General features: G+C 73.3%; 44 protein-coding genes. 31 read left to right on the top strand and 13 right to left on the bottom strand.

Annotated elements, in window-relative coordinates; genetic code table 11:
• Positions 1–41: 41 nt before the first annotated feature.
• On the bottom strand, positions 42–308 hold the full coding sequence (locus tag ACFC02_RS21145; RefSeq protein ID WP_360963696.1) for a GlsB/YeaQ/YmgE family stress response membrane protein: 267 nt from the start codon (positions 306–308) through the stop codon (positions 42–44).
• Positions 309–595: 287 nt separating this feature from the next.
• Here ACFC02_RS21145 and ACFC02_RS21140 point away from each other — a divergent pair, with 287 nt between their 5' ends.
• From ACFC02_RS21140 to mgtA, 3 genes are all read left to right on the top strand, one after another.
• Entirely contained in the window at positions 596–1780 is a 1185-nt protein-coding gene (locus ACFC02_RS21140) for a TerD family protein (protein WP_376359294.1), read from the top strand.
• A gap of 117 nt (positions 1781–1897) precedes the next feature.
• A complete protein-coding gene (locus ACFC02_RS21135) occupies positions 1898–2260 on the top strand; it encodes an ArsR/SmtB family transcription factor (RefSeq protein WP_376359291.1) in 363 nt (120 codons plus the stop codon).
• Positions 2253–4901, top strand: coding sequence for a magnesium-translocating P-type ATPase (gene mgtA, locus ACFC02_RS21130; protein WP_376359288.1), 2649 nt, complete (start codon positions 2253–2255; stop codon positions 4899–4901). Before ACFC02_RS21135 ends, mgtA begins: the two co-directional genes overlap by 8 nt.
• A 9-nt stretch (positions 4902–4910) precedes the next feature.
• Here the strand turns inward: mgtA and ACFC02_RS21125 are convergent, their stop codons facing one another.
• From ACFC02_RS21125 to ACFC02_RS21110, 4 genes are all read right to left on the bottom strand, one after another.
• Positions 4911–6125: a helix-turn-helix domain-containing protein gene (locus ACFC02_RS21125; RefSeq protein WP_376359285.1), complete on the bottom strand. Its 1215-nt coding sequence runs from the start codon at positions 6123–6125 to the stop codon at positions 4911–4913.
• 231 nt (positions 6126–6356) lie between these two features.
• Positions 6357–7307: a hypothetical protein gene (locus ACFC02_RS21120; RefSeq protein WP_376359282.1), complete on the bottom strand. Its 951-nt coding sequence runs from the start codon at positions 7305–7307 to the stop codon at positions 6357–6359.
• Between the two features lie 37 nt (positions 7308–7344).
• Entirely contained in the window at positions 7345–8967 is a 1623-nt protein-coding gene (locus ACFC02_RS21115) for a DUF6801 domain-containing protein (RefSeq protein WP_376359279.1), read from the bottom strand.
• Between the two features lie 211 nt (positions 8968–9178).
• Positions 9179–9805 carry a hypothetical protein gene (locus ACFC02_RS21110; protein WP_376359276.1) on the bottom strand — a complete coding sequence of 209 codons (627 nt, stop codon included), beginning with the start codon at positions 9803–9805 and terminating at the stop codon, positions 9179–9181.
• Between the two features lie 743 nt (positions 9806–10548).
• Between ACFC02_RS21110 and ACFC02_RS21105 the strand changes: the two genes are divergently transcribed.
• From ACFC02_RS21105 to ACFC02_RS21040, 14 genes are all read left to right on the top strand, one after another.
• Positions 10549–11547, top strand: a complete 999-nt coding sequence (locus ACFC02_RS21105) for an ABC transporter ATP-binding protein (RefSeq protein ID WP_376359273.1) — start codon at positions 10549–10551, stop codon at positions 11545–11547.
• Positions 11544–12308, top strand: coding sequence for an MlaE family ABC transporter permease (locus tag ACFC02_RS21100; RefSeq protein WP_376359270.1), 765 nt, complete (start codon positions 11544–11546; stop codon positions 12306–12308). The genes ACFC02_RS21105 and ACFC02_RS21100 overlap by 4 nt, the downstream gene beginning before the upstream one ends.
• Positions 12309–12312: 4 nt before the next feature.
• On the top strand, positions 12313–13119 hold the full coding sequence (locus tag ACFC02_RS21095) for an ABC transporter permease (RefSeq protein WP_037856002.1): 807 nt from the start codon (positions 12313–12315) through the stop codon (positions 13117–13119).
• Between the two features lies 1 nt (position 13120).
• The gene (locus ACFC02_RS21090; RefSeq protein ID WP_376359265.1) at positions 13121–14374 is read left to right on the top strand and encodes an MCE family protein; all 1254 of its coding nucleotides are present in this window, start codon (positions 13121–13123) and stop codon (positions 14372–14374) included.
• Positions 14371–15429, top strand: coding sequence for an MCE family protein (locus tag ACFC02_RS21085; RefSeq protein WP_376359262.1), 1059 nt, complete (start codon positions 14371–14373; stop codon positions 15427–15429). Before ACFC02_RS21090 ends, ACFC02_RS21085 begins: the two co-directional genes overlap by 4 nt.
• On the top strand, positions 15426–16523 hold the full coding sequence (locus ACFC02_RS21080; protein WP_376359260.1) for an MCE family protein: 1098 nt from the start codon (positions 15426–15428) through the stop codon (positions 16521–16523). Before ACFC02_RS21085 ends, ACFC02_RS21080 begins: the two co-directional genes overlap by 4 nt.
• A complete protein-coding gene (locus ACFC02_RS21075) occupies positions 16523–17554 on the top strand; it encodes an MCE family protein (protein WP_376359257.1) in 1032 nt (343 codons plus the stop codon). The genes ACFC02_RS21080 and ACFC02_RS21075 overlap by 1 nt, the downstream gene beginning before the upstream one ends.
• On the top strand, positions 17551–18855 hold the full coding sequence (locus tag ACFC02_RS21070; protein ID WP_376359254.1) for an MCE family protein: 1305 nt from the start codon (positions 17551–17553) through the stop codon (positions 18853–18855). The genes ACFC02_RS21075 and ACFC02_RS21070 overlap by 4 nt, the downstream gene beginning before the upstream one ends.
• Positions 18852–20153, top strand: a complete 1302-nt coding sequence (locus tag ACFC02_RS21065; RefSeq protein WP_376359251.1) for an MCE family protein — start codon at positions 18852–18854, stop codon at positions 20151–20153. The genes ACFC02_RS21070 and ACFC02_RS21065 overlap by 4 nt, the downstream gene beginning before the upstream one ends.
• Positions 20150–20695 (top strand): hypothetical protein, encoded by a 546-nt coding sequence (locus ACFC02_RS21060; RefSeq protein WP_376359248.1) that lies wholly within the window; start codon positions 20150–20152, stop codon positions 20693–20695. Before ACFC02_RS21065 ends, ACFC02_RS21060 begins: the two co-directional genes overlap by 4 nt.
• A gap of 155 nt (positions 20696–20850) precedes the next feature.
• Complete coding sequence (locus ACFC02_RS21055) at positions 20851–21498, top strand: hypothetical protein (protein WP_376359302.1); 648 nt, start codon at positions 20851–20853, stop codon at positions 21496–21498.
• 26 nt (positions 21499–21524) lie between these two features.
• Positions 21525–22070 (top strand): nuclear transport factor 2 family protein, encoded by a 546-nt coding sequence (locus tag ACFC02_RS21050; RefSeq protein ID WP_376359245.1) that lies wholly within the window; start codon positions 21525–21527, stop codon positions 22068–22070.
• Positions 22071–22121: 51 nt separating this feature from the next.
• Entirely contained in the window at positions 22122–23039 is a 918-nt protein-coding gene (locus ACFC02_RS21045) for a hypothetical protein (protein WP_376359242.1), read from the top strand.
• Between the two features lie 53 nt (positions 23040–23092).
• Complete coding sequence (locus ACFC02_RS21040; protein ID WP_376359239.1) at positions 23093–24403, top strand: lytic murein transglycosylase; 1311 nt, start codon at positions 23093–23095, stop codon at positions 24401–24403.
• 310 nt (positions 24404–24713) lie between these two features.
• Here ACFC02_RS21040 and ACFC02_RS21035 read toward each other — a convergent pair whose 3' ends face one another.
• The 3 genes from ACFC02_RS21035 to ACFC02_RS21025 are packed head-to-tail and all read right to left on the bottom strand — an operon-like array spanning position 24714 to position 27483.
• On the bottom strand, positions 24714–25283 hold the full coding sequence (locus tag ACFC02_RS21035; protein ID WP_376359236.1) for a hypothetical protein: 570 nt from the start codon (positions 25281–25283) through the stop codon (positions 24714–24716).
• A complete protein-coding gene (locus tag ACFC02_RS21030; RefSeq protein ID WP_376359233.1) occupies positions 25280–26797 on the bottom strand; it encodes an ATP-binding protein in 1518 nt (505 codons plus the stop codon). The genes ACFC02_RS21035 and ACFC02_RS21030 overlap by 4 nt, the downstream gene beginning before the upstream one ends.
• Complete coding sequence (locus tag ACFC02_RS21025) at positions 26794–27483, bottom strand: response regulator transcription factor (RefSeq protein ID WP_376359230.1); 690 nt, start codon at positions 27481–27483, stop codon at positions 26794–26796. Before ACFC02_RS21025 ends, ACFC02_RS21030 begins: the two co-directional genes overlap by 4 nt.
• A gap of 173 nt (positions 27484–27656) precedes the next feature.
• On the opposite strand from ACFC02_RS21025, the gene ACFC02_RS21020 reads away from it, so the two are divergent.
• A complete protein-coding gene (locus ACFC02_RS21020; protein WP_376359227.1) occupies positions 27657–28619 on the top strand; it encodes a DUF3152 domain-containing protein in 963 nt (320 codons plus the stop codon).
• Between the two features lie 301 nt (positions 28620–28920).
• On the opposite strand, the gene ACFC02_RS21015 is transcribed toward ACFC02_RS21020, so the two are convergent.
• Positions 28921–30273, bottom strand: coding sequence for an MFS transporter (locus ACFC02_RS21015; protein ID WP_376359224.1), 1353 nt, complete (start codon positions 30271–30273; stop codon positions 28921–28923).
• A 309-nt stretch (positions 30274–30582) separates the two neighbouring features.
• Between ACFC02_RS21015 and helR the strand changes: the two genes are divergently transcribed.
• From helR to ACFC02_RS20975, 8 genes are all read left to right on the top strand, one after another.
• Positions 30583–32730, top strand: coding sequence for an RNA polymerase recycling motor ATPase HelR (gene helR / locus ACFC02_RS21010; protein WP_376359222.1), 2148 nt, complete (start codon positions 30583–30585; stop codon positions 32728–32730).
• Between the two features lie 109 nt (positions 32731–32839).
• Entirely contained in the window at positions 32840–33229 is a 390-nt protein-coding gene (locus tag ACFC02_RS21005; RefSeq protein ID WP_360963780.1) for a cell division protein SepF, read from the top strand.
• Between the two features lie 98 nt (positions 33230–33327).
• Entirely contained in the window at positions 33328–34623 is a 1296-nt protein-coding gene (locus tag ACFC02_RS21000) for an AAA family ATPase (RefSeq protein WP_376359219.1), read from the top strand.
• A 109-nt stretch (positions 34624–34732) separates the two neighbouring features.
• A complete protein-coding gene (locus ACFC02_RS20995; RefSeq protein WP_376359299.1) occupies positions 34733–35077 on the top strand; it encodes a nucleotide pyrophosphohydrolase in 345 nt (114 codons plus the stop codon).
• Between the two features lie 170 nt (positions 35078–35247).
• Positions 35248–35721, top strand: a complete 474-nt coding sequence (locus ACFC02_RS20990; protein ID WP_360963785.1) for a DUF6099 family protein — start codon at positions 35248–35250, stop codon at positions 35719–35721.
• 108 nt (positions 35722–35829) lie between these two features.
• The gene (locus tag ACFC02_RS20985) at positions 35830–36753 is read left to right on the top strand and encodes an LLM class F420-dependent oxidoreductase (protein WP_376359215.1); all 924 of its coding nucleotides are present in this window, start codon (positions 35830–35832) and stop codon (positions 36751–36753) included.
• A 261-nt stretch (positions 36754–37014) separates the two neighbouring features.
• On the top strand, positions 37015–38589 hold the full coding sequence (locus ACFC02_RS20980) for a 3' terminal RNA ribose 2'-O-methyltransferase Hen1 (protein WP_376359212.1): 1575 nt from the start codon (positions 37015–37017) through the stop codon (positions 38587–38589).
• Positions 38586–41141: a polynucleotide kinase-phosphatase gene (locus ACFC02_RS20975; protein ID WP_376359209.1), complete on the top strand. Its 2556-nt coding sequence runs from the start codon at positions 38586–38588 to the stop codon at positions 41139–41141. Before ACFC02_RS20980 ends, ACFC02_RS20975 begins: the two co-directional genes overlap by 4 nt.
• 45 nt (positions 41142–41186) lie before the next feature.
• Here ACFC02_RS20975 and ACFC02_RS20970 read toward each other — a convergent pair whose 3' ends face one another.
• The gene (locus tag ACFC02_RS20970; RefSeq protein ID WP_376359206.1) at positions 41187–41390 is read right to left on the bottom strand and encodes a hypothetical protein; all 204 of its coding nucleotides are present in this window, start codon (positions 41388–41390) and stop codon (positions 41187–41189) included.
• Between ACFC02_RS20970 and ACFC02_RS20965 the strand changes: the two genes are divergently transcribed.
• Positions 41379–42617, top strand: a complete 1239-nt coding sequence (locus tag ACFC02_RS20965) for an arginine deiminase (RefSeq protein ID WP_376359203.1) — start codon at positions 41379–41381, stop codon at positions 42615–42617. The two genes, ACFC02_RS20970 and ACFC02_RS20965, sit on opposite strands and share 12 nt — an antisense overlap.
• 61 nt (positions 42618–42678) lie before the next feature.
• Positions 42679–43692 carry an ornithine carbamoyltransferase gene (gene argF / locus ACFC02_RS20960; RefSeq protein ID WP_376359200.1) on the top strand — a complete coding sequence of 338 codons (1014 nt, stop codon included), beginning with the start codon at positions 42679–42681 and terminating at the stop codon, positions 43690–43692.
• Here argF and ACFC02_RS20955 read toward each other — a convergent pair.
• A complete protein-coding gene (locus ACFC02_RS20955; RefSeq protein ID WP_376359197.1) occupies positions 43689–44180 on the bottom strand; it encodes an ATP-binding protein in 492 nt (163 codons plus the stop codon). The genes argF and ACFC02_RS20955 overlap by 4 nt on opposite strands.
• Positions 44181–44525: 345 nt before the next feature.
• On the opposite strand from ACFC02_RS20955, the gene ACFC02_RS20950 reads away from it, so the two are divergent.
• Both ACFC02_RS20950 and ACFC02_RS20945 read left to right on the top strand, forming a co-directional pair.
• Positions 44526–45353 (top strand): enoyl-CoA hydratase family protein, encoded by an 828-nt coding sequence (locus ACFC02_RS20950; RefSeq protein ID WP_376359194.1) that lies wholly within the window; start codon positions 44526–44528, stop codon positions 45351–45353.
• 7 nt (positions 45354–45360) lie between these two features.
• Positions 45361–47640 (top strand): bifunctional salicylyl-CoA 5-hydroxylase/oxidoreductase, encoded by a 2280-nt coding sequence (locus tag ACFC02_RS20945; protein WP_376359190.1) that lies wholly within the window; start codon positions 45361–45363, stop codon positions 47638–47640.
• A 7-nt stretch (positions 47641–47647) separates the two neighbouring features.
• Here ACFC02_RS20945 and ACFC02_RS20940 read toward each other — a convergent pair whose 3' ends face one another.
• Positions 47648–48481, bottom strand: coding sequence for a PaaX family transcriptional regulator C-terminal domain-containing protein (locus ACFC02_RS20940; protein WP_376359187.1), 834 nt, complete (start codon positions 48479–48481; stop codon positions 47648–47650).
• A 45-nt stretch (positions 48482–48526) separates the two neighbouring features.
• Entirely contained in the window at positions 48527–50188 is a 1662-nt protein-coding gene (locus tag ACFC02_RS20935; RefSeq protein WP_376359184.1) for an AMP-binding protein, read from the bottom strand.
• 124 nt (positions 50189–50312) lie between these two features.
• Between ACFC02_RS20935 and ACFC02_RS20930 the strand changes: the two genes are divergently transcribed.
• Positions 50313–50946 (top strand): acyl-CoA dehydrogenase family protein (locus ACFC02_RS20930; protein ID WP_376359181.1); only part of this gene is annotated, 634 nt, incomplete at its 3' end.

Below are 50946 nucleotides of genomic sequence, written 5' to 3'. Positions count from 1 at the left end.
GCGCGCCGCCCCACCGTCGTCGTGGCCTGTGAAGTGGCCGGTCAGTCCCGCGAGTTGCCGAACAGCAGCCGGTAGAGGACCAGCAGCACCAGCGAACCGCCGATCGCCGCGCCCCACGTGTAGGGGTCGAAGAAGTGCTTCTCCACGGTGCGGTCGAAGAAGCGGGCGGAGAGCCAGCCGCCCACGAAGGCGCCGGCGATGCCGATGAGGGTCGTACCGACCAGGCCGCCCGGGTCGCGGCCGGGCAGCAGGATCTTGGCGATCGCTCCGGCGAGCAGGCCGAGGATGATCCAGCTGATGACGCCCACTATGTCGTCCTCCAGACGAGTCGGGTTGCGCTGCGCGTTCGTGTTGTCGGATTGCGTGGTTGCGCAATCCTAGGGGTGCACCGGAGCGGAGGCCACCTGGCCTCGGCCTGGCCTCCCTCTGGCCTCGCCGTCCCCGCATCCGGCCGGCTGCGTCCGTCCCTGCCTCCCTCTGGCCCCGCCCGTCCCTCTTATTCGTGAAATTGCGCAAGCCGGGAACTCCGCCGGGGTGCCGTCGCGTTGATCATGATGACGACGGCGGGAAGCGGAAGCGGCTGCGGAGGACGTGGATGAGTGTGCCCCTGACCAAGGGCGGGAACGTGTCACTGAGCGGGCAGGCCCCGGGCCTGGGCGCGGTGACCGTCGGGCTGGGCTGGCAGGTGATGACCGGCTACGAGCCGGACGCGAGCGCCCTGCTCTGTGACGCGTCGGGGAAGGTGCCGTCCGACGAGTACTTCGTCTTCTTCAACAACCCGGCCAGTCCGGACGGTTCGGTCCGCCACCGCGGCGGCGGCAGCCCCGTCGACGGCGACGACCAGCGGATCGAGGTCGACCTGACCCGGGTCCCCGACCGCATCACGAAGATCGTCTTTCCGGTCTCCCTCTACGAGGGCGCCGCCCGCGGCCAGAGCTTCGGACAGGTGCCCCGGGCGCACATCCGCGTCCTGGACCGGGAGTCAGGGGCCGAACTGGCCCGTTACGACCTCGCGGCCGGCGGCCTGTCCGGCGAGACCGCGCTCGTCTTCGGCGAGCTGTACCGGCACGGCGCGGGGTGGAAGTTCCGCGCGGTGGGCCAGGGCTACGCCTCCGGGCTCGCCGGCATCGCCACCGACTACGGGGTGGACGTCCTGCGCGAACCGGCGCCCGGTTCCGCGCCGTCCCCGGTCAAGTCGCCGCCTCCGCCGTTTCCGGCCGCCCCTCCCACGCCGACGCTCGCGGTGACGCCGCCCACCGCGGTGACGGCCCCGCCCTTCCCGCCCGCTCCGGCAGTTGCACCCGTACCCGAGCCACCCCGGCCACCGCAATCATCTCCAGGGAGTTCCTCCATGACGTGCTTCTTCGACGCCCAGCACGGCCCCGGTACGACCACCGTGACCTGGTCGCCGCAGTGGGGTGCGGCCAGGCCGGTGCAGGCGTGCGGCGGCTGCGCACAGCGCGTGCAGACCACGGCACCGCCCTTCTACACCCCGCCGCAGCCCCAGCAGGGTTACCCGCAGGCGGTGCCCCAGGCCGGATACCCGCAGCCGGGGTACCCACAGCAGGGATATCCCCAGCAGGGATATCCGCAGCAAGGGCACGCTCCCGAGTACGGGTACCCGCAGCAGGGCGCCCCGGAGCAGGGCGGCGGACGCCGCTTCGGGGCCGGGGCGCTCATCGGTGCCGGTGCGGCCGGCCTCGTGGGCGGCGCCCTGCTGAACGAGGCGTTCGACGACGACGAACCGGACGTGGTGGTGAACAACTACTACGAGGACTGACAGCCGGTCGCCGGTCGCGGGAGCGAGCGCGCGGCGCCGCAGACCCGGGCACCTACACTGGTGGGCGCACACGTGCCCGGCCGGGCAGAGGGCCGACGGGAGAGGCGGGAGAGGGCTGTGACGGGGAGAGCCGGTGGCTTCGACGACCCGCCCGCCGAGGTGCTGGCCTCCGCGGCCGCCGCGTTCGGACTGCTCGCCTCCTCGGCCCGGCTGCACCTGATGTGGGCGCTGTCCCAGGGCGAGAGCGACGTGACGCACCTCGCCGACCGCGTGGGCGGCGCGCTGCCCGCCGTCAGCCAGCACCTGGCCAAGCTCAAGCTCGCCGGACTCGTGCGCTCCCGCCGCGAGGGCCGGCGGCAGGTGTACTACGTCGACGACCCCGACGTCGTCACCGTGGTCCGGGTGATGGTGGGGCAGCTGACCGCGCGTTCCCAGCACGCCCCGGCGGCGGTGCGCACGCTGCGCGGGAACGGTGCCTGAGAGCACCGCGCGGTCGGGGCGGCAGCCCGCCGGGACTCCTGAACCGCCTGCCCTGGCGGCGGCCCCCGAGGGACCGGAGCCGGGTATCCCCGCGCCGACGGTCCTCGAAGTGCTGCGCCGGCTGGACGGCGGCCCGCGCGGTCTGACCGAGACCGAGGCCGGGGAACGGCTGGTGCGGGTGGGCGAGAACACCGTTCCGGCCCGGCGCGATCCCTCCTGGCCGCGGCTGTTCGTCCGCAGCCTGCGGGATCCGTTCACGGCGGTGCTCGGATGCCTCGGGCTGGTGTCCGCGGCCGTGTTCGCCTGGGGCACCGCCTCGGTGATCCTCCTGCTCGTCGTGGTGAGCTGCGTCCTGCGGGCGTGCGGGGAGCACCGGGCCGACCGGTCCGCCGCCGCGCTGCGGGAGCTGGTCGCCACGACCGCCACGGTGCTCCGGCGGGACGACGAGGACGCACCGCCGCTGCCCCGCGAGGTGCCCGTCGCCGACCTGGTGCCCGGTGACGTCGTCCGGCTCGGCCCGGGCGACCTCGTACCGGCGGACGTACGCCTGCTGCGGGCTAGTGGCCTGACCGTGCACCAGGCCGCGCTGACCGGCGAGTCCGTGCCCGTCGCGAAGAGCGCCGACGACCTGCCGCGCGCCGTCGGCCCAGGGGTCTTCGACCAGCCGCAGCTCTGCTTCCTGGGCAGCAGCGTCGCCTCCGGGAGCGCCGCCGCCGTGGTCACCGCGACCGGCGCGCGCGTCCGGTTCGCCGCCGCGCACGACCCGGCGGCGAACCGGCCCCGGACGAGCGCCTTCGACCGGTCGGTCCACGGCATCTCCTGGCTCCTCATCCGGTTCATGCTGCTCACCCCGCCGCTGGTGCTGACGGCCAACGCGGCGCTGCGCGGGCGTGGCCTGGAGACGCTGCCGTTCGCGGTGGCGGTGGCGGTCGGACTGAGCCCGGAGATGCTGCCGGTCCTGGTCACCCTGTGCCTGGCCAGGGGCGCCTCGCTGCTGGCCCGCGCCCACGGTGTGATCGTCAAGCGGCTGCCCGCCCTGCACGACCTGGGCGCCGTCGACGTGCTGTGCCTGGACAAGACCGGCACCCTCACCCAGGACCGGCCGGTCCTCGACCGCGCCCTCGGCCCCGACGGCCGGGACGACCCCGACGTCCTGCACTGGGCCGCCGTCAACGCCTGGTGGACCCTCCAACTGGCCGACCTGCCCGAACCCGACGCCCTCGACGAGGCCATCCTGGACGCGGCGGACGAGGACGCGCTCACGGCGTACGACGGCACGGCGGCGATCGCCTTCACCCCGGCCCACCGCCTCGCCACCGCCGTGGTCAGGACACCCGGCCGGCTCGGCACGCACACCCTGGTCGTCAAGGGCGACGTCCAGGCGGTCCTCGAACGCTGCGCGCTCGACGACGACGAGCGCGAACGGCTCGGCCGCCTCACCCTCCGCCTCGCCGACAGCGGGGTCCGCGTCCTCGCGGTCGCCACCGCCGAGCGCTCCGCCCGCCGGGGCGCCTACACGCCCGCCGACGCGCGCGGCCTCACCTTCCGCGGGCTGATCACCCTGCGGGACGCGCTCGCGCCCACCGCCGCCGACGCGCTCGCGGTCCTCACCGCCCGCGGCGTCACCGTCAAGGTCCTCACCGGCGACCACCCGGGCACGGCCCGGCGCGCCTGCCTCGACCTCGGCGTGCCCGTCGGGGACGGCACCGTCCTCACCGCCGACCGCGTCGACGCCCTCACCGACGACGAACTCGCCGAAGTGGCCGGCCGTACGACCGTCTTCGCCCGCTGCACCCCGGAGCACAAGGCACGGATCACCGCGGCGCTGCGACGGTCCGGGCGCACGGTGGGTTTCCTCGGCGACGGGGTCAACGACCTGCCCGCACTGCGCGCCGCCGACGTGGGCATCGCCCCGCGCGAGGCCGCCGACGTGGCCCGCGAGAGCGCGGACGTGGTGCTCGCGGAGAAGGACCTCACCGCGATCGCCCACGCCGTCACCGCGGGCCGGCACGCCGGGGACAACATCGCCACCTACCTGCGGGTCACGCTCTCGTCCAACCTCGGCAACGTCCTCGCGATGCTCTGTGCCGGACTGCTGCTGCCCTTCCTGCCGATGCTCCCCGCGCAGGTCCTGGCGCAGAACCTGTGCTTCGACGCGGCCCAGCTGACCTTCGCCCACGACCGGCCGCATCCGGCGGCACTGCGGCGGCCGGCCGTGCTGGACCCGCGCGACCTGCTGCGCTTCATCAGCGGCTTCGGCATGCTCAACGCCGTCGCCGACCTGGCCACCTTCGGCGTTCTCGCGCTCGCCCTGCACGGCCCGGGGACCGGGGACGACGGGGCGGTGTTCCACTCCGGCTGGTTCACCGAGAACCTGCTCACCCAGGCCCTGGTCATGGTGCTGCTGCGCGTCGGCCGGCGCAGTGCCGAGGGGAGCGGTCCCGGCCCGGTCGTGTGGGCCGCGCTCGCCCTGGCCGGGATCGGCCTGGCGCTGCCGCCCTCGCCGCTCGGACCGGTGCTCGGACTGACCGCCCTCCCGGCCGTCTACTACCTGCTGCTCACCGTCGTCCTGGTGCTGTACGCGGCGGGCCTGCTGGCGGCCAGGGCACGCTACGAGCGTCGTGCCGGGGCGGCGGCGTAGGCCACCCGCTCACCCTCGCCCCGCATCGCCGTCCCGCAGGTGCAGCGAGCGCAGGGCGGCCTCCAGGGCGAAGCGGTGGTCGGGGTCGGCGAGGCGGTCGCCGAGGCGGGCGTCCAGGTTCCGCAGCCGGTAGCGGACGGTCTGGGCGTGCACGCCCAGCATCTCGCCGACCTGTTCGGCGGGCGCGCGCGTGGAGACGTGCACGCGCAGGGTCTCCACGAGCCGGTCGCGGCGGCTGGCGGGCAGGCCGTCGAGCGGGGCGAGTTCCCTGGCCGCGAGGTGGGAGACGAGCGAGGGGTCGGACAGCAGCCACAGCGTCACCAGGTGGTCCTCGCAGCGGACCAGGGGCGCGTCGGCCACGACGCCCTCGTCGATCAGCTGGAGCACGCGGCGCGCCCACCGGATGGAGTCGGCGGCCTGGGTGAGCGGCACGGTCAGGCCCGCCACGGCGTGCGCGCCGGCCAGGGCGGTGTCGAGCATGGCCCGCCGCTGCGGGGTCAGCTCGCCCGGCAGGAGCAGGTGCGGCTGGGGGATGTCCAGGTCCGCGAGGACGTCCGCGGCCAGGCCCGCCTCCAGGTGGTCGGGGGCGGGGGAGCGCAACGCGACGAGGGTGACGTGGGCGGGCAGCGGCCAGGCGGCGGCCTCGCACAGATGGGACACGGTCGACTGGGGCAGCGGCGGGGCGGCCAGGATCAGGTGGAGCAGCTGCCTGCGCAGGGCGGACACCTCGCAGGAGCCCCGCGACTGCACCTCGACGTAGCCCTCGCGGGAGATCGCCTCCAGTTCCTCGACGTAGGCGAACAGGGCGTCGGCGAAGGCGAGGATGACGGTGGGGGAGAGGTTGTACTGGCGGCCCACGGCCTTGGCGCGGCGCAGCGCGATCCGCGCGCCGAGCCGGTAGGCACCCTGGAGGGTGTCGAGTTCGCGGCCCTCGTAGGCCTCGACGCGGCCGAACTTGCGGAGCAGCTCGTCGCGGAGTGCCGAGTTCTTGCCGGGTTCGGCCACGCGGTCCACGAAGGCGGACAGTGCCTGTTCGACGCCCTGGCGGATGGCGTCCGCGTTCGGCCCGTTGAGCAGGCGGCCGTAGACCGGGTAGGCGCGGGTGACCTCGATGCGTATCTCCTTCATGAGACCGGGTAACTCCGGTCTCATGAAGGCCGCGAACTCCTTGGGCAGGGGGTCGAGCGGTTCTCCGACCTCCGGCGTCCGTACGGTTGAAGGCATGAGTTGGTCGTCCCTTGCTCTTCCGACGCGCCCGGTGGGGGGACCGGCCGCGTGCCGCCCGCCGCCGCGTCGACGGGCGGTGGGTGACAGGCGGCCGGTCGTCAGGTGCAGACCTGTGTGAAAGGTGAAGCTAAATCAACTTCCTTGATCCGTACACAGGTTGTGCACACTTTGGTGCCATGGGGCGGGGGCGGCCGACCGGGACGGCTGATAATCGCCGCCTTGCGGCCATTACTTGACGGCGGAGTTCCAGTTCCGCGCGAGAACCTTGCCCGCGTCCGGCGCCGCGGTGCCGGGGGCGTTCAGGCCGGCCAGGTAGGTCTGGGTGTCGTTGAGGGTGATGTTGTTCTTCCCGGCGGCGGAGGGCAGCCCCGTCTTGAGGTTGACCGCCGCGTCGATCAGGCCGAACAGGCCCAGGCCGCAGCCGCTGGCGCCGGGCACGGCGAAGGTGCTGTCGTTCTGGGTGGCGCCGGTGAGGTTGATCCGGCTCATGTCGCCGTCGTCGGCGAGGGTGCCGTCGCCCTTGAAGAACGTCATGCCGAACTCGGGGTAGTTCAGGTTCTGCGGGCGCAGCACGATCGGGTTCGACTTGGTGCCGATGTAGCAGTTGCCGCCCAGGAACGGGTTCTGGAGGTGGATGCGGACCGGGAGGGAGACGATCGGCTCGCCGGTGACGATGCCCGCGGTCTGGTCGAAGCCGGTGGGGGTGCCCACGGACTCCACGGTGGCCGTGATCTTGTTGAGGCTGCTGTTGGTGATCTGCTCGCAGATGGCCGTGACGGCGGGCACGTTGCTCGGACACATCAGGCCGAGCAGACCGCCCGGGACGGTCGCGGAGTCCGCGATGATCGCCCCCGCGGACGGGGACACCACCGTGCTGGTGCCGTCGGAGTTCTGTACGACGCCCATCTGGAGGTCGGTGCGGCCCGTGGTCACGGTGGTGTTGCCCAGCTTGACGGAGCCGCCGGCCGAGGTGGAGACCACGCACTGCGGCGTCTGGACCTGACCGTCGGCGGCCAGCATGGCGGGGGCGTTCACGGGACAGCGGGTGAAGGGCGCCCACTCGCCGTTGAGCTGGCTGGTCGCGGCGGTCGCCGTGCCCGTGGAGGCGAAGGCGCCGAGGGCGGTGCCGAGCACGGTGAGGGTGGTGGCGAGTCTGGCACGGCGGGAGAACCGGTTCATGGGGTGCCTTCCGTGAGAGTCCGAGGGGGCAGGGGGATCAGCGTTCGGGTACGGGGATCTGCGCCGGTTGCAGGTCCTTGGTGCACTGGCCCTCGACCGGCGCGGCCAGGCCGCACGTCTGGCCCTGGATCTGCTTGATGTAGTTGCCGGGGCCGGAGACCGCCGCCGTGAGCAGACCGTCGAGGTCCTCGCCGCCCGCGCCGCAGCCGGTGAAGGCGGGGATCGTCGTCTCGCCGGTCAGCGGGCCGCCCGAGAGCAGGATGTAGCCGGTGGCCTGTTCTCCCAAGGCGTACTCGCCCTTGCCGTGCAGCACCAGATGGTCCTCCGGGTGCTTCGCGGGCTCGGGGTCGGCAGAGCTGAGCGACGTGCGGGTCCGACAGGAGCTCCCGACGTCCAGGGGGGTGCCGTTGACGGTCAGCGAGGTGACCCGGAGGACCAGAGGGACGCGGATGTAGGTGTCCATCGTGGTGTAGAAGGTCGACGTGTCCATGTGGCCTAGGGAGTCGATGGTCAGCGGTGCCGTCTGCTCCAGCACCATGGTGGCCGTCGCCGGGACGAAACCGAAGGTCAGGAAGGTGGCCTTGAACGGGGCGGTCTGCGCCCGCTCCTGATAGGAGAGTTGGCCCTCGGAGTGCTGGGTGATGACGGCCGGGCCGTTGCCGTCCGGCGGGAACTGGAAGTCCGGCTGGCCCTGCTCGACCAGCGCGCACGACACCGGGATCAGCGACGCGCCCTTCTGCTTGCGTACGTTCGCATAACCGGTGATGTACGTGTTCAACGACATCTCGTCCGAGGGATGCTGGGCGTCGTAGCGGCACGGCGGCACGCCGCTGCGGTCGGTGGTGGAGCCGGGTGCGGTCCCTGCGATCTTCGGGGCCCATCCGCTCTGCGGGCTCCCGGGGTGCGGCTGCGGTCGCCCGGACGCCGAGGACGACGCCGACGGGGTGCCCGGGCCCGTGCCGGTCGGTGAGGCGGACGGTGAACCGCCCGGCCCGGACGTCACCGACCCGACCGGCACGGTGGCCAGCAGTCCGTTGCCGGGAGCGTCCTTGTCCAGGGTGCACCGCGCCGTGGTCGGGGCGGGGCCGGTGGCGGCGGCGGTGGGGGTGCCCGTCGCGGCGCCGGAGCCGTCCGGCGCACTCACGGCCAGGTCGATCTCCAGGTCTCCGGCGGAGAGCGTCAGGTCGCCGGTGCTCCGTGCGGTCACCGAGGGGACGTCACCGGTCGCGGTCAGGGTGAGCGGGCCGGAATCAGGGACGGTGACGGGTTGCACCGTGCCGCGCCAGGTCGCCTCGGCCGCGGCCTTGTTCTGGGCGACCGCCACGGTCAGGCGGGTCGCGGCGCTCACCTCGCCGCCCTTCGGCACGCCCAGGTCGGCCGCTGCCGCGGCCGGCAGTTCCACCGCGGTGGTGACCTGCCTGGGCCGGATCGCCTCACGGGGCTCCACCCGGTCCGGGAGGCTCGCCGAGACGCGTACCGTCGCCTGCTGCCGGCCGGAGGGGAAGGCGCACACGTAGGGGAGCGCGGTGTCGACCTGCTGCGCGTCGGCGGTGGCGACGGCGGCCGGGACCATGGCGGCGAGCACGACCAGCGCGGCGGTCGCCGCGCTCCTGGCGCGGGACCGGCGGGTCCCACGGTGGGTTGCGTGGGGGCCTGTCATCTACTGCTCCGGGGTGTTTCGTTCGGGCACGGGGGCGGTCCGTGGCGGTGGTGAGGCCGTGCCGAGGCCGCGGCACACCGACTCCACCGGCGTTCTGCCGGTGAGCGTGCGGACGCCGGCGCCGCGGACCGCCTTGAGCTGCACACCTCCGACCGGCCGCAACCGCCCGGCCGGGGCTGTCCCGGGCGGGCGGTTGCGAGCGGAGGGTGTCTTACGGGTTCGAGCCGACGATCGTCGGGATGGTGCTGGTCCCCTTGACCTTCACGGCGTAGTTGCCCTTGAAGGTGGGCTTGGTGGAGGTGGTGACGACCGTGCCGCAGCCGCTGGCTGCGGTGACGGCCAGGTCACCGGCGACGCTGTTGACCGCCAGGATGCCGGTGGAGTTGGTGTACGTGCCGGAGGCCTTGCCCTCCACGGTGAAGTGGCAGGCACCCGCGGCCACGTTCGCCTTGACGCTTCCGACGTAGCCCGTGGTGACACCCGCGGTGTAGTCCTGCGCGACGACATGCCAGGTGCCGACCGGGGTGGCCGTGACGGCACCCAGGATGCTGGTGCACGGGGAGCTGGTGGTGCCGAAGTTGATGGCGGTGATGTCGGCGACCGACGCGGGGTTGCCGGTGGCGCTCGCCATGGTGCCGGACGCCCCCGAAGTCGTACACGTCATGGGGATGTTGGCGGTCAGCACGATGTTCCCGCTGTTGGTCGCCGTGAAGGCGGCCGGCGTCGGGTTCACGGTCCAGATCGTGGAGGCGTTCGCGGAGGCGGGGGCGACGGCGATGCCGAACGCTGCCGCGCCCGCTCCCGCCACGACGGCGATCCTTCTGATGGACTTCTTCATGGCTCTGGGACTCTCCTTGGGGATTGACCGGCAGAGGCGGACCGCCACAGAACGGATGGAGCGGGAGTCGTGCGGCCCGGGGGATCGGAAAACCTCGATCGCGAGCACCGACGTTACTTGCGGGAAACTTGGCCGAACAATGCCGCCGACCATGATTCTTTGAAAAGGCCTGCCGTCTGTCCAGTCGGTGAGCACTCGTCGCGCCGGCTTAGTCATCCGCTGCTAAGGCCGGATCGGCCAGGACTTCTCCCGCCGGTACGGGCGAGAAGTCCGGAATGTGCTGCCCGGATCGTCTCCCGGGGTGTCCGACACGCAGCGCGATGACAAATTCGAGGCACCCTTTTGTATTCACTCTGACAGGCAGAGGATGGCCGAAGAGAATGTCGTCGAAAACTGCGGACCTGCTCTTGCCCGCCGAGGTTACTCAGCCGTAACGTGCCGGGTACGGCGCTGATCTCCAGGTCGGTGGCCCCCACCGGCCGGAGACGCGACGGGCGATTTCCGGCCCTTGCCCTCCTTCGGGGCCGGTCGTCCGCAGGCAGGGCCCGCGGATCCACTCCCCCCGGAGGCGCGCGGCCCTGCCCTGTCTCGCGGAGACAAGTGCCGGGCCGCTTTTTGTCTGCGCGGTGACAAAGACGGAAAGCGCGCCAGGAACCCGGCGCCCCGCCTATTGTCAGTGGGCCGTGCACCGACTTAACGTGCGCTCCTCGGTGCACACCTGACCCATCCTTGTCGGAGGTGATATGGGAATCGAAGTGGTGGTCGAGGGCCTGACCAAGTCCTTCGGCAAGCAGAACATCTGGCAGGATGTCACCCTCACCCTTCCGGCCGGAGAAGTCAGTGTGATGCTGGGCCCGTCCGGGACCGGTAAGACCGTGTTCCTCAAGTCGCTCATCGGGCTCCTCAAGGCGGAGCGCGGCCGCGTCCTCATCAATGGGGTGGACATGGTGAACGGCCCGGAACGCGACATCTACGAGACCCGGAAACTCTTCGGGCTCATGTTCCAGGACGGTGCCCTCTTCGGCTCCATGTCCCTTTTCGACAACATCGCCTTTCCGCTGCGCGAGCACACCCGCAAGAAGGAGTCCGAGATCCGCCGCATCGTCATGGAGCGGATCGAGGTCGTCGGCCTGCTGGGCGCCGAGGGGAAGCTGCCCGGCGAGATCAGCGGCGGCATGCGCAAACGGGCCGGCCTGGCCCGCGCCCTCGTGCTCGACCCGCAGATCATCCTGTGCGACGAACCGGACTCCGGACTCGACCCGGTCCGCACCGCCTACATCTCCCAGCTGCTGATCGACCTGAACGCGCAGATCGACGCGACGATGCTGATCGTCACCCACAACCTCGACATCGCGGCCACGGTCCCCGACAACATCGGCATGCTCTTCCGCCGCGAACTGGTCACCTTCGGGCCGCGCGAGGTGCTGCTCACCAGCGACGAACCCGTCGTGGCCCAGTTCCTCGCCGCCCGGCGCGAGGGACCCATCGGCATGTCGGAGGAGAAGGACGCCGCCACCCTCGCCGCAGAGGCCGTGCCCGTGCCGTCCGGACCCCGCGAGATCGTCCCGCAACTGGAGCCGTCCCCGGGCCTGCCGCCGCGCCGCGCCGTCGACCGGCGCCGCGAGCGGGTCATGGGCATGCTCGACCGGCTGCCGCCCGCCGCGCGCTCGGCCATCGAGCGCACCCACGCCGCCCCCGGCGCGCCCACGCTGACGCTGCCCACGCACGGGAGCGGCCAGTGATCACCGGCGCCCTGCGGCAGACCGGCCGGCTCTTCGCACTGGGCGCGGAGGTCGGCCGGGCCGTCTTCAGACGGCCCTTCCAGTTCCGGGAGTTCGTCGAGCAGTTCTGGTTCCTGGCCAGCGTCACCATCCTGCCCGCCGCGCTCGTCTCCATCCCCTTCGGCGCCGTGATCGCCCTCCAGGTCGGCTCGCTCACCCAGCAGCTCGGCGCCCAGTCGTTCACCGGCGGGGCCAGTGTGCTCGCCGTCGTCCAGCAGGCCAGCCCGCTCATCGTCGCCCTGCTGATCTCCGGCGCCGGCGGCTCCGCGATCTGCGCCGACCTCGGCTCTCGCACCATCCGCGAGGAACTGGACGCCATGGAGGTCATGGGGGTCTCCCCGGTGCAGCGCCTGGTCGTCCCGCGGGTCCTGGCCGCCATGGGCGTGGCCGTCCTGCTCAACGGGCTGGTCTCCGTGGTCGGCATCCTCGGCGGCTACTTCTTCAACGTGTACCTCCAGGACGGCACCCCCGGCGCCTACCTGTCCAGCTTCTCCTCCCTCGCCCAGCTGCCCGACCTGTACGTCAGCGAACTCAAGGCGCTCGTCTTCGGGTTCATCGCGGGCATCGTCGCCGCCTACCGCGGACTCAACCCGCGCGGCGGCCCCAAGGGCGTGGGCGACGCGGTCAACCAGTCCGTCGTCATCACCTTCCTCCTGCTCTTCTTCGTCAACATGGTGATGACGGGCGTCTACCTCCAGATCGTCCCGCCGAAGGGAGGCTGAGGCCGTGGCCTCCCCGCTCGTCTGGCTCGACCGCTCCGGCGACCAGCTCCTGTTCTACCTGCGCTCCCTGCTGTGGGTCCCGCGCACCCTGCGCCGCTACCTCAAGGAGGTGCAGCGGCTGCTCGCCGAGGTCGTCTTCGGCACCGGCGGCCTCGGCGTCATCGGCGGCACCATCGGCGTGATGATCGCGATGACCCTGTTCACCGGGACCGTCGTGGGACTCCAGGGGTACGCGGCCCTCGACCAGATCGGCACCGCCGCGTTCACCGGGTTCGTCTCCGCCTACTTCAACACCCGCGAGATCGCCCCGCTGGTCGCCGGACTCGCCCTGTCCGCGACCGTCGGTGCCGGCTTCACCGCCCAGCTCGGCGCCATGCGCATCAACGAGGAGGTGGACGCCCTGGAAGGCATGGGCATCCGCTCCCTGCCGTACCTGGTCACCACCCGCATCATCGCCGGGGTCGTCGCGATCATCCCGCTCTACGCGATCGGGCTGCTCTCCTCCTACCTGGCCTCCCGCTACGTCACCGTCCTGTTCAAGGGCCAGTCCCGGGGTACCTACGACCACTACTTCGGCCTGTTCCTGTCGCCCACGGACGTCCTGCTCTCCGTACTGAAGGTGCTCATCTTCAGCGTGATGGTGATCGTCGCCCACTGCTACTACGGCTACCGCGCCACCGGCGGCCCCGCCGGGGTCGGTGTCGCCGTGGGCCGCTCCGTGCGCAACGCCATCGTGCTGATCGGCCTCACCGACTTCTTCCTCTCGCTCGCCCTGTGGGGCGCCACCACGACCGTGAAGGTGGCGGGGTGAGATGAGCGGACACACAGGCGAACTGGTGCGCCGCAGACTGGCCGGCGTGGTGTTCCTCGTGGTGCCCGCGCTGCTGATCTGGCTCGCCGTCGCCGTCTACGACAAGCAGTTCACCGACTCCGACCCGGTGGTCGTGGAGACCGGCAGCGTCGGCAACGAGATGCACCTGGGCGCCGAGGTGAAGCTGCGCGGCGTCGTCGTCGGCGAGGTCCGCTCCATCGACGCCACCGACCACGGCGCCCGCCTCACCCTCGCCCTACGGCCCGGAGCACTGGCCCACATCCCCTCCGACGTGCGCGCGCAGATGCTGCCGACCACCTTGTTCGGCGCCCGGTTCGTCGCCCTCGTCCCGCCCCCGCACCCCTCCGGCACACTGCTGCAGGCCGGGGACACCATCCCGCAGGACCGGTCCGCGAACGCCGTCGAACTCCAGCAGGTGCTCGACAACGTGCTGCCCATGCTCACCGCCGTACAGCCGCAGAAACTCTCCGCCACCCTCTCCGCCGTCTCCCGGGCACTGGAGGGACGCGGCGCGAAGCTCGGCGACACTCTCACCCAACTCGACGCCCACCTGAGGAAGTTCAACCCCGAGCTGCCCACCCTCAACCAGGACCTCAAAGAACTCGTGAAGGTCAGCCAGGTCTACGCCGACGCCGCGCCCGACATCGTCACCGCGCTCACCGACTTCACCACCACCACCGGCACCCTGGCCGAGAAGGACAGCCAACTGGCCGCCACCTTCGGCGCCACCACCCGCACCGCCGAGGACCTGACCTCCTTCCTGCGGCAGAACAAGGACGACATCATCCGGCTCAGCGCCACCTCGAAACCCACCCTGCGGCTGCTGTCCGAGTACTCCTCCGCCTTCCCGTGCACGCTGCGCACCCTCGCCGACTTCGTGCCCCGGATGGACAAGGTCCTCGGCAAGGGCACCGACCAGCCGGGACTGCACGTCGACGTCACCACCGTGCGCTCGCGCGGCGCCTACGTCCCCGGCCGGGACACCCCCTCCTACGACGCCTCCGGCGGCCCGCACTGCTATCCGGTGCCCTACCTCGGCGTCCCCGTCCAGCCCGCCGCGCAGGTCCCGGCCACCGCGAGCCAGGACCTCGGGCCCGCCAACTCCCCGCAGGAGAACGACCTCGTCAACGAACTCCTCGCACCGGCCGCCGGCAAGCAGCCCGGCGACCTGCCCGAGTGGAGCAGCCTGCTGGCCGGACCCGTCCTGCGCGGCACGGAGGTGACCCTGCGATGACCTCCCCGCGCGGCGCGCACACCCGCCGCCGACCGCTGACCGGCCCCCTGCTGAAGTCCCTCGTGTTCGTGGTCGTCACCGCGCTGGCCACGACCGTGCTCGCACTGAGCGTCGCCAACCGGGGCGTCGGCGACGGCACCCGCTCCTACAAGGCCCTGTTCACCGACGTCACCGGACTCGTCGACGGCGACAGCGTGCGCGTCTCCGGAGTGAAGGTCGGCGAGGTCACCGACGTACGCGTCGTGAACCGGCGCACCGCCCAGGTCACCTTCAGCGTCCGCGACGACCGCACCCTGCCCCGCTCGACGACCGCCGCCGTGAAGTACCTCAACATGGTCGGCCAGCGCTACATCGCCCTCGACCGGGGCAGCGGGGACGTCGGCGGCACCCTCGCCTCCGGCGGCACCATCCCGCTCGACCACACCGCGCCCGCCCTCGACCTGACGCTGCTCTTCAACGGCTTCAAGCCGCTGTTCGAGGGGCTCTCGCCGAAGGACGTCAACGAACTCGCCGGATCGATCGTGCAGGTGCTCCAGGGCGAGGGCGGCACCGTCGACAGCCTGATCCGGCACATCGGCTCGCTCAGCACCACCGTCGCCGCCAAGGACCAGGTCATCGGCGCGGTGGTGAAGAACCTCAACACCGTCCTGACCACCCTCAACGAACGAGAGGCCGGCTTCGACGACCTCGTGGACACGCTCCGCCGCCTCGTCAGCGGGTTCAACGCCGACCGCAAACCGCTGGGCCGGGCGGTCGCCGCCATGGGCGACCTGACCACCGTCACCGCAGGCCTCCTCCAGGACGGCCGCGCCCCCCTCGAGCAGGACATCCGCGAACTGGGCCGGCTCTCCGGAAACCTCGGCGACGCCACCGGCCAGATCGAGAACTTCCTGGCCAAGAGCCCCGCCAAGATGACCGCCCTGGCCCGGCTGTCCTCCTACGGCTCCTGGTTCAACCTCTACCTCTGCGAGGCGCGCGTGAGCGGAGTCAGCACCTCCGACGGCTCCGAGCCGCCCACCGGCATCGCGGTCACGGAACAGAGGTGCGGCGCATGACCCTCCTGCAACGACCCCGCCCCGCCGAGCCGCCCGTCGAACCCCGCCGCGCCCGCCGCCCCCGCATCAAGCCCGTCAAGGAACGCAACCCGATCGCCGTCGCCCTCGTCGGTCTGCTCCTGCTGGCCCTGCTCACCGTCTTCGCCTACAACGCGGACCGGCTCCCCCTGATCGGCGGCGGCACCACCTACAGCGCCGACTTCAGCGAGGCCGCCGGGCTCGAGAAGGGCGACGAGGTGCGCATCGCCGGCGTCAAGGTCGGCAAGGTCACCGGGGTCCTTCTGGACCGCGGCAGGGTCAAGGTCACCTTCGAGACCAAGGGCGCCTGGATCGGCGACCGCACCACCGCCGCCATCGCCATCAAGACCCTCCTCGGCGACAAGTACCTGGCGCTCGACCCGCTCGGCAGCGCCCGCCAGGACCCCGGCAACCGCATCCCGCTGACCCGCACCACCTCGCCGTACGACGTCACCCAGGCGTTCCAGGACCTCAGCTCCACCGTCGACCAGATCGACACACAGCAGCTCGCCAAGAGCTTCGAGACCATCTCGCAGACCTTCAAGGACTCGCCGCCCGCCGTGCGCAACGCCGCCACCGGCCTGTCCGCCCTGTCCAGGTCCGTCTCCAAGCGTGACGCCGAACTCTCCGAACTCCTCCAGGGCAGCGCCCGCTTCACCCAGACCCTGAAGAACAAGAAGTCCAGCTTCGAGACGCTCATCGAGGACGGCGGCTCCCTCCTAGGCGAACTCAAGGACCGCCGCGACGCCATCCGCGCCCTCCTCACCGGCAGCAGGGCGCTCGCCACCCAGCTCAGCGGCCTGGTCCAGGACAACGACAAGCAGCTCGGCCCCACCCTCAAGGCACTGGGCCGCGTCACCGACGTCCTGGCGAAGAACAACACCCAGCTCGACAAGACCCTGGCCCTGGTCGGCCCGTACTACCGCCTGGTCGGCAACAGCCTCGGCAACGGGCGCTGGTTCGACAGCTACCTGTGCGGAGTCGTCCCCCGTGACTACCTGCCCGCGCAGTCCCAGCCCAAGACCGGATGCCTACCGCCCAAGCAGTCCGCGCGGACCCCGGGGAGCGGAGAGTGATGAGCAGACGCAGGAAACTCCTCGCCGCGGCCGTCGCCCTGGTGGTCGTCGCCGCCGGCCTCGCCGTCGCCCGCGTCCTGGACTCCGGCGGCACCCGGCTGGCCGCCTACTTCGACCGCGCGGTCGGCATCTACGCCGGCTCCGACCTGCGCATCCTCGGCGTACGGGCCGGAGAGGTGACGTCCGTACGGCCCGAGGGCACCCAGGTGCGCGTGGAACTCCGGCTCGACGACGGCATCGAGGTCCCGCGGGACGCGCACGCCGTCATCGTCGCACCGAGCGTCGTCGCCGACCGCTTCGTGCAGCTCACCCCCGCCTACCGGTCGGGACCCGCGCTGCCGGACGGTGCCGAACTGCCCGCCTCCGGCAACCGCACCCCGGTCGAGATCGACCAGCTCTACGCCTCCCTCACCGACCTCGGCAAGGCACTCGGCCCCGACGGCGCCAACTCCACCGGCGCCCTGTCCGACCTGCTGAAGACCGGCGCCGCCAACCTCGACGGGAACGGCAAGGCCATCGGCGACAGCATCGAGCAGTTCGGCAAGGCCGCCAAGACGCTCAACGGCTCCAGCAGCGACCTGTTCGCCACCCTCAGCAGGCTCCAGACCTTCACCACCATGCTGAAGGACAAGGACGCCGACGTCCGCACCGCCCAGGAACGGCTCGACACGGTCGTCGGCTTCTTCGCCGACAACAAGGACGACCTCGCGGGCGCGCTCGCCGAACTCGGCAAGGCCCTCGGGCAGGTCAAGCAGTTCATCCAGGACAACCGGGGCGAACTGAAGAAGAACGTCGACAAGCTGGTGCCCATCACCCAGACCCTGGTGCGCCAGCGGGCCTCCCTCGCCGAGGCACTGGACGTCGCACCGCTGGCCGCGGACAACCTCGTGAACGCCTACGACACCGACCACCGCACCATCGACGGCCGTGCCGACCTCAACGAGATCAGCATGGGCGGACCGCTGCTGCCGCTGCCTGCCAGCGGCCCCAGCGCGTCCACGGACCGCACCCCGGCGAAGGGGGAGAGGTGAAGCGCTCCTTGCTCACCGGCGGCGCGGCCGTGGGCGCCGGACTGGGCGGACTCCTCGCCCTGGCCCTCGGGTTCACGCTCGCCTTCGGCGCGTTCTCCGTCGACGCCCCGCACTTCGACGGCATCGAGGACCTGCCGCTGCCCGGCGGCGCCGACCTCGGCTCCCACCCCTACACCGTCACCGCCGAACTCGACGACGTCCTCAGCCTCGTCCCGCAGGCCTCGGTCAAGGTGGACGACGTCGCCGTCGGCCGGGTCACCGCCATCCGCCTCGACGGCTGGAAGGCCCGCGTCACCATGAAGATCAACGGCGACGTGCGGCTGCCCTCCGACGCCGGCGCCCGCCTGGAACAGTCCAGCCTGCTCGGCGAGAAGTACGTCCAGCTCGTCGCCCCCGCCAAGGACACCAGCACCGGGCACCTCACCGACGGCAGCGAGATCCCGATCACCCGCACCGGCCGCAACACCGAGGTCGAGGAGGTGTTCGGCGCGCTGTCCCTGCTCCTCAACGGCGGCGGCGTCAACCAGCTCAAGACCATCACGAGGGAACTGAACACGGCCATCGGCGGACGCGAACCCGAGGTCCGCTCCATGCTGCGACGCGTCGACACCCTCGTCACCGACCTCGACCAGCACCGCGGCGACATCACCGACGCCCTCGACAGCGTCAACCGGCTCGCCGCCACCCTCGCCCACCGCAAGACCGACGTACAGACCGTCCTCACCGGCCTCTCACCCGGCCTGAAGACCCTGGACGAGCAGCGCGGCGCCCTGCTGACCATGCTCCGCTCCCTCGACACGCTGTCCGGCGTAGCCGTCTCCACCGTCAACGCCAGCAAGGACGACATGGTCGCCGACCTCAAGGCCCTCGCCCCCACCCTGAAAGCCCTCGCGGACGCGGGCACCGACCTGCCCGACTCGCTCCAGGCCCTGCTGACCTACCCGTTCACCGACGAGGTGCTGCGCGGCGTCAAGGGCGACTACCTCAACGTGTACCTGAACATGACCGCCCTGCCCGGGACCCGGATCATCCCGCCCCTGGTACCGCAGTCCACCTCCTCGCCCTCCGCCCCGGCGCCGGCCGCCGCACGCGGAGGGAGCGGCGGCACACCGGCCGACGGGAGGACGGGGAGGGCCGGAAGGACCGGGGAGACGGGGCGGTCCGGGAAGAACGGGAAGGGCGGGGGGACGGGGGAGAGCACCGCCGGGACCGGGCCGGCCACCCCGCAGACCTCGCCCCCGGCACCGCTGCCGCTGCCGTCCGTCCCCACCCCCGCCCAGGACGGAGGCCAGCCGAGGTGATCACTCTCGCCGTACGCCTGAAGAACCTCGCCTTCCTGGTCATCGCCGTCCTCGTCCTCGGCTTCGTCGGCATCCGCTACGCCGACCTCGGCCGCTACCTCGGCGTCGCCGACTACTACACCGTCGACGTACAACTGCCGCGCACGGGAGGCCTGTTCACCCACTCGGACGTCACCTACCGCGGAGTCTCGGTGGGCCGGGTCGGCCCGATCGACCTCACCGGGGACGGCGTCGTCGCGGAACTGCGCATCAAGAAGTCCGCTCCGCACATCCCCGCCGACAGCCGGGCCGTCGTGGCCGGACTGTCCGCCGTCGGCGAGCAGTACATCGACCTGCGGCCCCGCAGCGACAGCGGCCCCTACCTCGCCGACGGCGCCCGCATCGAACAACCGGACACCCAGGTGCCCGCCCCCGTCACCGACGTCCTCACCAGCGTGAACGACCTCACCAAGTCGGTACCGCTGGACGACCTGCGTACCGTCGTCGACGAGTTCGGCAAGACCTTCGAGGGCCACGGCGACGACCTCCAGGTCCTCCTCGACAACGGCAGCGAGTTCGTCCGGGCCGCAGACCGCAACCTGCCCTCCACCACCCGGCTGCTCACCGACGGCGAGACCGTCCTGCGCACCCAGGCCGAAGAGGGCCGCGCCGTGAGGGACTTCGCCACCGGCGCCAAGGAACTCGCGAGCACCCTCAAGGGCTCCGACGCCGACCTGCGCCGCCTGCTCACCGTCGCCCCCGACGCGGCCACCCAGATCAGCGGCGTCCTGCGCGACCTCGACCCCAGCCTGGGCGTGGTCCTCGCCAACCTGCTCACCACCTCCGAGGTCGCCGTCACCAGGCAGCACGGCATCGAAGAGCTGCTCGTGAAGTACCCGGCGGCCGTCGCCGCCGGCGCCACCGCCGTCGACGGAGGGAAACTGAACTTCGGCATGGCCGTCACCTTCTTCAAACCCCTGCCCTGCACCGCCGGTTACGGTGCCACCCGCTACCGCAACGGCCTCGACCTCGGCACCGCCCCCGCGCTCAACACCGGCGCCTCCTGCACCGCTCCCGCCGCCAGCGGCATCGACGTGAGGGGCTCGGCCCACGCCCCCGGGGGCGGCCCGGTGCCCGCCCCCGCCAAGCCGGCCTCCCTGCCCTCCGGCAGCGGCGCGACGTCGGCGGGCAGCGGCCCGGGCGAGGGGGGCACCGGTTCCGCGCCGCTGCCGGGCGCGCTCGCCCTGCCGGGCGTCGGCGACGGCGCCCCGGCCGGAGTGGCGGGCCTGCTCGCCCCGGTCACCGGGGGTGAGCGGTGAGGCGGGCGCGCGTCCTGGCCGGTGCCGGGCTGGCACTGGCGCTGGCCTTCTGCGGCACGGGCGCGTGGACGTACGCGCAGGCCCGCGGTGACGACTCGCTCGCCTACGGCCGCGAGCGCGACGCGGCGCTCGCCGACGGACGCCGGGCGATCGCCGTCCTGACCACCCTCGACGCCTCGTCCCGGCAGCAGGCGCAGGCGGGCATCAAGGCCTGGCGCGACGCCTCGACCGGCCCGCTCCAGGACGAACTGGGCCGCACCGCACCCAAGACGGGCGCCTCGGCGCGCGGCACCGTCACCGAGGCCGCGGTCACGGCGCTGGACACGCGGGCGGGCACGGCCAAGCTCATCGCGACCGTGCGCGTGGACGTCACGCCCGCCGCTTCGAAGACACCGGATACACCGAAGACACCGAAGACACCGACCACGGACCGCAAACGCCTGGAAGCGGTGCTGGTGCGCACCGGGGACGACGAGTGGAAGGTCAAGGCGCTGGACGCGGTACTGCCGGCCCGGACGGCGGGGGAGGACGACGCCCGATGACACGGCTGCTGCGCAAGGAGCGCCCGGAACGGGCACGCGAGCCCGAACCCGAGCCCGCCGGTCCGAAGGACGGGGCCGATCCGGCCGATGCGGCGCAGAGGACGGACGGGACGGCCGAAGGGGGCGACGCGCCGGCGGAGAGAGACGCCTCAGCGGTGAGTGACGTGCCGGCAAAGAGTGACGCGTCCGCCGAGCGCGATGCGTTCCCTGAACGCGACGCGTCCGACGCCGAGGAGCCCGACGCCGAGGAGCCCGACTCCGACGAGCCCGAATCCGGCGAGGCGCCCGCGCGCGGCCCCCGGAGCAGGTCGCTGCGCAGGGCCGCCCTCGCGGCGGGTGCGGCCGTACTCGTCCTCGCGGGCGGCGGCTTCTTCTACGGCGCCCACCAGCTGCGCTCCGCACCCTCCGCCGAGAACACCGCACTGAGCGACGTCGCGGCCACCACCCGGGTCGCCGGCGACGTCGGCAACGACCTCGCCCGCGTCTTCTCCTACACACCGGACGGCCTGGACGCCACCGAACGTTCCGCGCGCTCCGTCCTCACCGGGAAGGCGGCCCGCCAGTACACCGAACTCGTCGGCCGGATCCGCGCGGACGTCGCCAAGCAGCGCGTGACCCTGAGCACCCAGGCCGTACGCGTCGGGGTGATCGAACTCCACGGGGACAAGGCGCGGTTGCTGGTCTTCCTCGACCAGGTCTCCCGCCGGGACAAGGGCAAGGCGGCGGCCGCGGCGGCCCAGCTCACGGTCACCGCCCAACGGGAGGACGACCAGTGGCGGATCGTCGACATCCAGACCCGCTGACGGCGCACGGGAGACAGGAGCACCCCATGAAACGCACGGTCCGCACGCTGTCGGCCGGACCCCGCGCCCTGCCCGCCCTGGCCCTCGCGCTCACCCTCGTCGCGGGCGGGTTCGCGGCGTGGGCGGGCTGGGACTGGTACGACGCGGCGCACGACGACTCGGCGGCGTACGCGGTCCAGCGCGACAAGGCGCTCGCCGCCGGTGAACAGGCCGTCGAGAACCTCAACACCCTCGACCACCGCAGCGTCGACCGGGGCCTCGACCTGTGGGAGTCCTCGACCACCGGCGACCTGCACAGCCAACTGGTGAGCGGGCGCAAGGAGTTCACCGAACAGGTGCGGACGGCGAAGACCGTCACCACGGCCCGGGTGCTCTCCGGTGCCGTCACCGAACTCGACGACCGGGCCGGACGGGCCCGGGTGCTCGTCGCGCTGCGGGTGACGGTGAAGGCGCCCGGCGGCGAGAGCACCGACAAGGACAGCCGCATGCTCGGCGAACTCACCCGCACCGGCGGCGGATGGAAGCTGAGCGCCCTGGGCCAGGCACCCGTGGGCGGCACCTCAGCAGGCTGACCCGGTCCGGCACCGCAGCGACGGCCGGCCCGCACGAGAGGACGACACCCGATGCCGACGACCCGGCACCACATCAACCGCCAGCGCCGCCGTCAGGCGCGCGAACCGAGGCCCGAGCCGCCGGCGGTGCCGGCCGCCCCGGCGGAGACGGCGGCCGCCCCGGCAAAGGACCCGGGAGCGGACGGCCGCGGGGCCGGACGGCCCCGTACCGGCGTCGCCGTACTGCCCGCCCGCGCCCCCTCCACCACTTCCCGCCGGACCCCGGAGGCGACACCGGTCCCGGACCCGGATGCGGCCACGGACGACCCGGACCCGGTAAGGCACCTGGACGCGGCCACGGACCCGGAGCCGGCCACGGACTCGCGCACCACGAGCCGCCGATCCCGCAGACGTCCGTCCCGCCGGTCCCTGGCGCTGTGCCTGCTGTGCCTGCTGACCCTGGCCCTCGGCGGCTTCGCCGGGTGGGCGCACGCGCGCGCCCAGAGCCTGCGGGACGACCCGGCCGTACGCAACACCGCCCTCACCGACGCCGCCCGCACGAGCGAGATCAAGGGCGAGACGGAGAAGGCGGTCGCCGCGCTCTTCTCCTACGACCACGCCGCCCCCGGCGCGTACGAGAAGGCGGTGAAGACGCTGCTCACGGGCAAGGCGGTAGCCCAGCACCGAGCCCTGCTGGACGGCGTGCGCACCCGCGCCGACCAGCAGAAGGCGGTCATCACCACCACCGTCACGGACAGCGCGGTCGAGCGCATCGACGGCGACCGCGCCCGGGTACTGGTCTACGCCGACCAGAGCAGCGTCAGCACCGCCGGGACCAGGGCCGCCCCGGGCGCGAAGAACAAGCAGGGAGCACAGGGCAAGCAGGGAGCACAGGACCAAGGGACCTACGCCGGCGCCATGTTCGCCGTCGACGTCGTCCTGCGGGACGGGCACTGGCTCGTCTCCGGCATCGACACCTTCGGCCGCTGAGAACGAGCCCCCGCCCACCGCGCCGAAGGCCCCACCGACAGGGAGTGACAGCCATGCCCGCACGCCGCGTACGACGTCTGCGCGCCCGCACCCGACAGGGCCTGCGCGCCACCGCCATCGCCGTGGCCACCGTGGCGGCCCTCACCGCCTCGCAGGCACCCGGCGCGCCCGCAGCGACCGGGGCGGCCGGGAACGGCCCCGGCCGTCCGGCGGCCGACGAGGAGCGCGCGCCGGCCGCGGGCGTCCCGTACGCGGCGCCCGACGCGCCCGGCGACGGGTCGTACCACACCGAACTCCCGCCCCTGATCACCGCCGACGCCCCCCTGACGCCGCATCAGGTGAGCGAGGTGCGGGCCGAGTCCGGGATCCCGGGCACCGTGCTGCGCGCCTACCGGGCGGCCGAGCGGTCCGTCGCCCGTACCGACCCCGGCTGCCGGCTGCCCTGGCAACTGCTCGCCGCGATCGGCAAGGTGGAGTCGGGCCAGGCGCGCGGCGGCGCGGTCGACCGGCAGGGCACGACGCTGGGCCGTATCACCGGCCCGGCGCTCGACGGCAGGGGCTTCGCGCTGGTCCGGGACACCGACGGCGGAGTCTACGACGGCGACCCGGTCTACGACCGCGCGGTGGGACCGATGCAGTTCCTGCCGTCGACGTGGACCGGGTGGGGCGCCGACGGCAACGGGGACGGCCGCGCCGACCCGAACAACGTCTTCGACGCGGCCCTCGCGGCCGGGCACTACCTGTGCGCGGGGGACCGGGACCTGAGCCGGGCCGCGGACCTGGACCGGGCCGTCCTCAGCTACAACGACTCGCGCGCCTACCTGGACCTGGTCCGCTACTGGCTGGAATTCTACCGCCGGGGCGTGCACAGCGTGCCCGACGGCAAGGGCGTCATCCCGAGGTCCCCCGGGGCGGGCGGCGACACCCCGGCGACGAAACCCGTGGACAAGGGGGAGGGAGGGGACGCAGGGAACACCGGCGGCGGGATCCTCGTCGGCCCGGACCACGGCGGCCCCTCGGGACCGGGCACCCCCACCCCCTCGCGCCCCCACCCGGCGCCGTCGACCGGGCCGTCCACCCCGGCGCCCACGCCCACCGGGGAGCCGTCGCAGCCCGGCTCGCCTACGCCCCGTCCCTCGGGTTCCCCCACCGCGGACCCGTCACCGACGACGCAGCCCAGCGGCTCGGCGACCCCGGACCCGGGCGGCTCGACGTCCCCCTCGGCCTGCCCGTCACCATCGGTGAGCGCCTCAGCGGACGGTCCGGGGCAGCCGGCCGCCGGTACGGGCACCGGGGCCGGCGCTCCGACGGGCGACCCGACGGCCGACCCGTCGTGCGGTCCGGAACAGGCCGCACGCCGGTGACGGCGGCAACGGCGCGCCCGTAGGAGGTCTCAGGCGCCCGCCGGTCTGCCGGTCTGCTGGTCCGCCGAGACGGCCGCGGACGAAGGCGGCGACGTCGTCGTGCGCCGCGGCGGCGGGCCGGAGGGCGTCGTCGAGGACGATCTCGTGGCTGCTCCGGGCCGCCGGCCGCTGCTGATGCCGGCCCAGCACCTGGACACCGCCTTCGCGGACCGGCTGATCACGTCTCTTCGACGGCGTGGCACGAGGCGCAGGGGCGCCGGACGCGCAGGCCCACTCGGGTTCCGGACGCGGCCGCTGCGCGGACGACGCGTCAGTCGCCGGGGCAGACGGCGTCCGAGCGGGCCGTGGCCCAGCCGGACCCCGTGGCGCGGACGCTGATGTGCGCCACCGGCGTCGACGTCCTCGAACTGTCGGGAGCGGCAGGAGTGGCGGCGTACGTGGGGATCGCGAGGTTCTCACGGTTCGCGGACCGGCGCAGCGCCCTCGCCGCGGTACAGGTGAGCTGCTCCATCGCCAGGGTGCCGGGCCGACCCACCCCGGCGGGGAAGCGGACGGAGACGACGTACTGCTCGACGGTGACGCCGACCGGGCCCGGCAGGGCGGGCAGGGACGTGGTCAGCTTCGGGGCCTCGCCCGGGTTCGGTCCGGCCAGCAGGAGCCGTACGGCCGCCCCGACCGGGTCGGCGGCCCCGGCGGGCATCCGGCGGGGCGCGGGGCTCAGCACCCCGTCCGCCACGAAGTAGACCGTGACGTCCGCGGGGACCCCGACCGCCGGGGCACCGGCGTCGATGACGCCCGACGTGGGCACCCCGCAGCCCGCCGCCATGAGCAGGGCGCCGGTGACGGCCGCCGCGGCGGCGCCGCGCGGGACGCGTCTCATGTGCTCTCCCTCCTTTCCTCCCCGGGGGAGGTGTCCGCCGCCGGCCGGGGCCGCAGCGGCAGCTCGACGGTGAAGACCGCGCCGCCGCCGGGATCGTTGCCCGCCCTGACGCGTCCGCCGTGCAGGCGTACGTTCTCGGCGGTGATGGCCAGCCCGAGTCCGCTGCTCTCACTGCGAACCCGCGCCCGGCTCGCCTTGTAGAACCGTTCGAAGATGTGCGGCAGGTCCGCCTCGGGGATGCCGGGCCCCCGGTCGGTGACCGTGATCACCGCCCATCCGTCCGCGTCGGTCAGGCGCAGGGTCACCGGCGGTTCGCCGTGCCGCAGTGCGTTGCCGACCAGGTTGGCCACCACCACGTCCACCCGGCGCGGATCGACGCGGGCCCGCAGCGCGCCGCCGGCCGGCAGGTCCGTGCTCACCCGGTCCAGCCAGCCGCGGGCGGCGAGGGTGCGCCGGACGGACTCGGCCAAGTCGATCTCGTCGACGCCGAGTTCGGCCGCGCCCGCGTCGAAGCGGGAGATCTCCATCAGGTCGTCGACCAGCCGGGCCAGCCGTGCCGTCTCCTCGCTGACCAGCCGTACCGCCTCGCCCGTGATCTGGTCCAGGCCGGACGACTGCTCGTCGAGCACGTCGGTGACCGCCGTCATCGCGGCCAGCGGGGTGCGCAGTTCGTGCGAGACGTCCGCGGCGAACCGCCGGGCCCGCGCCTCCATGCGGCGCAGCTCCGCCACCGACTGCTCCAGCGCGGCCGCGGTGTCGTTGAACGTCCTGGACAGCTCGGCCAGTTCGTCGGAGCCGCTGACGGTCAGCCGGGTGTCGAGGTGTCCGGCGGCCATCCGCCGGGTGGCCCGTCCGAGGGCCCGTACGGGGCGCAGCACCCCGCGGGCGACCAGCAGCGCGATGAGGACGGCGAGGCCGAGCGCGGGCAGGGTGGCCCGTTCGATGGCGGTGATCAGCGCCCGCACGTAGAGCTGTTCGGTCTCCTGTGGGACCACCAGGTAGAGCACCAGGCCCGTCGCGGCGGCGGAGACGTCGGCCGAGGAGGCGTAGGTGACGGGCAGCCCGACGACGAGGAAGGACCGGCCGTCGTGGTGCACGCGCTGGAAGACCGCGGCCGTCCGGGTGCGTACGGAACGCCGCAGTTCGGGGGTGAGGACGTCGAAGCTGTCCTGCGGGCCGTAGACCGCGCGCTCGTCGCCGTAGGTGGCGAGGAAACGCCACTGCTGCGAGCGGTGCGTGTAGGCGAGGTCGCCGACCATGGCGTTCAGGTCGGACCGGCTGGGCGCGTCCGGGAACCCGGGCGCCCGCGCGTCGACACTGTCGCGGAACTGCCGGACCACCGCGTCCTGGCTCTGCTGGAGCACCCCGGTGCGCGCCTCGCGGAAGGTGAGGACGCCGGTGCTCAGGCAGCTGACGACGGCGACGACGGTGAACCCCGCGACGAGGCGGAGCCGCAGCCCGCCGTGCCGGGAGGGGTGGCGCACGGCCCGCGGAGAGGGGCGGAGGGGGCTCATCGCGCGCGGAAGCAGTAGCCGAAACCGCGCACGGTGTGGACGTAGCGCGGGGTGCCGCCCAGCTCGCCGAGTTTGCCGCGCAGGCGTTTCACGCAGGCGTCCACCAGGCGTATGTCCCCGTGGTAGCTGTGCTCCCAGACTGCTTCGAGGAGCTGCTGGCGGCTGAGGACCTGGCCGGGCGAGGCGGACAGCGCGAGCAGCAGCCGCAGTTCGGAGGGGGCGAGGTCGACCTGCTGCCCCCGGTGGGTGACGCGCAGGCCGGCCCGGTCGATGCCGAGATCGCCGTGCGTCTCGGCGCGGGGCCGGGCGGTGCCCGCAGCCGGTGCGTCGAGGCGGCGCAGCAGGGCGCGGATACGGGCGTCGAGGACCCGGGCCTGCACGGGTTTGACCACGTAGTCGTCGGCCCCCGCCTCCAGTCCGACGATCATGTCGACGCTGTCGCCCTTGGCGGTCATCATGATGATCCCGACCTGCTCGCGCCCCCTGATCCGGCGGCACACGTCGAGGCCGGGCAGGCCGGGCAGCATGAGGTCCAGGACCACCACGTCGGGGCGGAAGGCGCCGAGCTGCTCGAGTCCCTCCTCGCCGGTGGCGGCGGCGCAGACGTCGTGCCCCTGGTGGCGCAGGGCGAGCGCGACTCCCTGGCGCACGGCGGCGTCGTCTTCGATGAGCAGGATCCGGGGCATGTCGATCAGTATGTGCGGGCCGAGACCGGGGGCGGCTGCCGGGGCCCGGCCTCTCGGGGAACTGTTACGGAAGGATCATATGTGCTTGGTGCTCAAGCCCCGGAAGATCACTGTTGCAGTCCTGTGACCTTTCGGTCCAGAGGGCATCACATACGGTCACCAGCCTGGGCGCCATGCCAGGAACCACACTCCGCTCGGACGCCGGCCCCGGCGCGGACGGCATTCCGAGCCGCCGCACCGCCACCACCCGTCGCGCCTCCCGCCGCCGCGCCCGCCGCCGTCGCCGTGTCTACGTCCTCAGCGCCCTGGCCGCCGCCGGCGCGGTGGGCGCCGCGGTCCTGTTCGTGGGCACGGGAGGGGGCCCGGACGGCGGCGGGTCCGCCGCCGCGGGTGCGACGCGCGGGCCGGGTCCGACGCAGGCGGGGGACTCCCTGCGGCACGCGGAGGGCGGGTCCACGCCGACGACGCAGGTGTCCGGGAAGACGACGGGGAAGGACACGAAGAAGGACTCGGGGAAGGGCGGGGACAAGGACGGGGACAAGGACGGCAAGCCGGCGGCGGGGACGGGCACCGGCAAGGCCGGGAACGGGATCTTCCACACCGGGCGGGCCTCCGGACAGGTGGCGGGCACCGGGACGGTGCGGCGCTACGAGGTCCAGGTCGAGGAGGGGACGGGTGTCACGCCCGACGAGGCGGCCCACGAGATCCAGGGCATCCTCGCCGACCGGCGCAGCTGGACCGCCGACGGCCACGACGCCTTCCAGCTCGTCTCCCAGGGGCCCGTGGACTTCGTGGTGAAGATCGCCACGCCCGCCACCGTGGACCGCATCTGCGGTGCGGCCGGACTGCACACCCACGGTGAGGTCAACTGCGACGTCGGCAGCCAGGTGGTCGTCAACCTCAAGCGCTGGAACCAGGGTTCACCCCAGTTCCCCGGACCCATCCACGAGTACCGCGCCCTGATCATCAACCACGAGGTCGGCCACCGCATCGGTCACGGCCACGAGACGTGCCCCGGGCCGGGGCGGCCCGCCCCCGCGATGATGCAGCAGATCGACGGGCTCCACGGGTGCGTCGCCAACGCCTGGCCCTACGACTCCAAGGGGAACTACCTCAAGGGTCCCGCGGTGCCCTGACCCTCACCTCACCTCACGACGCTGACGCGCAGCCCGGTGATCTCCCGCTCGTCGTGCGCGGTGCGTGACCGGTCCACGGGCGTGGGCGGTCCACGGGCGTGGCCGGTCCAACGGCGGGGCCGGTCCAAGGGTCCGGACGGACGCGCGGGCCTGTGGCTCGCGGTCGCCCGTGACGCCGCCCGAGCGGGAGAGGCCCGTGGACGCTGTACCGACGGAGGTCACCGGCCTCCGGCGCCGATCGCGTGAGCGGCTGCGGCTTCCACGCCGCCGCCGTCCACGCGCCCGGTTCCCGGCCCTGCGGTCACGGCTCCGAACGGGCCCCGGCCCCACCGGCGCCGTCGGGCCGAACGGCCCCCGCGTCCTTCGGAGCGTCCCGGTCCTGAGCCGGCCCGGCCACCGGGTGCTGACCGGCCGGCCCGGTGGCCGGCTTCGGCCTGCGGGTCAGCCGGCGGACGTCCGGTACGCACAGCACCGCAAGGGTCAGCGCCAGCACCAGTGCCGAGCACCCCCACAGCGCCGCCGGCCGGCCCACCGCGTCCTGCACCGGGCCGGCCACCGCCGTGGCCACCGGCACCAGCGCCAGCGAGCCGAGCCAGTCGTACGACGACACCCGCGAGAACTTCTCCTCCGGTATCTCCTGGTGCAGCGCGGACATCCACGCCACGGCGAACACCTCCACGCTCACCCCGGTCGCGAACATCACCGCCAACAGCGCGGGCGTCGGCACCGGCACGGCCAGCGCCGCCGAGGGCAAGGCGAGCGGCAGCACGCCGAGGACGCCCACCAGCAGCAGCCGGCGCGGCGCCCACCGCGTCATCAGCAACCCGCCGAGAACCGTGCCCACGCCGAAGGCGGCCAGCGCCAGTCCCCACGGCTGCGGCCCGCCCAGCCGTTCCCGCGCCACCAGCGGTCCGTAGACCGTCTCGGCGGCCGCGACCACCGCGTTCACGACGGCGAACTGCACCACGATCGACCACAGCCAGGGCCGGCTCGCCACCTCGCGCCAGCCCTCCCGCAGGTCCGCCAGGAGGTTGGTGCCGCCCCGCCGCCCGGGGACGTCACGCACGTCCAGGAAGGCGCGCAGCGCCCCCGCGACCGCGAAGGCCACCGCGTCGACCGCCAGCACCCACCCCGGCCCGGCCGCCGCCACCAGCGCGCCGCCGAGCCCGGTGCCCAGGATGCCGGCGCCGTTCACCCCCGTACGGAAGACGGCGAAGGCGCGCCCGGAGTCGCTGCCGGAGACCGTGGCCAGCACCATGCCCTCGGCGGCCGGGGAGAAGAACGCCTGCCCTGTCCCGCCCAGCGCGGCCAGCAGGGCCATCTGCCACACCCGCGCGGTGCCGGTCAGCACCAAGACGGCGAACAGGCCCTGCGAGACGCAGTTGAGCGCGTTCGCCGCGACCATCACCCGGTGCCGGGGCAGCCGGTCCGCCAGTGCCCCGCCGATCAGCACGAACACCACCAGCGGCACCGTCCGTGCCGCCGCGACCAGTCCCACGTCGGTCGCCGAGCCGCCGACCGCGAGCACCGCGAACGCCCCCGCGACCAGTGCCCCGGAACTGCCCAGCCCGGACACGACGGCGGCAGCGGTCAGCAGCGTGTAGTTGCGCCCGGCCCAGGACGGACGGCGGACGCGGTTTCGCGGGGGAGTCATCCGCGGATTATCCCTTGCTCCCGCGTCGCCCCCGCGCGGTCGGGCCTGCGAACCCGATGACCCCGGGGAGCCCGGGGACCCCGGGGCAGGCGGGCAAAGAACACGCGGGCAAAAAAAGGGGGAAAGGAGACGACCCGCTCCTTTCCACTCTCAACGTATAGCGCACCGGGGGGCTTGCGGCAAGGCCCCCGTTGTCCCGCACAATGACCGGCCGAAGCCAGGGAAGCACGAGCCCCTGCGCCACCCCGCCCCACCCCAGCGCCCCGTACACCACGCCACCTCACCCCACAGATGCGGAGCATCACGGACGTGAATCCCCTGTCCACCAGTGTTTTCGACCTCCCCGAGCGGCTGGCCGCCAAGGCCGGACCGGAGTTGATCGCCGACGACGAGCGGCACTTCGCGGCCGTCGCGGAGTGTCTGGAGCAGTCGGTCGCCGAGCTGTCCGTCCGGCTCGCCGCCGAGCGCAGGGCACCCGGCGGGGTCGGCCGGCAGGCCATGGACCGGGACGCGGAGGTCCACCGGCTGTCCACCCGCCTGCGCACCCTGCGCCGCTTCGGGCTCGACCTGTGCCTGGGCCGCATGGTCGGCGCGGACGGCACCGAGCCCCTGTACGTCGGACGGCTCGGCCTCACCGACAGCACCGGGCGCAGGCTGCTGCTCGACTGGCGCTCGCCCGCGGCCGAGCCGTTCTTCGGAGCCACCCACGCCGACCCGATGGGCCTGGCGAGCCGCCGCAGGTACCGCTGGAGGGGCGGCCGGATCAGCGACTACTGGGACGAGGTGTTCACCGCGGACGCCTCCGCAGGGCACGCCGCACTCGACGACCAGTCCGCCTTCATCGCCAGCCTCGGCGGCAACCGGTCGCCGCGGATGCGGGACGTCCTCGGCACGATCCAGGCCGACCAGGACGCCGTCATCCGCGCGGGCTCCCGCGGCGCCCTCGTCGTCGACGGCGGGCCGGGCACGGGCAAGACCGTCGTGGCCCTGCACCGCTCGGCCTACCTCCTCTACAGCGACCCCCGCCTCGGACACCGCCGCGGCGGTGTCCTGTTCGTCGGCCCGCACGAGCCCTACCTCGGCTACGTCTCCGACGTGCTGCCCAGTCTCGGCGAGGAGGGCGTACAGACCTGCACGCTGCGGGACCTCGTCGCCGAGGGCGCCGCGGCCGGGGCCGAGGCCGACCCGGAGGTGGCCCGCCTGAAGTCGTCCGCGGACCTGGTGAAGGCGATCGAGAAGGCCGTCAGGTTCTACGAGGAGCCGCCCACGGAAGGGATGACCCTCACCACCCACTGGTCCGACATCCGGCTGGATGCCGACGACTGGGCCGCGGCGTTCGACGCGGCGGAACCCGGCACCCCCCACAACCAGGCACGCGCCCAGGTCTGGGAGGAACTGCTCACCGTCCTGGCGGACAAGCACGACGGCGACGCCCCGCCCGACCTGCTCCGCCGGTCGCTGGCGCGAAACCGGGACCTGCTCACGGCCTTCCGCCGCGCCTGGCCCCTGCTGGAGGCGGCCGACCTCGTCTCGGACCTGTGGTCGGTACCCGCCTACCTGCGCCTGTGCGCGCCGTGGCTCGCACCCGCGGACGTACGGCGGTTGCAGCGCGCGGACGCCAAGGCCTGGACCGTGTCCGACCTGCCGTTCCTGGACGCGGCCCGGCAGCGGCTCGGCGACCCCGAGGCCGCCCGGCACGAGCGCCGCCGCGAGGCGGCCCTCGCCGCCGAACGCGAGCGGATGGCCGCCGTCATCGACAACGTCCTCGCGGCCGACGACGACGGCGAGGGCGCGGTGACGATGCTGCACGGACGGGACCTGCGGGACGCCCTCGTCGACGAGAACGCGGCGCCACGCATCGAAGCGGACCGGCTCGCCGGACCGTTCGCGCACGTCGTCGTGGACGAGGCGCAGGAACTGACCGACGCGCAGTGGCAGATGCTGCTGCTGCGCTGCCCGTCCCGCAGCTTCACCGTCGTCGGGGACCGCGCGCAGGCCCGGCACGGCTTCACCGAGTCGTGGCGGGAGCGGCTCGAACGGGTCGGGTTCGACCGGATCACCCTGGCCTCCCTCACCGTCAACTACCGGACTCCGCAGGAGATCATGACGGAGGCCGAGCCGGTCATCCGGGCGGTGCTCCCCGACGTCAACGTGCCCGTCTCCATCCGCAGCAACGGTGTCCCCGTCGTCCACGGCCGCGTCGCCGACCTCGACTCGGTCCTCGCCGCCTGGGCGGCGACGCATGCCGAGGGAACCGCCTGCGTGATCGGCGCCCCCGCGTTCCGCGAGAGCCCGCGCATCCGGTCACTGACCCCGGAGCTGTCCAAGGGACTGGAGTTCGACCTGGTCGTCCTGGTCGACCCGCAGGAGTACGGAACGGGCATCGAGGGAGCGGTCGACCGCTACGTCGCGATGACCAGGGCGACCCGGCAACTCGTCGTCCTCACCAGTTCCTGAGACCGCCGTATCTCCGTCGCCGACCGTGTCGCAGTTGGGCCGAACAGGTGACATGGCGTAAGAATTGGCTGGTGCAGGCGATGAGTGCGAGTCAGGTCGGGGGGAGCCGGTGAACAGCCACGACGTCACCGATGAACAGTGGGAGGGGCTCGCCCAGGTCGTTCCGTTGCGCGGACGCGACTCGTGGCCGTCCGCGGTGCACCACCGCTCCCTCCCGGACGCGGACACGGAGATGCGCCGCCGCTTCGTCGTCCTCAGGGTCAACATCTTCGCGGACGCCCGCGACGTGGCCGAGACGCTGATGGCGGGGGTGCCGGTCCTGCTGGACCTCACCGGCGCCGAGACCGAGGTGGCCAAGCGGGTCCTGGACTTCAGTACCGGCGTCGTCTTCGGCCTGGCCAGCGGGATGCACCGGGTCGACCGGAACGTGTTCCTCCTCACGCCGCCCGGCACCGAGGTCAGCGGGCTCATGCAGGGCGCGGCGGTTCCCGGCATGTGAGACGGCCGGGGCGGGCCGCCGGGGCGGTGTCCCCCGATCGTGGGAAGGCGCCCAGGGCGGAACGGTTCGCCCTGGTCACAGCCCTCTACGGTCCCGGTATGACCGCGTTCCCACCCGCGCCCCCGTCCGCGCCCTCATCGACCGCGCCCTCATCGACCGCGCCCTTACCGTCCGTGCCGTCCGCGTCCCCGCCGGTGCCGTACCCGTCCGGATCCGCCGCTCCGGCCGCCCGCCCGGTTCCGCCGGCCCGGCCGTGCATCACCGAGCTGCGGCTGACGGCGTTCGCGGCGCACCGCCGGGTCCGCCTCCCGCTCGGGCCGCTGACGCTGCTGGCGGGGCCCAGCGGGTGCGGCAAGACCGGCGCGGCCAGGGCGTACGAGGCGCTGGCCCGGCTCGGCGGCGGGGCCGCGCTGGGCGAGGTCTTCCCGGACCCGGCCGCCTGCGTACCCGAGGACACCCGCCCGGACCACCGGCGCCGCCGCGGCTTCCGCATCGGCTGTACGGCGGACGGCCCGCAGGGCGCGGTCCGCCTCGACGTCGTAGTCCAGGCCGAACCCGGGCTGCGCGTGGTGGGCGAGCGGCTGACCGCGGGCGGGCAGGTCCTGCTTCAGACGTCCTTGCGCGATCCCGGGCGGCGGGCCGTCGAGGCGTCGTGGCGCACGGGCGGCCCCGGACAGCCGCCGCACCGCTCGTTGCTGCCCGACGACCGGCTCGGCACCGCCCTGCTGCCGCTGCGGGTCGCCGGGAAGAACGACGGGCAGCGCAGGGTCCTGGCCGCGGCCGAGCAGATGGTGGTCGCCCTGCGGTCGGTGTTCGCGTGCGATCCGCTGCCCGGACGGATGCGTGCGCCCGCGCCCGTCGGGGCCGGGCGGCTGCTGCGCGGGTGCGACAACCTCGCCGCCGTGCTGTGGCGCACCCGCGCCGAGTGCGCCCGTCGGCACGCACTGCTGGTGGAGGCGGTGCGCGCCGGCTGCGCCGGGCCCGTGGCCGACGTGCTCGCCGAGCCGGCGGGCGCCGGACGGGTACGGGCGGTGCTGGACCGCGGGAACGGCACGCGCACCGGCTTCGAGCGGCTGGGGGACGGCGAACTGCGGTACGCGGCGCTGGCGTCGGTGCTGCTCACCGGTCCGGGCGTGCTGGACGTCGACCCGGCGGCCGAGGTGCCCGCGGCGCTCCAGTCCCTCACGGTCCTCGCCGACGGCTTCGACCGGTCGCTCGACCCGCGCCAGCGCGCCGCGCTGCTGCGGCTGGCCGAGCGGATGTGCGAACGCGGGCACATCCGCGTCACCGGCACCGTGAGCGACGCGTCGGGGGCGGCAGGGCCGGGGGCGGCGGCGCGGGTGGTGGAGCTGGGCGGGGCGGCGGCTCGGGAAGGGACGGGAGGCCACGGGTGATAGACCTGATCCCGTGACCGATCACGCCGAGTCCCCCGAGCACCCCGAGCACCCCGAGCCCTCGGGCACCGCCTCGCCCTCGTCCCCCGGGGAGTGCCGCGACCGCGACCTGGCCGGGTTGCAGCGCCGCCTCGCCGAGTTCGCCGCCGCGCGCGACTGGCAGCCGTACCACACCCCGAAGAACCTGGTGGCCGCCCTCAGCGTCGAGGCGTCCGAACTGGTCGAGATCTTCCAGTGGCTGACCCCGCAGGAGTCGGCGCGCGTCATGGCCGACCCGGAGTCGGCGTACCGCGTGCGGGACGAGGTCGCCGACGTTCTCGCGTACCTGCTGCAACTCTGCGAGGTGCTCGGCGTGGATCCGCTGGCGGCGCTGGCCGCGAAGATCGACCGGAACGAACGGCGGTTCCCGGTGCGGGGAGTGGCCGGGGAGACGGACACCACCGAGGGGAACTGACAGCTCCGCTATCACTCTCCGGAGTCATTCACTCGGTCGAAATCGATTCGTTGTCCAGTAATTTCCGTCTTCCCCTGGCTTTTTCTTTCGAACACCCTCACTCTGGGTAGTGAACAACGGAGTTCGGGCAGACGTGCGACACGTACGTCGGAAGATGACGGGGGCAGCGCATGGACGCGGTGCGGCTCATCCTGGCGAGCAGGCGTGCCCTGGCGGGCAGCGCTGAGACCCCGGCCGTCCTGGCGGAGGTGTGGCAGGCCCAGGCCCTGGCCCAGGCCATCGGCAGCCGCCTCGCGGTCTCGGGGCCGCCCGAGCTGCGTGGTGAGGCCCTGGGCCTGACCGAACTGGCTGGCCGCGGCTGCGGCGTCCTGGACGCCCCGGACCTGGACCCCGGCGCCTTGCGCGCCGCCCAGCTCACCGAACTCGCCGACGCACACCGGGCGTTGCTGTGCCTCGGCGGGCTGCTGGGCGAGGTCGGGATCGCCCTCGTCGGCATCGCCAGCTCGGCCGCCGACGAACGTACGTACTGGCAGTGCATGGAGGCGATCGACGCGGCCGACGAGTCCAGGGACCGCGTCCGCGAGCTGCTGCGCAAACTGGCGGCTCGCGAGGAGGCGGTCCTCCCGGAGCGCGAGGCGGGCTGACCGCACCCCACCGCGGCTCGGACGGTTCACCCGTCCGGCAGCCGGGGCCGTCGCCGGTCCCGGTGGGGTCGGCGGGGGCGGCGGGGTGGCGGCGTGCAGGATGGAGGCATGGATCTCCGCATCTTCACCGAGCCCCAGCAAGGGGCCTCGTACGACACCCTGCTCACCGTCGCCAAGGCCACCGAGGACCTGGGCTTCGACGCGTTCTTCCGCTCCGACCACTACCTGCGCATGGGCGACGGGGACGGCCTGCCCGGCCCCACCGACGCCTGGATCACCCTCGCCGGACTCGCCCGCGAGACCAAGCGCATCCGTCTCGGCACCCTGATGACCGCAGCCACCTTCCGCCTCCCCGGCGTCCTCGCCATCCAGGTCGCACAGGTCGACCGGATGTCCGGCGGCCGGGTCGAGCTGGGCCTGGGCGCGGGCTGGTACGAGGAGGAGCACAAGGCGTACGGCATCCCCTTCCCCAAGGAGAAGTTCGCCCGCCTGGAGGAGCAGCTGGCCATCGTCACCGGCCTGTGGGCGACCGAGACCGGCAAGACCTTCGACTTCCAGGGCGAGCACTACCGGCTGAGCGAGTCGCCCGCGCTGCCCAAGCCCGCGCAGACGAAGGTCCCGGTGCTCATCGGCGGCCTCGGCGCGAGTCGCACCCCGCGGCTGGCCGCCCAGTACGCCGACGAGTTCAACGTCCCCTTCGCCTCGATCGAGGACAGCGAGCGGCAGTTCGGCCGGGTGCGCGACGCCGCGCGGACGGCCGGCCGTGACGCGGACGACATCGTCTACTCCAACGCCCTGGTCGCCTGCGTCGGCCGGGACGACCAGGAAGTCGCCCGCCGCGCCGCCGCGATCGGCCGCGAGGTCGACGAGCTGAAGGCCAACGGCCTGGCGGGCTCCCCGGCCGAGGTGGTCGACAAGATCGGCCGCTACGCCGCGACCGGCTCCAGCCGCATCTACCTCCAGATCCTCGACCTGTCCGACCTGGACCACCTGGAGCTGATCTCCTCCCAGGTGCAGTCGCAGCTGTCGTAGCCGATCCGCCCCGGCGACGCCCCGGGGCCGCCGGAGCCAGGGGAGAACCGGGAAACCGGGAAACCGGAGTACCGGGAAACCGGAGAACCGGAACCGGAGAACCGGAGAACCGGAGAACCGGGGAGATAAAGACAGGCGCGGGTCCTCCGCCCTGTGCCAAGGTGAGGGCGTCGTCCTGCCGGGCCCCCAGGATCACCGTCCTGGGGGCCCGCGCGCACGCACGGCACCGAACCCACCCGCCCAGCCGGAGAGGCCCTCCGCATGTTCCTGACCATCAGCACCACCGGCACCGCCGAACACCCCGCGACCGACCTCGGGTACCTGCTGCACAAGCACCCCGGCAAGGCGCAGGCGTTCTCCACCTCCTACGGCACGGCGCACGTCCTCTACCCCGAGGCGGGCACCGATCGCTGCACGGCGGCCCTGCTGCTGGAGGTCGACGCGGTGGCACTGGTGCGGCGGAGCAAGGGCAAGGGCCGCGGCGGCGCCCCCGACGCGGCGCTCGCGCAGTACGTCAACGACCGCCCCTACGCCGCGTCCTCGCTGCTGGCCGTGGCGCTGAGCGCGGTGTTCTCCAGCGCGCTGCGCGGTGTGTGCCGCGCGAAGCCCGAACTGCCCGGCCGGGTACGCCCGTTGCGCATCGAGATACCGGCCCTGCCGGCCCGCGGCGGCCCGGCCCTCGTGGAGCGGCTGTTCGCGCCGCTCGGCTGGACGGTCACCGCCGAAGCCGTCCCGCTGGACACCGAGTTCCCGCAGTGGGGTGCCTCCCGGTACGTGCGCCTGGTCCTGGAGTCGGACACCGTCACCCTCGCCGAGGCCCTGCGCCACCTCTACGTCCTGCTGCCCGTCCTCGACGACGCGAAGCACTACTGGGTCTCCTCCGACGAGGTCGACAAGCTGCTGCGGGCCGGCGAGGGCTGGCTGCCCGCGCACCCCGAGCAGAAGCTGATCACCAGCCGCTACCTGAGCCGGCGCTGGTCGCTGACCCGGCAGGCGGTGGAGCGCCTGGAACTGGTGCGGCTGGCCGAGACGGACGACAGCGACGTCGAGGAGATCGACAACGCGGTGGCCGCCGAGACCGAGGCCGAGGAGACCGGCACCGGCATCGAGACCGGGGCCGGCACCGCGGCCGAAGCGGGGACCGGGACCGAGGAGAAGCAGGCACCGCTCGCCGTGCGGCGCCGCGAGGCGATCGTCGCGGCCCTGGAGGCGGCAGGCGCCGCCCGGGTGCTCGACCTCGGCTGCGGCCAGGGCCAGTTGGTGCAGGCACTGCTCAAGGACGCGCGGTTCACCGAGATCGTCGGCGTCGACGTGTCGGTGCGCGCGCTCACCATCGCAGGACGGCGCCTGAAGCTGGACCGGATGGGGGAGCGGCAGGCCGGGCGCGTCACGCTCCGGCAGGGCTCCCTCGTCTACACCGACAAGCAGCTCGCGGGGTACGACGCCGCCGTGCTCAGCGAGGTGATCGAACACCTCGACCTGCCCCGGCTGCCCGCCCTGGAGTACACCGTGTTCGGCGCGGCACGCCCCCGTACCGTCGTCGTCACCACCCCGAACGTCGAGTACAACGTCCGCTGGGAGACCCTGCCCGCCGGGCACGTCCGGCACGGCGACCACCGCTTCGAGTGGACCCGCGAGCAGTTCCGCGCCTGGGCGGACGCGGTGGCCGGACGGCACGGCTACACCGTGGAGTTCCAGCCCGTCGGCCCCGACGACCCCGAGGTGGGCCCGCCCACCCAGATGGCCGTGTTCACCCGCACGTCCCCGGACGAGCGGACCCGCGAGACGTCCCCGGACGAGCAGACCGCCCGCGAGAAGGAGGCGAAAGCCGCATGAGCGAGACACCGGACACCGCCGGCCCGCAGGGACGCGTCCTGCCCGTCACCGACCTCTCCCTCGTCGTCCTCGTCGGCGCCACCGGCTCGGGCAAATCCACCTTCGCCCGCCGCCACTTCAAGCCCACCGAGGTCCTCTCCTCGGACTTCTGCCGCGGTCTGGTCAGCGACGACGAGAACGACCAGGGCGCCAGCCGCGACGCCTTCGACGTCCTGCACTACATAGCGGGCAAGCGGCTCGCGGCCGGCCGCCGTACCGTCATCGACGCCACCAGCGTCCAGCAGGACGCCCGCCGGCAGCTGATCGACCTCGCCAAGCGGTACGACGTGCTGCCCGTCGCCATCGTCCTCGACGTGCCCGAGGAGGTCTGCGCCGAGCGCAACGCGGCCCGCACGGACCGGGCCGGCCTGCCCCGCCGGGTCATCCGGCGGCACATCCGCGAACTGCGCCGCTCGCTGCGCCACCTGGAGCGCGAGGGCTTCCGCAAGGTGCACGTGCTGCGCGGCGCCGAGGAGGCCGAGCACGCCACCGTCGTCACCGAGAAGCGCTTCAACGACCTCACCCACCTCACCGGCCCCTTCGACATCATCGGTGACATCCACGGCTGCTCCGCCGAACTGGAGTCCCTGCTCGGCAAGTTGGGCTACACCGACGGCGTGCACCCCGAGGGCCGCACGGCGGTCTTCGTCGGCGACCTCGTCGACCGCGGCCCGGACAGCCCCGGCGTACTGCGCCGCGTGATGTCCATGGTCAAGTCGGGCAACGCCCTGTGCGTCCCCGGCAACCACGAGCACAAGTACGGACGCCACCTCAAGGGCCGCACGGTCCGGCCCACACACGGACTGGCCGAGACGATCGAGCAGATGGCGGCGGAGAGCGAGGAGTTCCGGGCGGAGGTAAGGGAGTTCATCGACGGCCTGGTCAGCCACTACGTCCTCGACGGCGGCCGGCTGGTCGTCTGCCACGCCGGTCTGCCCGAGAAGTACCACGGCCGCACCTCCGGCCGGGTCCGCTCGCACGCGCTGTACGGCGACACCACCGGCGAGACCGACGAGTTCGGCCTGCCGGTGCGCTACCCGTGGGCGGAGGACTACCGGGGCCGGGCGGCCGTGGTCTACGGCCACACCCCCGTCCCGGAGGCGACCTGGCTCAACAACACCCTGTGCCTGGACACCGGCGCCGTCTTCGGCGGCAAGCTGACCGCGCTGCGCTGGCCGGAGCGGGAGCTGGTCGACGTACCGGCCGAGCGGGTCTGGTACGAGCCGGTGAAGCCGCTGCGCTCCGGGGCGCCCGGCGGGCACGACGGGCGTCCGCTGGACCTCGGTGACGTGCAGGGCCGCCGGGCGGTGGTGACCCGGCACGCGGGCCGCGTCGCCGTCCGCGAGGAGAACGCGGCGGCGGCCCTCGAGGTCATGAGCCGCTTCGCCGTCGACCCGCGGCTGCTGCCGTACCTGCCACCGACCATGGCACCGACCGCCACCTCCGGGGTGGAGGGCTACCTGGAGCACCCCGAGGAGGCGTTCGCCCAGTACCGCGAGGACGGGGTCGCGCGGGTGGTGTGCGAGGAGAAGCACATGGGCTCGCGGGCCGTGGCCCTGGTGTGCCGGGACGCGGACGCGGCGCGCCGGAGGTTCGGCGTGGACGGCCCGACCGGCGCGCTCTACACCCGCACCGGCCGGCCCTTCTTCGACGACCCGGCGGTCACCGAGGAGGTCCTCGGGCGGCTGCGCACGGCGGTGACCGAGGCCGGGCTGTGGACGGAACTGGACACGGAGTGGCTGCTGCTCGACGCCGAGCTGATGCCGTGGTCGCTGAAGGCGTCCGGGCTGCTGCGCTCGCAGTACGCGGCGGTCGGCGCGGCCTCGGGGGCCGTGCTGCCCGGGGCGCTGGCCGCGCTGGAGGGCGCCGCGGCCCGGGGCGTCGACGTCACGGACCTGCTGGCCCGCCAGCGCGAGCGGGCCGCGGACGCCACCGCGTTCACGGCCGCCTACCGCCGCTACTGCTGGCCCACCGACGGCCTGGAAGGCGTCCGCCTGGCGCCGTTCCAGATCCTCGCCGTCCAGGGCCGCAGCCTGGCCGCGCTGCCGCACGACGAACAGCTCGCGCTGATCGACCGGCTCGTGGAGCACGACACGAGCGGCCTGTTGCAGGTCACCCGCCGCCTGTACGTCGACACCGGCGACCCGGAGTCGGTCCGGGCGGGCGTCGACTGGTGGCTGGAGATGACCGGCCGGGGCGGCGAGGGCATGGTGGTCAAGCCGCTGGGCGCGCTGGTGCGCAGCGAGGCGGGGCGGCTGGTCCAGCCCGGCGTCAAGTGCCGCGGCCGGGAGTACCTGCGGATCATCTACGGTCCCGAGTACACCCGCCCGGACAACCTCGCCCGGCTGCGGCAGCGGTTCCTGAACCACAAGCGGTCGCTGGCGACCCGCGAGTACGCCCTCGGCCTGGAGGCCCTGGACCGCCTCGCCGACGGCGAACCGCTGTGGCGGGTGCACGAGGCGGTGTTCGGGGTGCTCGCCCTGGAGTCGGAGCCGGTGGACCCCCGGCTGTGACCCCCGGCCGCCACCGCTGTGAGTGACCGCTGTCGGTCACCGCTGTCAGTGACCGCCGACCCCGCTGTCGCCCCGGACCAGCTGTCGCCGGGCCCCGCAGCCGTCCCGGCCCCGCGCCCCGCGCGGCAGGCCGGGGCGGGGGTGCGGCGGGGTGGCGGTGCGGCACACGGGACGCGGGTCCGCACGGAAACCCGCGAGCAGCGGGTGAAGTCGCCCGCCGGTGGTCAGGATGGAGACATGGGATTCCATGTCGACTCCGAGGCCGGGCGGCTGCGCCGCGTCATCCTGCACCGGCCGGATCTGGAGCTCAAGAGGCTCACCCCCAGCAACAAGGACGCCCTCCTCTTCGACGACGTGCTGTGGGTGCGCCGGGCGCGCGCCGAGCACGACGGGTTCGCCGACGTGCTGCGCGACCGCGGGGTCGCCGTGCACCTCTTCGGTGATCTGCTGACCGAGACGTTGGAGATCCCGTCGGCCCGGTCGCTCGTCCTGGACCGCGTCTTCGACGAGAAGGAGTACGGTCCGCTGGCCACCGACCACCTCCGGGCCGCGTTCGAGACGCTGGACGCGCAGGAGCTGGCGGAGGCGCTGGTCGGCGGGATGACCAAGCGGGAGTTCCTGCGGGCGCACGCCGAGCCGGCCTCCGTGCGGTTCCACGTCATGGACGTGGACGACTTCCTGCTCGGGCCGTTGCCCAACCACCTCTTCACCCGGGACACCTCCGCCTGGATCTACGACGGCGTCTCCATCAACGCGATGCGCTGGCCCGCCCGGCAGCGCGAGACCGTGCACTTCGAGGCGATCTACCGCTACCACCCGCTCTTCCGCGGCGACCCCTTCCACGTGTGGTCCGAGGGGCAGGCCGACTACCCGTCCACCATCGAGGGCGGGGACGTGCTGGTCATCGGCAACGGCGCCGTGCTCATCGGGATGAGCGAGCGGACCACCCCGCAGGCCGTCGAGATGCTCGCGCACAAGCTGTTCGCCGCCGGTTCGGCCCGGACGATCGTGGCGCTCGACATGCCCAAGCGGCGTGCGTTCATGCACCTGGACACGGTGATGACGATGGTCGACGGGGACACGTTCACCCAGTACGCGGGGCTCGGCATGCTCCGCTCGTACACCATCGAGCCGGGCTCGGGCGACAAGGAGCTGAAGGTCACCGACCATCCGCCGGAGCACATGCACCGCGCGATCGCCGCCGCCCTCGGTCTGAGCGAGATCCGGGTGCTGACCGCCACGCAGGACGTCCACGCGGCCGAGCGCGAGCAGTGGGACGACGGCTGCAACGTCCTCGCGGTCGAGCCGGGCGTCGTCGTCGCCTACGAACGCAACTCCACCACCAACACCCACCTGCGCAAGCAGGGCATCGAGGTGATCGAGATCCCGGGCAGCGAGCTGGGCCGGGGCAGGGGCGGCCCGCGGTGCATGAGCTGCCCGGTGGAACGGGATCCGGCCACCTCCCCGTCCGCATAGAAATGCCGGGAGTCGTATAGAATTCCAGTCGTCCCTGTCCCTCACCCGTTGGAGCGCCCCCATGGCGACAGTCCCGACCGCCCTCGCAGGCCGCCACTTCCTCAAGGAGCTGGACTTCACGGAGGAGGAGTTCCGCGGCCTGATCGAACTGGCCGCCGAACTGAAGGCCGCGAAGAAGGCCGGGACCGAGACGCGGTACCTGAGCGGGAAGAACATCGCGCTGATCTTCGAGAAGACCTCGACGCGCACCCGCTGCGCGTTCGAGGTCGCCGCCGCCGACCAGGGCGCCTCGACCACGTACCTCGACCCGTCCGGCTCGCAGATCGGGCACAAGGAGTCCACGAAGGACACCGCCCGGGTCCTCGGACGGATGTTCGATGCGATCGAGTTCCGGGGGGACAGCCAGGCGGCCGTCGAAGAGCTGGCCGCCCACGCCGGCGTCCCCGTCTACAACGGCCTCACCGACGACTGGCACCCCACCCAGATGCTCGCCGACGTGCTCACGATGACCGAGCACAGCGGCAAGCCGCTGCGCGAGACCGTCTTCGCCTACCTCGGCGACGCGCGCTTCAACATGGGCAACTCCTACCTGATCACCGGCGCCCTGCTCGGCATGGACGTACGGCTCGTCGCCCCCAAGACCTACTGGCCCGCCCAGGAGATCGTCGACCGGGCCCAGGAACTGGCCGCCACGAGCGGTGCGCGCCTCACCCTCACCGAGTCCCTGGAGGAGGGTGTGCGCGGCGCCGACTTCGTCGCCACCGACGTGTGGGTCTCCATGGGGGAGCCCAAGGAGGTCTGGGACGAGCGGATCCGGTCCCTGGCCCCGTACGCGGTGACCATGGACGTCCTGCGCGCCACCGGCAACCCGGACGTCAAGTTCCTGCACTGCCTGCCGGCCTTCCACGACCTCGGCACCAAGGTCGCCCGGGAGATCCACGAGCAGTACGGCCTGCGGTCGCTGGAAGTGACCGACGAGGTCTTCGAGTCCGCCCACTCGGTCGTCTTCGACGAGGCCGAGAACCGGCTGCACACCATCAAGGCGATCCTGGTCGCCACGCTGGCGCGGGGCTAGCCCCGCGGCGCTCGGGCGCCACCCGGTCCCACGGGCGGCGCGGACAGCCTGAACCAGACCGCCTTGCCCGACGCCGTCGGGCGGTGCCCGCAGGACGAGCTGAGCGCGCGGATCAGCAGCAGGCCGCGCCCGTCCTCGCGCCAGGGGTCGGGCGGGGTCAGGCCGGGCCGGGTGAGGCCGCCCGGCGGCGCCGGGTCCGGATCGCGCACCTCGACGTGGCAGCCGCCCGGCTCCAGCTCCACCAGAAGCTCTATCGGACCGCTGCCCGCCGTGTGCTCCACGGCGTTGGCCACCAGTTCGGCCGTGAGCAGTTCCGCGGTGTCGCTGTCGGCGGTGTGCTCCCGCTCGGCCAGCGCCGTACGGACCAGGGCGCGGGCCACCGGCACGGCGGCGGCCGAGTGCGGCAGCGCGATGCGCCAGGCGGAGGCGGGGGGTTCCTGCAACGTGTGTCCGTTCATGACGCAGGGCGGCGCACCGGTTGTCACCATCGGGCTGCCTGCTTTCGACGAGGGGAATGGTACGGGGGCCGTCGGCGGCGGCTCTCGGTGCCCTCCGTCCGGGGCGCGGGCCCCGGCACGGACGGACTACCCCTGCGAACGCCCGTCCTCCCCCGCCCCCTCCCGTCGTTACCGCGCCATCGACCACCTGTGACGAAGCGACGGACGCCGGCCACATTGTCACAGCCCTCCTCCCGCAGACCCCTTCCCGGAACCGCGCGCTATCGCGCACTCGTGACGACAGTCACGTACAGGTGATAACTTCGACAGGGAGAGCCGCGCGCGGCACCGCCGGCGCCGGACGACACGGGCAGTCCGCCGAGGAGGCCGTACGTCATGAGTCCCTTCACCGGCTCCGTCACCCGCACCTCCGCGTGGCGGCACCTGCGCGTCGAGCTGGACGGCGGGGTGGCCACGGTCACCCTCGCCCGCCCCGACAAGCTCAACGCCCTCACCTTCGGCGCCTACGCCGACCTGCGCGACCTGCTGGCCGAGCTGTCCCGCGAGCGGGCCGTGCGCGCCCTGGTGCTGGCCGGCGAGGGCCGCGGCTTCTGCTCCGGCGGCGACGTCGACGAGATCATCGGCGCCACCCTGTCCATGGACACCGCCGAACTGCTGGACTTCAACCGGATGACCGGCCAGGTCGTACGGGCCGTGCGCGAGTGCCCGTTCCCGGTGATCGCGGCGGTGCACGGCGTCGCGGCGGGCGCCGGAGCCGTGCTGGCGCTGGCCGCCGACTTCCGGATCGCCGACCCGAGCGCCCGCTTCGCCTTCCTGTTCACCCGCGTCGGCCTCTCCGGCGGCGACATGGGCGCCGCCTACCTGCTGCCCCGCGTGGTCGGCCTCGGCCACGCCACGCGGCTGCTGATGCTGGGCGAGCCGGTCCGGGCGCCCGAGGCCGAGCGGATCGGCCTGATCAGCCTGCTCACCGACGAGGGCCACGCCGACGAGGCGGCCCAGGCACTCGCACACCGCCTCGCCGACGGCCCCGCCCTCGCCCACGCCCAGACCAAGGCCCTGCTCACCGCGGAACTGGACATGCCCCTGTCCGCAGCCGTCGAGATGGACGCCGCCACCCAGGCCCTGCTCATGAACGGCGAGGACTACGCCGAGTTCCACGCTGCCTTCACCGAGAAGCGCCCGCCCAAGTGGCAGGGGAAGTGAGGCGGCGATGACGGACGCCCTGCGGGTCGCGGTCATCGGCGGCGGGCCCGGCGGCCTGTACGCGGCGGCCCTGCTGAAACGGCTCGACCCCGCCCGCGAGGTCACCGTCTGGGAGCGCAACGCGCCCGACGACACCTTCGGCTTCGGCGTCGTCCTCTCCGACGAGACCCTGGGCGGCATCGAACACGCCGATCCGGTGGTCCACCAGGCGCTCCAGCGGGACTTCGTGCGCTGGGACGACATCGACATCGTCCACCGGGGCACCCGGCAGACCTCCGGCGGCCACGGCTTCGCCGCCCTCGGCAGGCGAAGGCTCCTGCAGATCCTGCACACCCGCTGCCGCTCCCTCGGCGTCGACCTGCGCTTTCGCAGCCAGGCACCGGACCCCGCCCGGCTGCGGGAGGACTACGACCTGGTCGTCGCCGCCGACGGCGTGCACAGCGCCACCCGCGAGGCGTACGCCGACGTGTTCCGGCCCCGGATCACCGCCCACCGCTGCCGTTACATCTGGCTCGCCGCCGACTTCGCCTTCGACGCCTTCCGCTTCGAGATCGCCGAGACCGAGCACGGCGTGATGCAACTGCACGGCTACCCCTACTCGGACGGCGCCTCCACGGTCATCGTCGAGATGCGCGAAGAGGTCTGGCGGGCCGCCGGGTTCGGGGAACTGGACGAAGGGGAGTCCGTCGAGCGCTGCGCCAAGATCTTCGCGGACGCGCTCGGCGGACGCCCGCTGCGCTCCCGCAACTCCGCCTGGACCACCTTCCGCACGGTGGTCAACGAGCGCTGGTCGCACGGCAACCTGGTGCTCCTCGGCGACGCCGCGCACACCGCCCACTTCTCCATCGGCTCCGGCACCAAACTCGCCGTCGAGGACGCTCTCGCGCTCGCCGCCTGCCTGGAGGAACAGCCCTGCCTGAGCGAGGCGTTGACGGCGTACGAGGAGGAGCGCAAGCCGGTCGTCGCCTCCACCCAGCGGGCCGCCCGCGCCAGCCTGGAGTGGTTCGAGAACCTCGGCCTCCACCTCGACCAGCCGCCCCGCCAGTTCGCCTTCAACCTGCTCACCCGCAGCCGCCGCGTCACCCACGGCAACCTGGCCCTGCGCGACGCCCGCTTCACCGGCGCCGTGGAGCGCGAGTTCGGCTGCCCGCCCGGCACCCCGCCCATGTTCACCCCGTTCAGACTGCGCGGCCTGACCCTGCGCAACCGGGTCGTCGTCTCGCCCATGGACATGTACTCGGCCGTCGACGGCGTCCCCGGCGACTTCCACCTCGTGCACCTCGGCGCGCGGGCCCTCGGCGGCGCCGGCCTGGTGATGACCGAGATGGTGTGCGTGAGTCCCGAGGGGCGGATCACCCCGGGCTGCACCGGTCTGTGGAACGGACGGCAGGCGGAGTCCTGGCGCCGGATCACCGACTTCGTGCACCGGCAGACGCCGGGCACCGCGATCGGGGTGCAGCTCGGGCACAGCGGGCGCAAGGGCTCCACCAGGCTGATGTGGGAGGGCATGGACGAGCCGCTGCCCGAGGGCAACTGGCCACTGGTGGCCGCCTCCCCGCTGCCGTACAAGCCGGGCAGCCAGGTCCCGCGCCGGCTCACCCGCGCGCAACTCACCGACATACGCGAACAGTTCACCTCGGCCGCCCTGCGGGCCGCCCGTGCCGGGTTCGACCTGCTCGAACTGCACTGCGCGCACGGCTACCTGCTCTCCGGGTTCCTCTCCCCGCTGACCAACCACCGCACCGACGCCTACGGCGGCTCCCCCGAGAAGCGGCTGCGCTTCCCGCTGGAGGTCTTCGACGCCGTGCGCGCGGTGTGGCCCGGGGAGCGGCCCATGACCGTCCGCATCTCCGCCACCGACTGGGCCGAGGGCGGGACAGGGGCCGAGGACGCCGTGGAGATCGCCCGCGCCTTCGCCGCGCACGGCGCCGACGCCATCGACGTCTCCACCGGCCAGGTGGTCGCCGAGGAGCAGCCGGAGTTCGGGCGGTCGTACCAGACGCCGTTCGCCGACCGGATCCGGCACGCGACCGGTGTCCCGGTGGTCGCCGTCGGCGCGATCTCCTCCTGGGACGACGTCAACTCCCTGATCCTGGCCGGGCGCGCCGACCTGTGCGCGCTCGCCCGCCCCCATCTGTACGACCCGCACTGGACGCTGCACGCCGCCGCAGAACAGGGGTACCAGGGTCCCGGCGCCGTGTGGCCCGCCCCCTACCGCGCGGGCAGCAGGCCGCCGCAGACCGGCCGCACGGACGCGCCCAGACCCCGCCTGGGTCTGGCGACCTGAGTGCGGGTCAGGGCCCCTGTGTCAGGCCCGCGAACTGCGCGCCCGCGTCCCGCAGCCGCTCGTGCAGGCCCCGGAAGACGGCGGCCGAGCGGACCCCGGGCCAGCCGGCGGGCAGCAGGCGGGCGGGCAGCCCGGGGTCGGTGTACGGCAGGTGGCGCCAGGAGTCCAGGGCGAGCAGGTAGTCGTGGTACGCCTCCTCGGGCGGCGTGTCCGCCCGCCCTTCCCAGGCCTCCAGCACGCGCGCGTGCCGGTCCAGGAACGCCTCGTGCTCCTCGGCGACCGCCGCCAGGTCCCACCAGCGGCCCACCGCCTCGGCGGTCGGCGTGTACCCCAGGTGCTCGCCCCGGAAGAAGTCCACGTACGCGTCAAGACGCAGCCGCCGCAGCGTGTGCCGGGTCTCCTCGTACAGCCGGGCCGGGGCGATCCACACCCCCGGCGCCGCCGTGCCGAACCCGAGTCCGGCCAGCCGGGAGCGCAGTACGTGCCGCTTCTGCCGCTCCGACTCCGGCACGGAGAACACGGCCAGCACCCAGCCCTCGTCGCCGGGCGGCGCGCCCGCGTAGATGCGGCGGTCGCCGTCCTCCAGCAACTGCCGGGCCTCGATGGAGAGTTCGTAGCCCGCGGCGCCCTGTGCGGTCCTGGCCGGGAGCAGCAGCCCGCGCCGCTTGAGCCGGGACACCGAGGAACGCACCGACGGCGCGTCCACGCCGACCGCCGCCAGCAGCCGGATCAGCTCGGCGACGGGCACCGGGCCGGGTGCGAAGCGGCCGTACGCCCCGTAGAGCGTGACGATGAGGGACCTGGGGGCGTGCGGTACGGGCTGCTCGGACACGTTGATCATTTTAGGTCGTCCCAGGTCGTCCCAGGCCGTCGGTGTCCCTGGTGGTCACCGCAGGCGGAAGCGCTGGAGCTTGCCGGTGGCCGTGCGCGGCAGGACGTCCAGGAACACGATCTCGCGCGGGCACTTGTACGGCGCCAGCTCGGACTTCACGAACGCCCGCAGCGCCTCCGCGTCGCGTGCGGCGCCCTGGCGCAGGACGGCGTAGGCCACCACGACCTGGCCGCGCGCGTCGTCGGGCCGCCCCACGACCGCCGCCTCGGCCACGTCCGGGTGCCGCAGCAGCGCGTCCTCGACCTCCGGCCCGGCGATGTTGTACCCGGCCGAGATGATCATGTCGTCGGCGCGGGCGACGTAGCGGAAGTAGCCGTCGGAGTCGCGGACGTAGGTGTCCCCGGTGATGTTCCAGCCGTCGCGCACGTACGCGTGCTGCCGGGGGTCGGCCAGGTAGCGGCAGCCGACGGGCCCCTGGACGGCGAGCAGGCCGGGCTCGCCATCGGGCACGGGCCGCCCGTACTCGTCCTGCACGCGCGCGTGCCACCCCGGTACCGGCACGCCGGTCGTGCCCGGCCGGATGTCCTCGTCCGCCGCCGAGACGAAGATGTGCAGCAGCTCGGTGGCCCCGATGCCGTTGATGATGCGCAGGCCCGTGCGCTCGTGCCAGGCGTGCCAGGTGGTCGCGGGCAGGTTCTCGCCGGCCGACACGCAGCGTCTGAGCGAGGAGACGTCGTGGGTGCCCAGCCGGTCGAGCATCGCGCGGTAGGCGGTGGGGGCGGTGAACAGCACGGAGACGCGGTGCTCGGCGACCGCCTCCAGCAACTGCCCGGGGTGGGCGTCCTCGAGCAGCAGCGCGCTGGCCCCCGCCCGCATCGGGAAGACGACCAGACCGCCCAGGCCGAAGGTGAACCCGAGCGGCGGACTGCCCGCGAAGACGTCGTCGGCACGCGGTTCGAGCACATGCCGCGAGAAGGTGTCCGCGATCGCCAGGACGTCCCGGTGGAAGTGCACACACCCCTTGGGGCGCCCCGTGGTGCCGGACGTGAACGCGATGAGCGCCACGTCGTCGGCGGCGGTGTCCACGGCCCGGAAGGGGACCTCGGGCACGTAGCGGTGCAGCAGGTCGTCGGGTCCGTCGCCGCCGTAGGTGGTGATCGCGAGCCCCGGCACCTCGGCCTTGACCAGGTCGTCGACGGCCCGCACGTCGCACAGCGCGTGCCGGATCCGGGCGATCTCGCAGATCGTGCCCAGCTCGTGCGCGCGCTGCTGGGCCAGCACCGTGACGGCGACCGCCCCCGTCTTGAGCACCGCGAGCCAGCAGGCGGCCAGCCAGGGCGTGGTCGGGCCGCGCAGCAGGACGCGGTTGCCGGGCACGACCCCGAGGTCGGCGGTGAGGACGTGCGCGATGCGGTCGACGCGGGCTTGCAGGTCGGCGTAGCTCCAGGTCGGTCCGCCGGGTGTGCGGAACACCGGGCGCGCGGCGGCCCGGGGCTGGTCGAGGAGTACGGAGGCGCAGTTCAGCCGGTCGGGGTAGCGCAGTTCCGGCAGCTCGAAACGCAGCCGCGGCCACTGGTCCGGGGGCGGGAGGTGGTCGCGCGCGAAGGTGTCGACGTGGGCCGAGAAGGCCGGCGGCCGGACGGCGTCCCGGGAGCCGGGTCGGGCCCTCTCCGTGTCCGCCCTGGCGTCGTCCCTGCTGGAGTCCGTCGGGTTCATGGCGGTTCGCCCCCTTGTCGTGGTGGGCTCGCACAGGGAGCGTATCGTGTTGATGACGACAGTCAACGGGGCGCGATACCGTGGTCATGGACCCCGGTCGCCCCGGGGGAGGGAGGACCGGCGAATGCCCGCATTCTCGCTCGAACCGGCCCAGGTCGCCTGGTGTGCCGAACTGCGCTCGCTGGCCGCCGACCGGCTGCGCCCGCTCGCCGAGAAGGGCGAGCCCGGCCGCGTCAACCGGCCGCTCCTCGCCGACCTCGGCCGGCTCGGCCTCCTGGAACGGCTGTTCGCCTCCGGCGCCCTGGACCTCTGCCTGATGCGGGAGTCCCTGGCCTACGCCTGCACGGAGGCCGAGACCGCCCTCGCCCTCCAGGGCCTGGGCGCCCACCCTGTCCACGCCCACGGCACCCCCGCCCAGCGCGCCCGCTGGCTGCCGGCGGTGGCGGACGGCAGCGCGGTGGCGGCATTCGCCCTGAGCGAGCCGGGCGCGGGCTCGGACGCGGCGGCACTGGCGCTGCGGGCCGAACCGGAGGGCGACGGCACGCCCGAGGCGCGCGCCCGTCCCGCCTCCAGGGTCGGCGCCCCGGCTCCCGCGACGGGACGCGGCGCTCCGGCTCCCGCGACGGGACGCGGCGGCGCCCCCGCTCCCGCAGCGAGTCCCCCCGGCGCCCCCGCTCCCGCAGCAAGTGCCCGCCTGGGCGGTGCGGCCCACGAGCCCGCGCCCCGCGCCGTCGGCCCCGACGCCCCGCGTCCGGGGG

The organism is Streptomyces sp. NPDC056160, assembly GCF_042268205.1.
Classification (GTDB): Bacteria; Actinomycetota; Actinomycetes; order Streptomycetales; family Streptomycetaceae; genus Streptomyces.
This window is presented reverse-complemented; position numbering and strand designations above follow the sequence as displayed.

Bases quoted from the DNA above. Each gene is read 5' to 3' on its own strand.
- ACFC02_RS21140 (WP_376359294.1), top strand. From the start codon at position 596: ATGAGTGTGCCCCTGACCAAGGGCGGGAACGTGTCACTGAGCGGGCAG.
- ACFC02_RS21125 (WP_376359285.1), bottom strand. From the start codon at position 6,125: ATGCCTTCAACCGTACGGACGCCGGAGGTCGGAGAACCGCTCGACCCC.
- ACFC02_RS21120 (WP_376359282.1), bottom strand. From the start codon at position 7,307: ATGAACCGGTTCTCCCGCCGTGCCAGACTCGCCACCACCCTCACCGTG.
- ACFC02_RS21115 (WP_376359279.1), bottom strand. From the start codon at position 8,967: ATGACAGGCCCCCACGCAACCCACCGTGGGACCCGCCGGTCCCGCGCC.
- ACFC02_RS21110 (WP_376359276.1), bottom strand. From the start codon at position 9,805: ATGAAGAAGTCCATCAGAAGGATCGCCGTCGTGGCGGGAGCGGGCGCG.
- ACFC02_RS21105 (WP_376359273.1), top strand. From the start codon at position 10,549: ATGGGAATCGAAGTGGTGGTCGAGGGCCTGACCAAGTCCTTCGGCAAG.
- ACFC02_RS21090 (WP_376359265.1), top strand. From the start codon at position 13,121: ATGAGCGGACACACAGGCGAACTGGTGCGCCGCAGACTGGCCGGCGTG.
- ACFC02_RS21085 (WP_376359262.1), top strand. From the start codon at position 14,371: ATGACCTCCCCGCGCGGCGCGCACACCCGCCGCCGACCGCTGACCGGC.
- ACFC02_RS21080 (WP_376359260.1), top strand. From the start codon at position 15,426: ATGACCCTCCTGCAACGACCCCGCCCCGCCGAGCCGCCCGTCGAACCC.
- ACFC02_RS21075 (WP_376359257.1), top strand. From the start codon at position 16,523: ATGAGCAGACGCAGGAAACTCCTCGCCGCGGCCGTCGCCCTGGTGGTC.
- ACFC02_RS21050 (WP_376359245.1), top strand. From the start codon at position 21,525: ATGAAACGCACGGTCCGCACGCTGTCGGCCGGACCCCGCGCCCTGCCC.
- ACFC02_RS21045 (WP_376359242.1), top strand. From the start codon at position 22,122: ATGCCGACGACCCGGCACCACATCAACCGCCAGCGCCGCCGTCAGGCG.
- ACFC02_RS21040 (WP_376359239.1), top strand. From the start codon at position 23,093: ATGCCCGCACGCCGCGTACGACGTCTGCGCGCCCGCACCCGACAGGGC.
- ACFC02_RS21035 (WP_376359236.1), bottom strand. From the start codon at position 25,283: ATGAGACGCGTCCCGCGCGGCGCCGCCGCGGCGGCCGTCACCGGCGCC.
- ACFC02_RS21030 (WP_376359233.1), bottom strand. From the start codon at position 26,797: ATGAGCCCCCTCCGCCCCTCTCCGCGGGCCGTGCGCCACCCCTCCCGG.
- ACFC02_RS21025 (WP_376359230.1), bottom strand. From the start codon at position 27,483: ATGCCCCGGATCCTGCTCATCGAAGACGACGCCGCCGTGCGCCAGGGA.
- ACFC02_RS21020 (WP_376359227.1), top strand. From the start codon at position 27,657: ATGCCAGGAACCACACTCCGCTCGGACGCCGGCCCCGGCGCGGACGGC.
- ACFC02_RS21015 (WP_376359224.1), bottom strand. From the start codon at position 30,273: ATGACTCCCCCGCGAAACCGCGTCCGCCGTCCGTCCTGGGCCGGGCGC.
- ACFC02_RS21000 (WP_376359219.1), top strand. From the start codon at position 33,328: ATGACCGCGTTCCCACCCGCGCCCCCGTCCGCGCCCTCATCGACCGCG.
- ACFC02_RS20990 (WP_360963785.1), top strand. From the start codon at position 35,248: ATGGACGCGGTGCGGCTCATCCTGGCGAGCAGGCGTGCCCTGGCGGGC.
- ACFC02_RS20985 (WP_376359215.1), top strand. From the start codon at position 35,830: ATGGATCTCCGCATCTTCACCGAGCCCCAGCAAGGGGCCTCGTACGAC.
- ACFC02_RS20980 (WP_376359212.1), top strand. From the start codon at position 37,015: ATGTTCCTGACCATCAGCACCACCGGCACCGCCGAACACCCCGCGACC.
- ACFC02_RS20975 (WP_376359209.1), top strand. From the start codon at position 38,586: ATGAGCGAGACACCGGACACCGCCGGCCCGCAGGGACGCGTCCTGCCC.
- ACFC02_RS20965 (WP_376359203.1), top strand. From the start codon at position 41,379: ATGGGATTCCATGTCGACTCCGAGGCCGGGCGGCTGCGCCGCGTCATC.
- ACFC02_RS20970 (WP_376359206.1), bottom strand. From the start codon at position 41,390: ATGGAATCCCATGTCTCCATCCTGACCACCGGCGGGCGACTTCACCCG.
- argF (WP_376359200.1), top strand. From the start codon at position 42,679: ATGGCGACAGTCCCGACCGCCCTCGCAGGCCGCCACTTCCTCAAGGAG.
- ACFC02_RS20955 (WP_376359197.1), bottom strand. From the start codon at position 44,180: ATGGTGACAACCGGTGCGCCGCCCTGCGTCATGAACGGACACACGTTG.
- ACFC02_RS20950 (WP_376359194.1), top strand. From the start codon at position 44,526: ATGAGTCCCTTCACCGGCTCCGTCACCCGCACCTCCGCGTGGCGGCAC.
- ACFC02_RS20945 (WP_376359190.1), top strand. From the start codon at position 45,361: ATGACGGACGCCCTGCGGGTCGCGGTCATCGGCGGCGGGCCCGGCGGC.
- ACFC02_RS20940 (WP_376359187.1), bottom strand. From the start codon at position 48,481: ATGATCAACGTGTCCGAGCAGCCCGTACCGCACGCCCCCAGGTCCCTC.
- ACFC02_RS20935 (WP_376359184.1), bottom strand. From the start codon at position 50,188: ATGAACCCGACGGACTCCAGCAGGGACGACGCCAGGGCGGACACGGAG.